Here is a 57,671-nt window from a genome sequence, read left to right as displayed (position 1 = left end):
ACGTGCCATTATAGATAATGGTTTCTTCCGTTGGTTTCAGCACGGACATTTTTTCAAGTTTTACGATAGTTTCATCAGAGAAGTAGATTGGAAACACTTCTTTGTACATTTCTTCAACCAGCTCTTCGATGAATTGTTCCTGTTCATTTGTTGATGCCGATACGATTTTCATATACCCCACCCTTTGAAGCGACTTTTCGTAACATTAGAATATCATAGGACCGAGCGGCAAAAGACAGGTAAGTGTTTCCTCGTTTGCCGTGAGGTGGTTTTGTCCGGTATACTCACTCTAGAAACTGCTAAGATAAGGGGAAAATGGATGAAAAAACGAGGTACATGGCTGGAGTATAAAGTCACTGATCTTGCACCTGTATATGTGAATGAATTCCTGATCCAAACAGCCGGTGCGTCAAAAGGAGTCATTCATCATTACCGGAAAGCAAACGGCTTAAAGGTTAATGGAACAATTCTTAGTGCGGAAAATCCGCTCGTCCATAATGGCGACGTTGTCAGCCTTGAGGTTTTTAAGGCTGAGAAAAATGATATCGTTTCAGAATTCATGGAGCTTGATATTTTGTTTGAAGATGATCATATCATTGCTATCAATAAACCGGCAGGCATGAAGACCCACCCGAATTCTCCTGGAGAAACCGGCACACTTGCGAATGCTCTTGCTTTTTACTATATGATGCAGGGAGAGGATGCTGCGGTTCGCCATGTTCATCGGCTTGATGAGGATACGTCAGGGGCGATTTTATTTGCGAAGCATGCACTTGCCCAAGCTATTATGGATAAGGCCCTGCAGGAGCATTTCATTTCCCGCACTTATGTTGCTGCTGTTCAAGGGGTGCCAAGACCTAAGAAAGGAACGATTTCCCAGCCAATCGGCAAGGATCGCCATCACCCTTCTAAAAGAAGGGTATCCACCGGAGGCCAGCCTGCTGTTACCCATTATGAAATGGTGCAAAGCAGTTCTTCCGGAGCCGTTTTAAAGGTTCAGCTTGAAACCGGGAGAACCCATCAAATAAGGGTACATTTAAGTTATATTGGGAACCCGATCATTGGAGACAGGCTGTACGGTGATCCTTCTCACTTAATAAAAAGACAAGCACTGCATGCAGCTCGCATCCGCTTTCACCATCCTATTTCAAATGAAAAAATCGATTTAACCGCTCCGTTTCCTGCTGACATGAAACGCTGGGAGCCTTAAAAAAACCGCCCTGCTTCAATCGAAGCGGGGCGGTTTTCATTTTATTAAAAATCAAAGTTATCAGGATCTGGACCTACCCGCTTGTCTTCATTCAGCGCGTCGATTTTTTCCATGTCCTCTTGAGTCAGTTCAAAATCAAAGATATCGGCATTTCCTTGAATGCGGTGTTCTTTAACGGATTTAGGAATGGTCACGACACCGCTTTGAATATCCCAGCGGAGAATAACGTGTGCCACGGATTTGCCGTGTTTTTCAGCAATTTCCTTCAAAACCGGTTCCTCAAATAATTGCCCTTGCATTAAAGGAGACCATGCTTCCACCTGAATACCATTCTCTTTACAGAATGCCCGGACTTTTTCCTGTGAAAGCTTCGGATGGAACTCAATTTGGTTGACCATCGGAACCACTTCAGTATCCTTCATTAAATCTTCCAAATGGTGGACGTTAAAGTTGCTCACGCCGATCGCTTTAATTTTGCCGTCTTTGTAAAGCTTCTCCATTGCTTTCCAGGAGTCTTTGTATTTTCCTTCAACAGGCCAATGGATTAAATAGAGATCCAAATAATCCAGTCCCAATTTTTCCATGCTGTCTTCGAATGCTTTCAGAGCAGAATCATACCCTTGATCTGCATTCCACAATTTTGTTGTAATGAAGAGTTCTTCGCGGGGAACACCGCTGTCTTTAATTGCTTGTCCAACGCCTTCTTCATTTTTATACGCCGCTGCAGTATCAATGCTGCGGTATCCTGCTTTAATGGCAGCTTTTACGGAGCTTACCACTTCGTTCCCGTCTTCAACTTTCCAAACACCAAGACCGAACCAGGGCATTTTCACTCCATTATGGAGAGTAGTGGTTTCCTGTAAACTTTTAACCATTTAAATTAGCTCCCTTCACCTACCAGAATTCATTTTTAATTATCCTTCAATGAATGTAAAATATCAAAAATGTTGCTTACTTCAATATTTAGAAAAATAGAATTATATCTTATTTTTACTTTCTATTTACGTTAAAACCCTTTAACGTCAATAGATGTATTGAAAATATTTCTTTTATTACATAAACAAGGACCATTGAGCTACCTTATGTAACACTAAGAACTTGTCTAGACACATTGATGTATTTTTAAACAGATGCGGAATCGGTTCCTCTTTCGTTGAAAAACGTTTACAAAACCTTATAATATCAGCTCTTAAGGTACAATGGCACGTTCGTTTCTTCTCACCTTGATATACATATTATGGATTGTGCAATTGTGTAATTGAGTCTATATTTTGACTTGTGCCATCGTGTGCACAACGAAATGTTCACAAAAATCTTTTTAACGAGGTGGAAGATGAAAAAGTCACAACGCATCATTAAAGGAGTTATCTCCGCTTCCCTTGCAATGGGAATGGCAGCAACAGCTCTTGCTCCTAACGCACAAGCTGTTACACAGCCAGAAGCAGATACACCCCTAGCGAAAGACAAGCTGGAAAAGCTATCAGTTAAAGGGATCGAAAAGCTAGACAACGGGGTGAAATTTGACCTTGGAAACAAAGACGCATATATTCGTCTGTTTGCAGATGATCTTGCGAAGGTATCCATCCTTGAAAAAGGAAAAGAAGAGTACACTTCCCGCGGAATCGCAAAGAAAGATTGGAAGACTCCAAGATTCACAGCAAAAGATAAAGGCAATGTATACGAGCTAAGAACAAAAGAACTTATCATTCATATTAAAAAGGATACATTCGGCGTGAAATTCATGGATCACAAAGGAAACGTGATTAATGAAGATTACATGGAAAACGGAAGCACATCCGGCTATGAAAACGGAAAACCTTACGTTTACAAAAAAACCGATAAAAATGAAGCATTCTACGGCTTCGGCGAGCAAGCTGGACTGAACTTGAATCAGCGCGGCGAAAGCATCGGAATGTGGAATACAGATGCTTACGCATATGACAAAGACACAAAATACGTTTATACAACAATTCCTTTCTTTATTGGTCTTAAGAATGAAAAAGCATACGGAATTATGTTCGATAACACGCACCGTTCATACTACGAAATGGCTTCAGAATCTGATGACTACTACTACTTCTACGCAAACGGCGGAGACCTGACGTACTACTTCATGAACGGTCCTGAAATCTCTGACGTTGTTGACCGCTATACTGAGCTTACAGGTAAACAGGAACTTCCTCCTGAATGGTCCATGGGACTTCACCAAAGTAAGTGGGAATATGATGCAGATGAAATCGTAAATGTAGCGAAAACATACCGTGAAAAGAAAATCCCGGTTGACACGATGCACTTTGACATCGACTACATGGATGGATTCCGCGTATTCACTTGGAACGACAAGTTTAAAGATGCTCTTAAACAAGTTGAAGCAATGGAAGGTTTCCATACTATTGCCATCAATGACCCCGCTGTAAAGGTGGATGAAAACAACAAGTCTTACCAAGAAGGTACCAAAAACGATTATTGGGCTAAAAATGCAGACGGAACTCCATTCGTTGGACCTGTTTGGCCTGGAGATTCCGTATTCCCAGACTTCTCCAAACAAGAAGTTCGCGATTGGTGGACGAAAAACCACAGCGCCCTGTTTGACGAAGGTATTGACGGCGTATGGAATGACATGAATGAACCAGCTGTATTCCTTGACGATGCAAAGCATAATCATACAATGCCGCTTGATTCTTATTTCGGATACGACGATAACAAAATTCTTCACACTGAGTACCACAATATTTACGGCCATGACGAAGCAGAGGCTACTTATAATGCTTGGGGCATGCACAAACCAAACGAGCGTCCATTCGTACTGACTCGTGATATGTATGCAGGAACTCAGCGTTATTCCGCTCTTTGGACTGGTGACACAGTAAGTACTTGGGAACATCTGCAAATGTCCCTTCCTAGCCACATGAACATCGGAATGTCCGGTGTAGCGAATGTTGGAACGGATATCGGAGGATTTGCACAACGTCCGACTGCAGAAATGTATGCCCGCTGGATTCAAATCGGATCCCTGTATCCGTTTGCCCGTATCCACTATGATAGTGACAAAAAGGCTGAAATCAAACAAGGTCAAGAGCCGTGGGCTTACGGACCAGAAGTTGAAGCAATCAGCAAAAAGTACATCGAACAGCGTTACAAATTGCTTCCATACCTATACAACGCGTTCCAGGATGCTTCTGAAACAGGAAAACCAGTTCAGCAGCCGCTTGTGTACCAATTCCAGGAAGATGAAAACACATATAACATTGCAGATCAATTCATGTTCGGTGATTCTCTAATGGTTGCTCCGGTTGTGAAGGAAGGACAAACATCCCGTAACGTTTATCTTCCAGAAGGCCACACTTGGGTTGACTATGTTTCAGGAAAAGAATACCAAGGCGGACGTACAATCCATGTTGGTGCAGCTCTTGATGTAATGCCAATGTTCGTGAAGAAAGATTCTATGATCCCAACTCGCGATGTACAGCAGTACACTGGCGAAAAACCGCTTGAAAACCTTGTTCTCGACACATACCTTGACAAGAAAGCTGAATACAGCTTCTATGAGGATGATGCTGCTACACTTGATCATAAGAAAAAAGCAGAATCCAATGAAACGAAATTCACAGTTGAGCGTACAGGCAAGCACAAAGTTACCTTCAGCCAGAAGAAGCTTGCTGCAAACTACAAGGATTCTAAACTAGAGCAATACACGCTAAAACTTCACAATGCAGAGAATCCTAGAAGAGTAACAGCTGGAATGAAAAAATATAAAGCTGTAAACACAATGGATAAGATGACAAACGCAAGCCGCACTTACTTCTTCGATGAGAAGACTAAGACGCTTTACGTTAACATCCCTGCTGGTGAAAAGAGAGATGTAAATATCCGTTAATCATGATTAAAGAGACTGCTGGTGTACTGCCGGCAGTCCCTTTTCTTATTATGGAGGTAATTCTTTATGAAAGGCCACATTCGCACCCTTGCTATATTAATCCTTACATTGGCGGTGCTCGGCATGTTTCTTCTTTATTTTTCCCTTCAGCCCAAGCCTGATTCTTCACCAGAAAAGGAAGTTGCTGCAAAGCTAGATATTAATAAGGCACGGTTTGCTCCAGGGGAAACCGTCTCTTTCTCTTTAACACTCCCCACAAAATCAAAGCAGACAACGGCAACCATCCGTTACTACCACCTGGATTCTCCAGTTGATTCCCAGACTGTTCCTCTAAGTCAAAGCAAAACAAACTGGGACTGGTCTCCTCCTAAGGATGACTACAGGGGATATTTAGCGGAGACGGTTATTGACGGACAGCGGTTTACAATTGGGATAGACGTATCAAGCGATTGGAGCAAGTTTCCCCGTTATGGATTCTTGTCAGATTTCTCTGATAAGGCGAGTGAAAAATCCTCATCAGTCTTAGAGCAATTAAATCGCTATCATATAAATGGTCTTCAATTTTATGACTGGCAGTACAAACACCACAATCCGCTTAAAACCGAAAATGGCGGGATTCAGCCAAAGTGGGAGGATATCGCAAATCGGGAGGTTTCTGTCGCTGCACTAAAAGACTATATTGCCAGCGCTCAAAAGTTCAATATGCAAACGATGGCTTACAACCTGATATACGGCACATATGAAGATGCCGGACCGGATGGAGTCAAGGATGAATGGAGAGTCTATAAGGATGAAAATCACGCCGAACAAGACATTCATCCGCTCCCGGAGGACTGGAAAAGCAATGTGTATTTACTGAACTCAGGAAACCCGGAATGGCAGCAATACATTCTTTCAAAGCAAAACGAAATTTATCAGCATCTTGCGTTCGATGGGTGGCATATTGACCAGCTGGGCCCTAGGGGGCAGGTATATGATTATGATGGAAACCGCCTGAATCTTGAAGAAGAATTTGACGAATTCCTTCATCACGGAAAAAGCAAAGCACCTGATAAATCCCTTGTCATGAACGCCGTCAATCAGTATGGCCAGAAACAAATCGGAACCACTCCCGTTGACTTTATGTACACGGAGGTATGGGATGAATATAAACAGTATAAGGATCTGAAAAAAATCATAGATGACAACGCTGACTATTCAGACGGGAAAAATACGGTTCTTGCAGCTTATATGAACTACAACCTCTCAAAAGAAAAGCCAGGAAACTTTAATGTACCTGGTGTGCTGCTTGCAAACAGCGTCATCTTTTCCTCAGGAGGCTCTCATTTGGAACTGGGAGAGCATATGCTTTCGAGTGAATATTTCCCGAATGAAAATTTGAACATGACAGAACGCTTCAAAGAACAGCTTCTTCCCTATTACGATTTTCTCGTTGCCTATCAAAACCTGCTCCGGGGAGATGGATTGAAGGAACTGCCGCTAAAAGCTTCTTCTGATATTGGAATTACCTCAGAACCTGAAAAGAGAAAGGTATGGGGATTCTCAAAATCTGACGGGAAGAACCGTATGATTCATATGATTAACTTCACTAAGGCTGACTCGATGGAATGGCGTGATACGGAAGGGACCCAGCCAGAACCAGACACAATTAACGGGATTGAATTGAATGTGGAGGAAGACAGGCCAGTCAAGAAAGTTTGGGCTGCATCACCCGACTCCCGTCAAGCTGCTCCTGTTCCCGTACACTTCTCGCAAAAAGATGAGAATGTAGCCATTACCGTCCCTTCGCTCACATATTGGACGATGCTTGTCATGGAATATTAACCGAAACAAAAAGCCGTTCCTCTAAGGAAACGGCTTTTTTATAGCAGTTGAATAATATCCCGGATTTCCCGGAGCATTCTCTGTTTGGTTGCATGATCTGAGAGGGTAACCCCATATAAAAACTGATGGGATACGGTATCAATTCCGCAAATTTGAAAGATTCCATAATCCATTGCAGTTTCCATGGCCATGGTCAGCTGAGATGGCTTTAGTTTCTGTTCCGGCTGTCCGGTTGTCTGAATGATCAGCCCTTTTTTTCCTTTAAGCAGTCCCTCTGTTCCGTTTTTAATCATTCTAAAAGCAAATCCATTCGAGAACACCCGGTCGATATAACCTTTTAAAATAGCAGGCATGCCTGACCACCACGTCGGAAAAATAAAAATGATCTGTTCTGCCCAAAGCAGATAGGACTGCTCTTCCAATATATCAGCCGGAATTTTTGTCTGATAAAACTCAGAGTAATTATCCTCGTGAAGTACTGGCTGAAATCCAATCCGGTACAAATCCCGCACTCTGATTTCCGACTGCAGCACCTTTAATTCATCGATTATTGCTTCCAGTATCGCCCCGTTGAAGCTATCGAGTTTTGGATGAGCGAATATAATCAGTGTTTTCATAAGCGAAGACTCCCTTGAGGAACAATCCGCACATATGTCCGGTCATTCTAGATACCTGCCTGCCCGTATTATTCACTCAAACCCTAAGCTTATTCATTTTTTTCATTTACAAGGTACTTCGCCTTTGAATCCACTTGTTCTACAAAAGCAGATACCTGCTGGATGGAGGCACTGATTTGCTCAATAGCCGAGGCAGCTGCGGCAATCTTATCTTCATTGTCTTCATGTTGATTTTGAAGGGATCCGATAACCTCCCCAACTTCTCCGCCTCTGCCTGCCAAATGATCGAAACGCTCTGTCACTTTCGTTAAATGGTCTTCACTCTCCGTCTGAATGTGCGCCATTTTATCAAAATCAGCAGTCGTTTTTGAAATGACAGCAACACTCTCATTAATCATGTCAGATGTTTTATGAAGAGACTGTGAAACCTGTTCTTTTGCATTCAGAATTTCCTTTAAAATGTCCTGAATGATATGGGAAGATTGGGAAGATTGCTCCGCAAGCTTTCGAACCTCATCCGCTACCACGGCAAACCCTTTTCCGTGTTCCCCTGCTCTTGCTGCCTCGATGGCCGCATTCAATGCAAGCAGATTTGTCTGATCAGCAATCGTTCTGATGGCAATCAGGACCTTTTCAACCTCAGATGTTTTTTCCGTAAGAAGCTCCACGTGTTTAATTGAATTCCCTGATGATTCTTTCACTTCATTAATACTGTCAATGGCATTCGTTAAATGCTGTTTATTAATCTGAATTAATCCATTGATCCTTCCGGAATAATCTGAAATCCGGTCAGTAAGATCCTTAGAGGACTCAAGCTCCTGGACCATCGACTTCATATCTGAAGAAGTTTTCCTCATATCCTCCTGGAAATGAACGGAATCCGTATGAATAGACCGGATGGCATCATTTATCTGAGTGATTCCTCCGCTCGTATCGGAGATATTCATATTTAATTCTTCTACATGGCTGCCGATTTCGGACGATGTTACTTGATTTTTCTTCAGCACTTCATTCATTTGATCCTTCAGCAATTCACTTTCCGAAAGCATACCATCAAACCGTTTCGTGCTGTTTGACAGCAGCAATCCTACAAACAGGAATTGAACACCGTAATAAACGGCCGTCAGGATACTGCGCTGCATGCTTGTCTCGATGTCCATCGGATCAGCAAGATACAGATGGGCAAATTGCGCAGCGACAATTAAAGGAAGGGAAACGTAAAACGCCTTTTTCATCAGTCTGGAATCGGCAAAAAGTGCCGCGATACCGAGCGGGACCAGCCATACGAACGGAACATTTACCCACGAATCGGTATTCAGCAAAAAGGCAAAGACCGTCATGGTCCAGACTGCCAATCTCTTAAACTGTTCATCATTTTTCTTAAATTTATAGTGCAGGGCAGGATACAAAAACAAAAGGAACAGAAAATTATAGGCAACATTCATGAAGGTAATCTTCGGAATGCCATAGAGGATCTTCTGGATAATACTGTTGGCAAAGAAAATAATTCCTGCAATTAAAAACAATCTAAACAATATAGCTGATACATTTTTAAGATTCCGCTTTTTCAAATGAAACTCTTCCACCTTGAAACCCCTTCTTTCATTTCACATTATCATTTATATCGGCATATTTTCCATAAATTCCACATTTTATGTAGAAACTAATAGGTATATAGTCCATAATACCATTAGGCTATAAAAACAGCTATTTTCAAATAATGGAGGATCTTATGAAAGCAAAAAAAGTATTATTTTCAGTGATTGCCGCTCTATTTCTATTGAATGTTGTCATTCCCAACCACTTGCTTGCAGCAAGTACAGCCAGTACCATGGAAGGCAATGTATCAAGCTTTCCTAAAACGTATGAGCAGTCCAGAGACCGCTTCCGCACCTATGAAACTGTCTTAAAATCAAGATGGGAAAAGACCGCTAAACAGAGCTTTCGGATTTCTGATTCCGAAGACTTAGCAATTGATCTTTTAAAAGCTGATGCAGCAAAATCAAAAGATACATTGATTGTCTTATCAAGCGGTACGCATGGAATTGAAGGCTATACAGGATCCGCTATGCAGGATGTTTTCATGAAAGAATTTATTCAGAAATTGAATCCTGATACGACGGGTCTTTATCTCGTCCACTCCATCAACCCTTGGGGCATGAAGAACTTCCGCCGCTACAACGAGAACAACGTAGATTTGAACAGGAACTTCATTGAAGACTGGAGCAAGTTCGACCTGAACAGCAATAAAAGCTACAAAGAGCTGGAAAACTTTTTCGAACCGAATCGCAAAATCGGAAGCATTGTTGCTCATGATGCAGAATTTACAGCTTCTCTAGCAAAAACGGCTTTAACTGCCGGTACAGACAAAGTACAAGGGGCTCTTCTCACCGGTCAATACACAAACCCTAAAGGCGTGTACTACGGCGGAACAAAGGATGAAAAATCAACGGTATTTATGAAGCAGGAATTTGAAAGCATTCTCTCGACTCCTTATAAGCAAATTATTCATATTGATTTACACACTGGGTACGGCCCGCGCTACCAAATGAGCATCTTCAGTTCATCAGCAGAAACGCTTACACAATCCGAGGCTCAGGCAGCCTACCAATATCCCCTTGTCCTGACACCGGATTCTGAAGATTTCTACGCATCCTCTGGAGATATAACCGAGTACTTTACCGCTCTTGCAAAAGAGAAAGCACCGGAAAAAGCATTCTACTCCACAACCTTTGAATTTGGGACACTTGGAGACGGCACGCTCGATTCCATTCAATCTCTTAAGCGTACGGTTGAAGAAAATCAGCTTTACCAATATGGCGCTTCGAGCGAGATCAGCAAATGCATTATTCAGGCACGCTACAAAGAACTTTTCTATCCATATGAAACGAAATGGCGCGAAAAAGCCATCCAGGATTTTAAACAGGCAATGACTGGAGTTCTAACTTATAAAGGAGCTCTATAACAGAAAAGCAGAAAGCCATTTTATTGGCTTCCTGCTTTTTATTTCGGACGTTCCATAGAGAAGATTTCCCCGATTTTCCCGTATTTCGTACCGGCAAGCCGGCTGACGGCTCCAAGCTCTCTCTCCATGATTTTTCCTTCTTTGTATACATTCTTTTTAAAATGGTACTGCACGACGCGCCCGATAATAAAATCAACAGCAGGCTCCCCTTCTCTGCCTCCAAGTTCCAAATGCTTTTCCAGGACGCATTCAAAGCGGATTTTTGCTTCCTCAATTCCTGGCACTTGAATCTGCTGGCTCGGTGTCAAGGTGAGGCCGCTAAAGTCGATTTCACTTTGGTCAGGCGGCAGAGGGGCTGATGTTTCGTTGATGCTTCTAACATTCTCCTCATCTGTTACGTGAATAACAAATTCCTTGTTGTTCACGATATTACGGGCGGTGTCCTTCATTTTCCCTTCAGCTCGCTGCACCGCAATCGTCAGCAGAGGTGGTTCAGATGAGGCTACATTAAAAAAGCTGAATGGCGCACCATTCACTACATCCTCTTCCGAAATGGAGGTGACAAAGGCAATCGGCCTTGGAATCACACTGCCAATCAGCAGCTTGTAATTTTCTAAAGCAGATAAATCGTTAGGGTTAATAGAAATCACGTTAACTCATCCTTTCGTGTCACTTACAAGAACAGACAGAAGGATCTCCTCTAATTGGCTGCTGCTTCTCGACTGCATTCCCGCCTAGTTTTATTATGTACGAATCCAGGAAGGTCTGGGCGCTTATAAAAAGGAGCCTCTTTTTTTCTTGAAATATTGGCGGTTAATTGCCTCTGTTGGCTGTTACCCGTTTTCATGAACCTATAATCGCCCGACCTGCGTTATCTTAAATTTTGGCTGTGTTCGTAAAGTTTGTTGCTTAAGAATAAAAACGTTTATTCAGTAATTCTTCCTTTAATATAATGCTTATTTAATTAAATGAAACTTATCCGCAAAGAAACTCGTATATATAGTATTAACTATTAAAATTTTAAAAGAGGTGATTTCCTTGATTATTGGTGATTTGATTTTCCAATTTTTCAGCTTTGCATTTATTGCACTTATTGTTCTATTGCTTGTTTGGTTTTTCCGTACTAATAACAAAACAAAAGACCGTATTAAAAATCTTGAAGGCAAAATTGATACATTAAGCGAACAGATTAAAAAGGGTAATGATAACAGGCTTTAAAAGCGATGCAAGTTTAACAAATAATCCAAAAAGGACCCAATTGAAGTGGGTTCTTTTTTCGTTGAATCGTTTCTACCCAATATCTCTAATACTTTGAACAGTTGTAAATGTTGGTCTTTGACAAGAAACTAGAAGTAATTCTGTCGTTCTTTCTTTAGAGGGGAACTTTTTATTCATCTCCAGGAATCGGTGCCAAAACAAGTAGTTATCAAGGTATTTAGTCGCCACTCCTTGAAAACGGTCCATCCATTTTTTTAGTCGTTTATGGTAGCCGTTAACGTGTTGAATATGATAAATACCTTTGCGTTTAAACTCTTTTTTGCTTACGTTTATGGCTTCGTGCTTCATCTTTTTCATCAAGGCGAATTTCTTGTAGTTGGTTGCTGTATCCGTGCATAACAAAGCGGAACTATCTAAATAGTTCCCTAAGACCGCATCTAATTCGATGGCTGTAACACGACCTTTTCCTGCGGTTTGAGAAAGAATCTGACCGTTTCTATCGTGAGCAACGACTACACAGATTTGTTCCTTTGATATTCCACGTTTTTTTGCAACGCCACCGCGTTTGCGTGGTTTGCGGTGGGAAATGGACTTGTTGCCTTTATTACTCTCCAAGAAAAAGGTTTCATCGCTTTCGATAATCCCTGTCAGTGTTTTGTGTCCCACAGTTTTAAGTGCAAAAAGAATCTTATGTCTCCAGTAAAACGCAGTAGAAAGATGGATTTTCATCTTTTTGGCAATCTTTCTCAAGGAATAGCCTTCAATCATCATCTCGAAGTATTGGACCCACTTATGAGCATATCTGGTCCCTGATAAAGGGCTGCCAGACATATCATTAAATGACTTACCACAATCCTTACAAAGATAACGTTGGCGTGAACGATATGTACCATTTCGTTTAACGGACACACTTCCACAATGAACACACGCTAATCCATCCGAAAACCGTTTTTCCCGAACATCACCAACCATTTTTGAAATATCTGTTGGCACTTCAGGAAAAACGTTCTCCTTAATAGCGTTGAAAAACTTTTGTTTATCGTGTTCAGAAAGCTCCGAAAATTGTTGATACATATCTAACCACATTGATGAAAGCACCTCTGTCATAATAGTTTTCTTATTATACAGTATGTTCATCTCAGCAACAATTAATACGAACACAGCCTAAATTTTTAAATCTACTGTTCCAGAGCCTGTTCATTCCATTATCGTATTCAGCATGGCTCCTACTTTTGACAGGCGGCAGAAAGACGGCTACAGTTAAACCAATAATCTTCAGAGGTGACCTATGGAACTTAGACAGCTGAAATACTTCGTAGAAGCCGTCAGACAAAAAAATTTTACTAGAGCGGCAGAAAAAATGCTCGTCTCGCAGCCTGCTTTAAGCAAAATGATTAAATCTCTCGAGGACGAACTTGGTGTGCCTCTGATTATACGCAATTATAAAGGGCTTGAACTAACGGATGCCGGCCATTCTGTATACAGGCACGCTGTCCAAATGATCGGAATCGAAGAAGATATTCTTTCCTCTGTCATCGATGTGAAGGGTCTCAGCAGCGGAACCATTAAAATAGGAATACCGCCTATTATCGGAAGCCTCTTTTTCCCAAAGGTGCTCGCAGCCTTTCACTCAGCCCATCCCAATATCAAGATTCACATTACTGAATTTGGAGCGAAAAAGGTAGTCGAAAGTGTGCTTGCAGGGGAAATTGAGATGGGGGTAGCCGTTCTTCCTGTAGACGATGAAAGCTTTAGGACCTACCCAATCGTGGACGAAGAAATGGTTCTTCTTGTAAACGAATCCCATCCTCTCGCTTCAAGCAGCGAAGTGGAGCTTTCCCAGCTAAGCAGCGAAAACTTTATCTTTTACAGCCAAGACTTTGCCCTTTATGAGCTGATGCGTGAATACTGCATCAACGCAGGGTTCGAACCGAACATTCTATTTCAAAGCTCCCAATGGGATTTCATGTCCGAAATGGCTGCTGCGGGAATCGGTGTCACGATCCTCCCCCAGTCCATATGCACCCGCATCACAAGCAGTCAAATCAGAAAAATACCGATACAAAACCCAGCCATTCCCTGGCGGCTCGCCATCATCATAGCCAAAGACAAGTACACGACATTTGCTGGAAGAGCCTTTATTGAATTTATTCTTGGAATGAAGGATCGGCTTCGGATGGGGGAATGAAAAGACTGTTAAGAAGTCCTGCTGAGAGGAATTGATTAAAATTGCCCGCCGGTACGCATCCGGGCGGTTTTTTTTATTAATAAGGAATTTAAACAGGTATAGGTTAGGCTGATTGGAGCAGAAATCAGCCAGGTCCAATTCATTTTAAAAAGTTAGTTCTTAGTACTGGTTGTGTTGTAAAAAAAAGATAGATTCAAAATAAGATTACTTGATAGCGGCGGAACTCCCTTGGGAGCAGCGGGACAGGTGAGATCCCGCAGGCGCTTGCGCCGAGGAGACTCACCGCCCGCCCAAGGATAAGCAAGCAGCCTGGAGCCGCCATCAACCTCGTCGAACTGTTTGCCAAAATAACAATATTTGCGAAAACATTCAAAGTTAAAAACTGACTTTACCAGCCCCCGTATCCATTCATATCAGCAAAGATTGCCCGGATCCCAATCATAACCAAAAGTTATACCACTTATAATATTTATATATTTCACGAATAGCATTCCTCCATGCTATCGTTATACATAGAGCGAAACAGAGAGGAGAATATTCATTGTCTAAAACATTTGACCGCCATCAGCAAGGCCTTGATAAGCTTATGGAGTACACTTTAAAAACGAATGATGATATTTCAACACATCTGCGGATTGTAGATGAGCTGAAGGATATTGCTCCTGATGTCGGAGATATGATTATTGATTTTGCCTATGGAGAGGTTTACTCACGCGAGGGATTAACGAATAAACAAAGAGCGCTTGTTACAATTTCCTCCCTTGTCACACAAGGGACAGAGCCGCAGCTGGAGCTTCACTTAAATACAGGCTTAACAGCCGGATTGACTCCTAAAGAAATTACAGAATCCATCATTCAGCTTGTTCCATACACAGGCTTCCCTAAGGTTTTGAACGCTCTGGCTGTTGCAAAGAAAGTATTTGCTCAGCGTGTGGACGATAAAAAAGAAGAGTAATAACGTTTACAAAGAGCCTGTCCGGGCTCTTTGTTTCATGAGAAAGGAGGGATTGAAATGAAGTGGATTCTGCTTATTAGCCAGATAGCCTTTATACATTGTTTTTATTTTCTTGGAGTATGGCTTACGGGAGTGTTTTCTCTTCCAATTCCATCCGGCATGATCGGGATGGCTATTCTTCTCCTTGCCCTGACTTTTAAGATCATTAAGTTGGAGTGGGTCGAAAAAGGAGCAGCCTGGCTTCTCGCAGAATTGCTGCTGTTTTTCGTTCCGTCTGCCGTTGGGATTGTTGATTATACAGAATTGTTCGGCTGGATTGGGCTTCAAATGCTTGGTATCATTCTAATCAGCACGTTTTTGGTTATGGGTGCAACGGCCTTTACCGCAGAGAGAATTAATAACCGCAGAAGGGAGGCCGTTCCAGATGCTGATTGAGCTAATGCTTGCAACCCTTATCACTTATCTAGTATATAAATTTGGCAAATTCGCTTATCGAAAACATGCATTCCCTTTGCTTCATCCCCTCCTGGTCTGTCCCATTATACTAATTGGCCTGATTCGTCTATTTGACATTTCGGCCTCAGAATATATGGAGCATTCGAGGCTGCTTACGCATATGCTCGGTCCCGCTACAGTCGCATTTGCTGTACCGATTTACAAGCATGCTGGCCTGATTAAAAAATACACGGCTGAAATTTTCTTTAGTGTAACGGCCGGTTCTGTAGCTGCCATTCTCACTTCTTTTTTTCTTGCATTATGGGTTCATATAAATGGAGACTGGATAATCAGTATTTTGCCAAGGTCCATAACGACTCCAATCGCGATTGAAGTATCGAAGGAAATCGGCGGGCTTCCTGCACTCACCACCGTTTTTGTCATCATAACCGGAATAATCGGAGGAATCATTGGACCTTCTATCATCAAGTGGATGTCCATAAAAACACCGATTGCAAAAGGCTTGATGCTCGGTATGGCTGCCCATGGGGTCGGAACATCCAAAGCTATGGAATATGGAGAACTTGAAGGAACATTTTCCAGCCTGTCCATGATATTAGCTGGATTTCTTACCCTCCTGTGGGGATACTCCCTAATCCCGGTTCTGCTTCGGTTTATTTCTTAAAAAGCTTGTACCTGATTAAACTGCAGGGCAAGCTTTTTATGTCTTTTATAATGGATGCCGTTTTTAATAGGCTCTTTGAATTCCATTTTGCTCCAGCAGGGGAGTTGGGAAAAATCCCTATCGAACTGATTTAAATACAAGGACCGTATTATGACCGCCAAAACCGAGGGAATTGCTCATTGCCGCATGTAAAACGTTTTTTCTAGCAACCCCAGGTACGTAGTCTAAATCACAATCCGGGTCCGGTTCATCCAAATTCAAGGTGGGAGGAATCACTCCTGTTTTTAATGTCATTAAAGTGAAGATTGCCTCAATTGCACCGGCTGCACCCATCATATGGCCCGTCATGGACTTAGTTGAACTGATTGGAATGTTATACGCGTGTTTTCCGAAAAACCCTTTAATTGCTTCAGTTTCTATTTTGTCATTGTAAATCGTGGCTGTCCCGTGAGCGTTTATATATTTGATCTCTTCCTTATCCAGTCTGGATTGCCCGAGTGCCAGCTCCATTGCTCTTACTGCTCCTTCTCCCCCTGATGCCGGGCTCGTAATATGAAACGCATCTGCCGCTGAGCCATAGCCTGTAATTTCTCCATATATGTCCGCCCCTCTATTTATAGCGGATTCAAGTGACTCCAAAATGAGCGCTGCCGCCCCTTCCCCCATCACCAGCCCATCCCGGTTTCGGCTAAAAGGGCGGCAGGACGTATTTGGATCCGGATTAGCAGAAATGGCTCCCATCGCACAAAACGCTCCAACACCGAGGGGGGTAATAGAAGCTTCCGTTCCCCCGGCAATCATCATATCAGCCTCCCCCCGCTGTATGACCCTCATTGCGTCTCCCACTGCGCTTGCACCGGATGCACAGGATAAAACCGTGCAATTGTTCACTCCTTTTGCCTGCAGCGCTATAGAGACCTGACTTGATGCCATGTTGGATATCACCATTGTAGTTGCAAAGGGATACAAGCTCTTGTACCCGCCTTCCTGCAAACTCTTAAAGCTTTCTTCAAAGCTTTCAATCCCCCCTATGGCTGTCCCAAACCATACACCAATCCGCTCCGATTCAACATCCATCCCGATTTGGATTCCAGCATCCTGAACAGCCATCACCGATGAAGCAATCGCATACTGTGCAAACCGGTCCATTCGATGACGGTCATTCACTTTTACATAATCTGATAACCTGAAATCCCTCACCTCAGCAGCCGTTTTCGCTGAGAATCCGGTCGTATCAAACCGGGTTAGCTCCCCAATCCCTGAAATGCCTTGTACAGCAGAATCCCATGTTGCTTTCATACTATTTCCCATCCCTGTTACAGCTCCAACTCCGGTAACAACCACCCTTTTCAAACAAATCCCCCCTTCCTCCCTTTCTACCATTTAATTAAAATAAATACAATATTTTACAAAACAAAAGACATGCACCATTAAGGCGCATGCCTTTTATCATTATTCCTGCAAACTGCACGAGCCCCTGCAGGGAAAGCAGACTACACAAAGAATGGCATAGCAATTAAAGCTAGTAAAAAGAAACCACTAACAACAACCCCAAACAGCGACAGGATATGTCTCCTAGTCTCCCTGACATATTTCCATTCCATGAATGCCCGGAAGAGACCAAGAACCATAGAATAGATAAATGCTATGATACCCGGAGAATAAGAAAAAATAATACCAGCTGCTAAAACGACCCAGAACATAATAAAGAGTGCTGTTTCTCCAGCGCGGTGCACATTGTTTATACTGCGGTAAATCCATCCTTTTCCCCGATCAATCTTAAACTTCTTTATTAGCCACTTTTCCATTCTCCAGAAAAGTAAGAGAATCAAGATAAGCACCACAAGAATATAGCCCCAAGGCAATGACTCCACCTCCCCATCATGAATTTACCATATTATAGAAGATAACAGAATTTATTTTTCATAAGCACCCTAATCAGAGGAAATGATTGAAATTCAAACCTGCTGAGAGCTGAAAAAGAAAAAACGTCCCTTCAAGTGAAAGGACGTCATCTTCTTGAACTATATGATCGAATCCAGCTGATCGTACAATTTCCCCCATCTGGCTTTTAATTCAGAGAAATCTCTGGATTCAGAAGTTAGGCTTCTCAGCCGTTCTTCAATGGCTAGAAGCTCTTCCTCAATTTCCTCCGCCGTCATTTCTTTTGCTGCTGGTACTTTTGGCGGTGCAGAAAACGTGCTTTGTTCAGCGGCGGCCGCGAAAACAGGCTCCATTTTTTCTCTCGTCCAGGAGTAGCCTCCTTCAAATGGATAAACCTTGCCTCCGTGTATCCAAGCTGTTTTCGTAAACAGTTTTTCTAAAAAATATCGATCATGGGACACTGCCAGTACGGTCCCATCAAATTGCTCAATTGCATCCTCCAATACCTCACGCGACTCAATATCCAGATGGTTTGTCGGTTCATCCAGTATTAAAAGATTGATGTCTTTTTGCATCAGTTTCGCAAGCTGGATTCTCATCCGTTCTCCTCCGCTTGTGTTTTCCATCTTCTTAAAAACGGACGCACCGTAAAAAAGGAATTTTGCCAACGTGTGTCTTGCGTCTTCCTCAATCATGGAAAGTCCTTCACGAAAATATTGGATAACGGTCATTTCCCCCTCTGCTGCAGAAATCAGCTGCTGGGCAAGGTATCCTGCCTTTACACTGCTGCCGAGCCGTGCTATACCGCAATCCGGCTTCACTTCACCTAAAATCATCCTGATAAGAGTAGACTTGCCTGATCCATTTTCTCCGACGATTGCCAGACGGTCACGGTATAAGATCTCTAAATTTACTTCCGAGAAAAGTTTATTCCCGCTGAATTCCTTCGCTGCACCCTCTATCGTTATTGCTCTTTTGCCGCTTCGCTCCGAGCCTTCGAACTGCAGACCCATTTTCCTGTGCTCCAAAACCGGTCGCTTCAGCTTCTCCATTCGTTCCAATGCCCGTTCCATATTCCGAGCGCGTTTATGAAGGCTTTCACTCGGTGGATTTGCCTGATTCGCCCATTCTTTAAGCTGCTTGATCGCTTCCTTCATCTTTCTAATCTTTTTTTGCTGCTCCTGATAGGCTTGAAATTCATTTAGCAGCCTTTTCTGTTTTTCATCTATGAATTTCGAGTAATTGCCGGGATAGACCGTTATTTCCCCTTCGTCCAAATCCATAATTTTCGTTGATGTTTCGTCAAGAAATTGCCTGTCATGAGAAATGAGAACCACCGTTCCCTTGTATTCCTTTAGAAACTGTTCAAGCCATTCCACAGCATGGATATCTAAGTGGTTTGTCGGTTCATCTAGCAGCAGGAGTTCAGGCTCCTGAAGCAAAATCAGCCCGAGTCCGACCTTCGTCTTTTCTCCTCCGCTCAGCGAATGAAAAGGCTGATTCAGCAACTCTTTGATTCTCAGTCCTGCTGCCACTTTATTCAGCTTGGCATCCGCCTCATATCCTCCACCCCTTTCAAATTGCTCCTGCAGGCTGCCGTATTGGGTAAGTTTCCTATCTAAATCAAACGAATTGGCAGATGCCATCTCTTTTTCAAGTATGGTCATCTGTTCTTTTATAGCAAGCAATTCAGTAAAAGCTCTCCGCAGCATTCCCTCTGCCGTTTCTCCCTGTTTAGATTTCGGAATTTGCGCAAGATATCCCGTTTTCGTCCCCCTCCGAATGGAAATAACACCCCCGTCAGGATCCTCAATCCCTTTTACTAACTTAAAAATAGTTGTCTTACCTGTTCCATTCCTTCCGACTAATCCAATCCTGTCATTTTCATGTATTTCAAACGATACGTTTTCAAACAGCATGTGTCCTCCAAAGGACTTGGAAATATTTTGACCCGAACAAATAATCATCATTATTACTCCTTTTTCAATGGTTTTTTTATTTAAAGGAGCATAGCTGTTTAAAAAACCTATAAATACGGACACAAAAAGAGAGAGCTAACAAGCCCTCCCTAATCGCACAGATATTTAGGCGGATAAGAGATCTTCTTAACATTCCGGTTCAGCTATGCAGTTGCGAAAAAAGGACAGACTTATCCCGTTGGCAGCTGCATCATGAAAAATCGCACGGCACAAATAAAGGAAACTTAATCTCTCAGCCAATGCAATCACAGAACGTTTCATCTCTTCTCCACCTCCTTCGAACAGTAATTGATATTAGTATATACAAAAATAGTTTTTCTGACAATTCTATTTTTTCAGCATGGTTGTCTGCAAACAAAAAAGAGCACCCCATCGAGTACTCTTTTAATAAATTTCCGTATAGGGAAGGACGACTGTTACTCTTGTCCCCTCGCCATTTTGGCTGTCTATCTTAATCTTACCTTCATGGTTTTTCAAAATCTCCATGCTGACGGCTAGTCCAAGACCCTTGCCCGCTTTTTTAGTTGTTGAGAACGGGATAAAAAGCTTCTCTTGAATCTCATGTTCGATTCCGCACCCGTTATCCTCAATTATGATCTCAATGGAATCTGAAGTCAGGTTAGTGAAGATTTCAATCTTTCCTTCACAATCCTCCATAGTTAAGAAGGATTCCATTGCATTTCTGACGATATTCAAGATCACTTGTTTTATTTTTTTATTATCCACAAAAAGAACGGGATTTTTCAGATTGGCCTGATAATGCACCTCACATCCAAAATGAAGCGCTTCTCTTTTGGATGTCATTGCTGCATCATCGAGAAGCTGGGAAAGCAGCACCTTCCGTTTGGACATGATGGGCGGACGCTCATCAAACAGGTATTCGTAAAGGTCATCATTAGCTCGATTGAGTCCTTCGAATGTGAGGTTTTTCTCACCAGGATCTACCATATGCGGCTTTACTTGGTTAAAAAAGCCCTTAATGCTGGTAAGCGGGCTTGTTAAATCTGTTGAGATGCTTGCTGCAATTTCCTTAAACGAACGGAGATGGTGATTCTGAACCGCGATCTCCTTCATCTCTTTAAGGGATTTTTCAAGCTGTGTGTTTTTTTCCATCAGCGACATATTTGCATTCAATAAGTCTGCTTCAAGATTTTTCATCGCCTGATAGACCGGCTCCAGCGATTCCTCTTTATTTACGCAGAAGATGTGAATGGTGTCTTTATTTTCATATTGAATGTATATGTCAAACAAACACAGCGGTTTGTTTTTCGTTTTCAGGTTAAGTTCAATTTTTGAAATCGACGGCGTATCCAGTATAAACGATGCCGCCTTTTTCTTACTCCCTATCCCTACAATATCAATGAAATTTCCAGTCTCATCAAATTCACTCAACGTTCTCTTCGATACAGACAGAATGTTCAGCCTTCGATCAACCATGAAGTAAGAAAATGGAATCTTTTCATATTTGTTAGACATTAATTGCATTTCCATGTTGAACAGTCCCTACATGTTTAATTAATCCCTCAATTTCCGTCAAGTTGCGGATCACCATGGTGTTAGGAGGACAATGAAACTCAAGATCGTGGCTCTCAGCCAGCTTCCCCCCCACCAAAATCGTTGGTCCGAAAGGCAGTTTTTCAAGTTCATTTATATATTTATTGATCAAAGGCAAATTATAAGCCAGGTTAACGGAAATTCCAATGATTTCAGGATGGAATTTTTCTGCAAAGTCAAGCGCATGCTCAAGCGGCAGGTTTGAACCGAGACATTGGGATTCCCATCCATTCTCCTGAAAATAATTTGCAATCATATGAACACCTAAGTCGTGTTCTTCCCCTTCCACACAGAAAAACATCGCTTTTTTCTTTTTAAGAGGCAGCACCCCATGTGGATGCTTCATCATGTGGTAGTACTTATAGGAAAGCAGGTTTTTGCATACATGGGACGCTACATGTTCATCTGCCACTGTTATGACATTTTCTTCCCACAGCTCGCCAATATAGTACATCGTTTCCTTTAAAGCGTCATAGAATTCGATACTGTCTTTGCCATGCGTGACTGTTTCTAAGTAGGTCCAGGCTTTCATAACTTTTCCATTCAGCAAAAGCTTGCTTAGCTCCTCCACTTGAAAATTCATTTCTCCTCACCTGCCTTTATTGAATTAATTAGCCCGTCTATTAAAGGTTATCATATGTGAGTTGTTTTAGGTACGATCGTGATCAAAATCAGATAGTATGTTCGCCTCATTTTCCAGAGCGGAACAACTTCATCAATACCCATTATTTTTTAGGACAAAACCATATTAGGAAAACTATTTTAATAAGTCCAGGAAAGAATAGCCGCGGCCATTGTACCAGTTATCCCTTCTTTGGATGAAGGTTGCCGGCATATTTCATATTGGAGAGATGATGTTCGGAGTTTGCAGCTTAAGGCAAATTAAGCTGTGAAGTTTTTAAGGGGTCAATATATGGTTTCTAGATACAGGTTTAAAAACCCTTTTAAGATTGTGAAAATAATAAAGGACTTTCCTAGTGTTTTTTTATTCTAATAAGTAAATGGTAACACACACTCTTCTGCAAAAAAGGTTTTTGTCCTGCTTTGTTACATAAATTTAATGATTCAACAAACAATAGGCAGTAGAAAAAGGAATGATAAGGAGGATCTGGAATGAATCTGCAGGACAGCTTGGCGGGAAGCTTAAAGCAAAACAAACAGGCGATTACCAACGCGCTGCACACGATGCAGGATTTATCCTTTCATTCCCTTTTGCTTCCTTCCCAGCCTGCTGTTGAGGGCTGTCTTATTCGGCTGAAAGGGATTTCTGATGACACAAAGGTTACTGAAAAAGTGCTTCATCCTTTACTCTACGCAAATGAGCTTCCTTTAAAAAAAGATTTCCTCAAAAAACTGACCCAAAGGGTATTGGCGAGTGATCTATCAGCAGGTTCCACTTGCAAGGAAGCCGTCCAAGCGATTCTGGAGGGACATACGGTTCTGCTGATTGAAGGATATTCAGGATTTATTGACCTCGAAACCACCGGGGGAGCACGCAGAGCGGTGGAGGAGCCATCCTCACAAATGGTCATCAGGGGGCCAAAAGAAAGTTTTAATGAGACCCTCAGGACAAATACCGCCCTTATCCGCAGAAGGCTGAAGACACCGGATCTTAAGCTGGAGGAATATGTAATCGGCGAGGTTTCGAGTACAAAAGTGAACCTTATGTACATCGAAGGCAAAGTAAGTCCAGAGACTCTAAGATTGGTAAAAGAGCGATTAACAAGCAATGAATCAAAAATCGTTTTGGAATCCGGTTACATCGAGAGGATTTTGCAAGATCATCAAGTTACGCTGTTTCCCACTATGAACAATACGGAAAGACCAGATGAGGTTGTAAGCAGTCTGATTGCCGGAAGAATAGCGCTGCTCGTGGATGGCACGCCTTTTGTATTGCTATGCCCCACAAGCTTTAAGCACTACTTTTACTCTCCCGAGGACCAATATCAATCCAAAATGGCAGGCAAGCTTATTTTATTTCTGAGATATGCAGCTTTTTTCCTATCCGTTTTTGCTCCATCTATTTATATTGGAATGATTACTCATCACCAGGCACTGATCCCTACATCTTTGCTTATCAGTCTTTATTCTCAGCGGGAGGGTGTACCCTTTCCTGCACTCATTGAGGTACTCATCATGGAGGTAACCTTTGAGATATTAAGGGAAGCCGGGGTCAGACTTCCCAGAGCAATCGGTCAAGCCGTTTCCATTGTGGGAGCACTTGTTATCGGCCAAACAACCGTACAGGCAGGACTTGTTTCAACAGCCGTAGTAATTGTCGTTTCCATCACGGCCATCTCAAGCTTCACCCTGCCGAATTACAGTTTAGCCATTACTGCCAGGATGGTCCGCTTCATTTTAATGTTTGTTACCTATTTCCTGGGCTATTATGGATTGATGCTTGCCACCATTATGTTCATGGGACACCTTTATCACCTTACGACTCTAGGAACTCCCTACATGTCGAAAGGGACACAGGCTGAAAAAGGAGGCGGCAATTCGTGAAGAAATGGATCGTCATGCTCTGCATCCTCCCAATCCTTTCATCATGCGGAACCCAGCAGGAGCTGAATGATATGTCGATTGTCATCGGGATTGGAATGGATGAAGCAGGTGATGGATATCAGGTCACTCTCCAGCTTGTAGATCCGAGCGAAATATCAACCGGTGCCGGAATGTCACCTGGCGGAAAAGCGGTACCGGTTATTAACATGGTTGGTGATGGCCCTTCCATTAACGAAGCTTTTCAGGCAGCCGTCTCTAAAATTTCGAGGAGGACTTTTTACAGCCATCTATCTGTGGTGGTTATTGGTGAGAGCATGGCTAAAAGAGGAATCAACGAAATTATCGAACATTTGGAACGCGGTTCTGAAATTAGAAGCAGCCTTTTGCTTCTGACAGCAAAGGATCAGACAGCACTGGAGGTGCTGTCTGCCCTTCCTCCTTTAACGAAGGTTCCAGCCTTATCCGCTATCGGAAAGCTCGAGAACAATATGGAGAATTACGGAACCGTTACAAAAGTCAACATCGTCGATTGGGCAAAAGCGAATGACCGTAAAGGAACCTATGCCGTTATGCCTGGAATATTTAATCATGGCGATCCAAAGGTATTTACTAAACAGGAAAACCTCGAACAGAGTGAGCCTTTTTCGACCGCTGTCGGGTATACCGCTATTTTCGGTAAGGATTCCAAGCTGCTTTACTGGATAGGGCCAGAGGAAACGAAGGCGATGCTGATCCTTCAAAATCAAATCCGGCGGACATTTGTTAACGCGCCCTGTGACCATGAGCACATCTCATACGAATTGCCTTTTTCAAAATCCTATACGGATGTCTCAGTCAAAGATGGGAAAGCTAAAATCCGCATACGGGTTCATACGAGGAGTGAATTGTACTCCCTCGGCTGCATGAAAAAAGAAAAGCTTACAGAAGAGATGATACGGGATTTGGAAAGAAGAATGACAAGCAAGCTCAAAACGGAAATAGAGCGAACGATACAAATTGCACAGAATCATCACTCAGATATTTTTGGATTCGGACAAACACTGGCATCCCAGGATAAAAAGAAATGGAAAGAAATAGAGGATCACTGGGATCAGTTCTTTCAGGAAGCTGAAATCAGCGTAGATGTTTCTACTGAACTGCTGAGAGGCGGCGTGGTTGAAAGCCATATGTAAAGAGGGATCAGTATGAGCAAAGTGACTGCCAAGGAAATGTTTTATTTAATATTCATATTTGAAATCGGCAGTGCAATTCTTTTGGATCCTGCAAAGCAGGCGATGAAGGACGCATGGCTTGCGGTATTGCTTGGCTACGCAGCAAGTATTCCGCTGTTTTTAATGTATATAGGGCTGTCTAAGCTTTCAGGTAAAAAAACGATGGTTGGAATTCTCATCATGCTCCTGGGAAAGAAAGCCGGAACGATCGCCTCCTCTCTTTACATTCTGTACTTTTTATACATCTGTGCACGTGTCCTCAGAGACTTTGGTGAATTGCTGATCATCACCGCTTATGATGAAACCTTTTTAATCGTAATCAGCAGTTTTATGATGCTTGCTGTGATGTATTTAGCCATTAAAAGATTTCATGTATTTGCCGGTGTCTCAAAACCATTATTTTTTGGAATCACAATCCCCTTTTTTATTGTGGTAGGATTTGAAATCATCTCAGGCATTGTGGACATTCATGAAATTTTGCCGATTGCGGAAAATGGTCCAATGCCGATCTTGAAAACCATTTTCCCTACGATCATGACTTTTCCATTTGGAGAGATGGTCGTTTTCACGATGTTCTTTCCGCTCGTCCAGGAAAGTGCCAAGCTTATCAAAGTAACCCTTTCTTCCATCTTTTTTGCCACCTTGATATTGAGCACCACTGCACTGCTCCATGTTTCCATTCTTGGAGCAGAAATGACAAAAAGCTTCGTATTTCCGATTCTAGCTACCGTCTCCCTGATCAATATATCAGATTTTATTCAGCGTCTTGATTCAATTGTGGTCATTCTTATGATTATTGTGGGATTTACAAAGGTGTTCATGTTTTTCTATGCAGCACTCAGAGGCACCATGGAAATCACAGGAACCAAAAATCCCATACCTCCCGTGCTAATCTATGGCGTGGCCATGATTGCCTCATCCCTGTTTATTGCCAATACTCAATATGAGCACTTTCAGGAAGGGCTCATATTCGTTCCTTATTTTCTTCATGTCCCCTTTCAAATTGTATGTCCAGCCATCATTTTAGCCATACTTTGGCTTAAGAAAAAAAGAACTCAGAAGAAGGGTGCGGCAAATGAAGTTCCTAAAGAAGCTTAAAAAAATCATGACAGAGATCAAAACCGTCCTCTTTGCTTTATTCATGGTCCTTCTTCTGATGATTTCCATTGTCCTTATCGATTTTTATCAAGGCTATTCATGGAGCATGGTGATCAAAACGTTCAGCTACGAGCTTAAGACTTCTTCCATGAATGACCTTTTTTCCCTGCTGATATTTGCACTTATGATTGTGATCTATCTATATATCACCAGCATTAAGAATGGAAAAAAGAAGCAGAAGACAGCGGCTAAAGGAGGGAAAAATCCGTGAACCAGTACAATGAGAGACTGATGACTATTTTATTTCTTTCCACCCTTTTACTAGTGAATAAGAAAAGACTGCTGCTGCGGTTTATGCCGTTCGGAATCTTCATGGTCATGATTTTGAGTATGGGCAAATTATGCAGGGTTTCCGGAGGAAGAAATGGTGAGACGATTGTGAATATAAGTTTTACGCTCGGTCCTTTTTTATACCGTATGCTATGGATTGCTTTTTCGATTTTTCTAAGGCTTGCGAAATTGCCATTTTGGGTTAAAAAGAGATTTTTCACTATGGATACGAGAAATTAATTTTTTAAAATTAAAAAGAGCCCAGTGAATTCCACTGAGCTCTTCTTTCGTGATTAAGCAGATTGTCTTGTACTGGCATCTGCAGGATTGATAGGAGTTTCCCGGCTTGTTTTCTTGATTTTCGGCACAGGCAATAGGAACGTTGTAAGCGGAACAAATGTTATCAGTCTGATTGCAGCAACACAGATAATCATAACGGCAATGTACATTAAGCCCACATATTGAACATTCCAATATGGTTCCGGAAGATGCCTCGCCATTAAATAAAGCACCATAGGGTGAATCAGGTAAATCCCCATCGAGTACTTGCCAATGAGCACAAGCGGCTGTTTTATGATTGAAAACTTAGAGAGAAGCGGATAAATCCCAATAGTCGCGATACTTAGAAGCGGAATATTTGCAAGGTTTGAGATCCTGCGGTTTGATACATACCCCTTCATCTTGTACTCGATCACCGCTCCAGTTGAAACGGCTAGAGCGAGAATCAGCATCTGAATCGGACGCTTCAGCGCGTAATTGCGGATACCCTCCCAGTAATAGGCAAGGAATGCACCGAATGCAAAATAGAAAATCCAGATTGGCATAAACGACTTGCTTGCAATGAATTCTCCAATCGGACCCTCAAACGGAGGTTTAATTCCGTATAGGTTGTAACTAATTAAGAAGGAAATAAACAAGAAAATAAGAATCGTCGTCTGCGTTCTAAACAGCTTTTGAAGAAGTGGAAAAACAAGATAAAATTGCACTACGATTGAAATAAAATACAAATGATAAAACGCATTTCCTTGTATAAAGCCCCCGATTTCCTCTATCGGATCGCCAAATCCCTGGCCGTTATAAACGTACATCATATAACGATATGCAACACTCCATAAAATAAAAGGAATAATAACCTTTGAAAAACGTGATTTCATAAACTTCCCAAACTGAAATCCTTTATTCCGTACTTGTAAAAACAGCAGGAAACCGCTGATGACCGCAAAAATCGGTGTGCCGAATCGGCCGATCTGGTTTAGGAAATACGAAAACCAATCATACGTATCATTATTCATACCAGAATTCGTTGCGGAAACGTGTACCGCCACAACAGCTAAACAAGCAAAGGCCCGCAGGAAATGAATTTCAAACAAATAAGATTTACCGCTCTTCTGACTGGCCTCTTTTGCCATAACGATCACTCCTTTATTAAAAAAAGACTCCTTCATCATTTTAAGCTGAAAAGCTGCCGAAATGGTGGCGTTCTATCAAAAGGCTTCTTTGGTCTCGTTTTCGATTCAAGGTCTTAAGATAGAGACTTTCAGATTGTAAGCGTTATCTCCCTGCTGTCCCGTATAAGCAAATAGTCATCTACTAACAAAGATGTTTACAAAATGGTGTTTTTGTCATTAATTGTTGAAAAAGGGAGAATCGCGGTATATCAAGGATTGTAATGATAACCTATAAGAGGTTTGCGAAAATTGTCGAATTTAGCAGAAACAATGGAATCTAGTGGGATTTCTTCCCATCAGGGAGTCCGGGCTTCAGCCAATTCTTACTCTATATCAGCCGGTTCTCACTCTATATCAGCGGGTTCTTTCATGATTCCAGCCAAAAATTTTTTACCAGCCGATCGGGACCTTTTTCCAGCCGCTTCCCACTCTATATCAGCGGGTTCTCTATAGATTCCAGCCGGTTTCACTGAGTTTCCAGCCAGAATTTTTTTACCAGCCGATCGGGACCTTTTTCCAGCCGCTTCCCACTCTATATCAGTCGGTTCTCTCTAAATTCCAGCCGGTTTCACTTAGTTTCCGGCCAAAATTTTTTTACCAGCCGGTCTTTACCTTTTCCCAGCCGCTTCCCACTCTATATCAGCCGGTTCTCTCTAAATTCCAGCCGGTTTCACTTAGTTTCCAGCCAGAATTTTTTTACCAGCCGATCGGGACCTTTTTCCAGCCGCTTCCCACTCTATATCAGTCGGTTGTTTCATGATTCCCCCGCTTATTTAGCCGGTCCGTCAATCGAATATAGCCATTCCTCTTTTTTCTGTCCATTCGCCCACACTATTCGGCCGTTCCAGCTTGCAATTTAGCCGTTCCCCCCGCTTATTTAGCCGTTCCGGCAACCCAATTTAGCCATTCCTCTTTTTTCTGTCCATTCGTCCACACTATTCGGCCGTTCCAGCTTGCAATTTAGCCGTTCCCCCCGCTTATTTAGCCGATCGGCCACTGAATTTAGCCGTTCCTCTTTTTCTGTCCATTTGCCCACACTATTTAGCCGTTCCATTCTTCAATTTAGCCGTTCCCCCCGCTTATTTAGCCAATCGGCAACCCAATTTAGCCATTCCTCTTTTTTCTGTCCATTCGCCCACACTATTCGGCCGTTCCAGCTTGCAATTTAGCCGTTCCCCCCGCTTATTTAGCCAATCGGCAACCGAATTTAGCCGTTCCTTTTTTTCTGTCCATTTGCCCACACTATTTAGCCGTTCCATTCTTCAATTTAGCCGTTCCCCCCGCTTATTTAGCCAATCGGCAACCGAATTTAGCCGTTCCTCTTTTCCTGTCCATTTGCCCACACTATTTAGCCGTTCCATTCTTCAATTTAGCCGTTCCCCCCGCTTATTTAGCCGATCGGCAACCGAATTTAGCCATTCCTCTTTTTCTGTCCATTTGCCCACACTATTTAGCCGTTCCAGCTTGCAATTTAGCCGTTCCCCCCGCTTATTTAGCCGATCGGCAACCGAATTTAGCCGTTCCCCCCCACATAGTTGGCCAGTCGTAAAATCCTTAGCTGCTCACAGCGTTCACCCATTTAAAAAAGCGATACCCCAAAAAGGGTACCGCTTCACATATTAATTGGTATAGTTTTCGCTCAGTTCTGCCCCTTCTGTTTTACGGGTTCCAGCTTTCTGTTTAAATCTAGGCAAGCCGAATGCTATGGCTAAAATACCGCATAGAAGGGTTAGCATCGGATAGAATGTGTACGGGAGAATGCTTAATGGAGATGCTTTTACAAGCTGCGCTCCGGCAAGCATTTGCGCTCCATATGGAATAAGTCCTTGTACACTGCATGAGAAAATATCCAGGATGCTGGCTGATTTTCGTTTGTCAATGCCGTACTGATCGGCAATATTTTTCGCAAGCGGTCCTGCTGTAATAATAGAGATTGTGTTATTCGCAGTTGAAAAGTTAGTTGCACTGACAAGTCCTGCAATTCCAAACTCTGCGCCTTTTTTTGTTCGAATGTTTTTTGTCATAGCGTTCAGGAGGAAGGCTATTCCTCCATTATGTTTGATGATTTCTACCATACCGCCAATAAGAACGGACAGGATGATAAGCTCGGACATTCCAGAGATGCCTTTCATCATCGTTTGAGAGAATGTCAGGATATTGAAGCTTCCGTCTGCCAGCCCAATAATCCCGGTTAAGACAATTCCGCCTCCAAGCACGGCGACTACATTCAAGCCGGCGAGTGCTGCAACGAGTACTCCAATGTAAGGGAGCAATTTAACAAAACTGAATTCCTTCGGATTGACGGCTGAGTCCATTCCAAGTGAGATGGTAAACAGCACGATAACCGTAACAATCGCTGCAGGCAGGACGATGAAAAAGTTCGTTTTAAATTTGTCCAGCATTTCAGTCTTCTGTGTGCGGACAGCGGCGATTGTTGTATCGGAAATAAAGGATAAATTATCTCCAAACATAGCTCCTCCAATAACAGAAGCAACAGCCAGGGCAACCGGTATTTCGGTTTCACCGCTGATTCCCGCTGCAATTGGTCCAAGTGCCGCAATTGTTCCCATTGATGTACCCATTGAAATCGATACAAATGCTGCAATAATGAAAAGTCCTACTACTAAAAAGCTTTGAGGAAAATACGTTAAAGCCAAGTTAACTGTCGACTCTACCGCGCCCATTCCTTTTGCCGCTTCCGAGAAAGCGCCTGCCAGGATGTAGATAAATACCATAATCATAATATCAGGATGTCCTGCACCTTTAGCAAATCGTTCAACTTTCGAGGTCAGGTTTTCTTTTCTATTCATGAACAGTGCCACAGTTACTGCTACTAAAACGGCTACAACCATTGGAAGCTTGTAGAAATCTCCAGTTATGACACCGGCTAAAATAAACAATGCTACGAAAACCAGCAATGGCAGCAGCGCCAGCGGATTTCCTTTCGCTCCATCTTTCAAATCCATTTTCTCCACCTCACTGCTATTCGATTTTTCCAGCTTGAGCAATCCTATAATGCCAGAAGATTCACCTTATAAAAAAGACCCCTTCTTATCCTTTTAAGATGAGGCCTTAATACACAATAATCAGGACACTCTTCTTATCTTCCAAGCTCTGGAGCTTGCTGGATTTGGCACAGCACTCTTCAAAAAAGTCCGCTGCCGAGGCATCGCAGGGCCAGTCCCTCCGCCTCTCATAATAAGAAGTTGAATTTATTTAAGGGTTTTTCAAAAACAATCTTTTACTACCTTAAGGGCTGTCAGAGAAAATGTCAAACAAAAAAATGCATGAATTTTACTTTTTCAATAAAATAATAACCTTTTCAGATAGATAGAAAACCTTTTCATTTCCTATATGCCAGGGCCGTGTATCGCATGCACAAAAATATTATCGCACTCAAACATTTACAATTATTTCTATTGGTTCGTAAATGGATTTTTCCATTCCATTAATGCTCCGCAATTGAAGGATTCCTCATCCTCTATATAATTGCGGATCACCTTCACTGGCGTCCTGCCGCAGCGGAGCAAAAATGTGAGGACAGGATCCTTCAATTCTCCTTTAACTATCGCATCAACATATTGTTCAGGGGTCATTTTCCCGGCATGTTTTTGATACCCTGGCATTCTCCCTCCGCCAAGGAGCCTGTCCAGCCCTTTATAAATAACCACGTCATACATAGAGGACATAAGCCACTTCCCGAGTCCCGCTTTCCGATACATAGGACGGACACCTATATCTACCACATATAAGGTGTTTCCATTAGGCTGATGGCTGCGTATGTATCCATCATCTGTGATTTCTTTCCACGTATGATCCGGATAAGCCGGGTCAAAATTGATTACTAGACCGGTGATGGAACCGGCAAGCTCTCCATTTACTTCTATGCAAAGCGCTCCTTCTGCAAAGAAATTCACATGGCTGCTCAGCTGCTCCTTATTCCACTAAAGCTCAGAAGAAAAAGGCGGAGGAAAGCTCTCTTGCTGAATGCGAATCAGCCCCTCAAAATCCGGTTCCATATAATACCGAATAACTGCAGGCGTTGGTCCATTCTCATCGAAAACGTAAAAGTCCTTCCTGTACATTGGGTTCCCCCGTCTCAATACTTTAAATAGTAACTAATACCGCTTTTTGAGATTTAGAAACCTTTTCAAAAAAGCAGACCACTAAAGATGGCCTGCTTTACGCTTCAACGTTCGGATTCTTTAAAATGAATGGATTTTACTTTTTGGGTCTTTTCATTAAATTCAACTGTTACAAATAATCCGAATTCCCTGCTGCCCTGGCGAACCCAAAGCTTGAATTTTTCTGCTGCCAATTCTGCATCCACTTTTTCACGGCCAATATGCTTATAATCAAGCAGCTTGGCATCCGGATACTTACGCTTAACCTCTTGTATAGCTATTCTAGACCACTTAGCATATGCGGGCTCCTGCTGGTGTGCTGAGTAAACAAGCCTAGGCTCAGCTATCCCTGCAAGTATACCTGCTATAAGAAAACAGGAAATCCATTTTTTCATATTACGTAACACATCCCTTTTTCTTTTAGGGTGGCGCAAACCGCAAAAAAAAGACGTGCATCCAGCACGCCTTTTTTATCCAATTACGATTTGTTTAACAAACTGTGTTTTCTTCCGTATAAGAAGTAAACAATTAAACCGGCAGCCAGCCAAATAAGGAAGGCAATCCAAGTTTGCTTTTGAAGCTGAAGCATTAAATAGGCGCAGGAGAGAAAGGCTAATATTGGAACAACTGGGACAAATGGAGTTTTAAACCCAGCCTTCATCCCTTCTCCTGATCTCCTTAAAACCAAAATCCCTATGGAAACCGACATGAAAGCAAACAATGTACCGATACTTGTTAAATTTGCCAATTCATCGAGCGGGATAAATCCTGCAAATAGAGAAACGAGCAAACATCCAAGGTACGTTGTTTTAACCGGAGTCTGCGTCTTTTGGTTAACTTTTGACAGACCTTTCGGCAGCAGACCATCACGGCTGATTGCATAAAACAGACGGGACAGACCGTACATCATAACAAGCAAAACTGTTGTCATTCCGGCAATGGCACCGATTGAAATCAGTCCAGCAACCCAATCCTGGTTGATATAATTCAGTGCAAAAGCAACAGGATTTTTCACATTAAGTTCAGTGTAAGGAACGACTCCCGTTAAGATTGCAGAGACGGCAATGTAAAGAACTGTACAGATTGCCAAGGAAGCGATAATTCCGATTGGCATATTTTTCTGAGGATTCTTTACCTCCTCCGCAGCAGAGGATACAGCATCGAATCCGATATATGCAAAGAATACTGTCGCAGCACCGGTAGCAACCCCCGCAAAGCCGAATGGCATAAACGGCGTCCAATTATCAGGCTTCACATACCACACAGCAACCGCGATAAATAGAAGAACAACCACAATTTTAATAATAACCATAATAGCATTAAGCCTGGCTGATTCCCTTACACCTTTCGTTAAAAGAAAAGTGATCAGAAACGCAATAATGACAGCCGGAAGATCAAAATAGGTGCCATTTTCAGGTGAATAGGCGCTGGTTAATGCAGTAGGCAAATGAATCCCGAAGCCCCCCAGCAATCCTTGAAAATATCCCGACCATCCGCTTGCGACGGAAGCAGATGCAAGCCCGTATTCCAAGAGTAAATCCCATCCCAAAATCCATGCCATCAGCTCGCCGAACGTTGCATAGCTATATGTATACGCACTGCCTGAGACCGGAACGGTTGAAGCAAATTCTGCATAGCATAATGCCGCAAAAGCGCAGGCAATTCCCGCTAAAATAAATGATAAAACAAGTGCCGGACCAGCATGTTCTGCTGCCGCAACGCCTGTAAGTACAAATATCCCCGTACCGATAATAGCCCCTATTCCGAGCATCGTCAGGTCAAATGCACCTAGCGTTTTGTTAAGCGAAATCCCTTTACTTCCTGAATCCCTAATGATTTTATCAATCGACTTTTTCCTAAACAGACTCATCGTCTCACCTGCTATTCTTTTTAAATATTCAGAAATATTTAAATAATATTTGAGATAGTCTTAATTTAATCGAACCCTGTCGAAAAATCAACCGTTTTTTGAAAATTTAATTTATTAAAATAGAAAAACCTTTATATGGAAAAAGCCGGCAATAGCCGGCTCTTCACTATTCCGATTCAGTTCTAGCGCTAATAAGCCCTATAATAACCCCAAGCATCGCTCCATAAAAGACCTCTTCAGGCTGATGACCCAAAAGTTCTTTTAATTCTTCTTTTTGCTTTACATGGCCCAGCCCGGGAAAATGCCCCGAGAGAACCTCGATATCTGCATCAATATCATTGACGAGTGCAGCAATCTCTCCCGTATGCCTTCTAATTCCTTGCGCATCATACATCACAATAATTCCAAAAACAACCGCCAGTGCGGTTTCAATGGAAGAACTCCCATTTTTAGCCGCCACATATGTAGCAAGAGAAGATACGCCTGCGGAGTGGGAACTCGGCATTCCGCCCGTTGTAAACATCGGACGCCAATCCCATTTTCCAGTCAGCTTCTTATGGCCAAATATTTTCAAACCCTGTGCAATCCCTATTCCTGCTAATGCTGTCAAAATTCCTCGATTCTTAATCAATTCCTTCACCTCGCATAAGATTAGTTTTAGACTGTTCGATGACGACTATGCACTTCCATCATTTGCTTATACCCGAAATTCGGCATGAGTAAAATTTGTTTTGCAGGTTAGTTGAGGAATGATCGGTTTTTTATGAGTGCTGAGGATAATTGGAGGCTGGTGGGAACGTGGGGGATGCGGCTCTTATTTGAAGGGGTTCGGCTGGAAACCCGATTGCTTCGATTCGTATTCGATGCGCTTCGGATGGTATAGAAAGTGCAGCGGCTGCTGGTAAAACCCTCCTCCCTTAAAATATTCCATAAAAAAACCGCCCGCTTTTGCCAGCGGACGGTTTTTAAAATAATTAGAAGCTTAGAGCTGCTTCTTTTGCTTTTTCTACAGATTTTCCGAAGATTTCATCTGCTGCTGCAGGATCTGCAGCCATTCCTTCAGCAAGAACCACTGTCACATCATTGATGCCAAGGAAGCTCATTACTGCACGGAAGTAGCTTTCAGTGTGTTCCATAGGCTGCGCCGGACCTTCAGAATAAACGCCGCCGCGTGCTTCGATTAGAGCTACTTTTTTGTCGCCGGAAAGACCGACTGGACCATTTTCAGTGTATTTAAACGTTTTGCCTGCTACTGCGATTGCGTCGATGTATGCTTTCATCAATGGAGGGAAGCCAAAGTTCCACATTGGAGCAGAGAATACCACTTTGTCTGCTTCAAGGAATTGATCTACAAGCTGGGAAAGGCGGGTGATTTTTGCTTTCTCAGCATCTGTTAGCTCCTGTCCTGCAGCAAGTTTGCCCCAGCCGCCAAGAACATCAGCGTCAATCATTGGAAGATCTGTATTGTAAAGATCAAGTGTTTCCAATTTATCTCCTGTGTTTTCTGTTTGATAAGCATCTAGGAACGTATTAGCTACACGTGCTGAGAATGACATTTCGTCACCTTTTGGATTTGCTTTTACGTAAAGAATGTTTGCCATAATTTATCTCCCCTTCAAATATTTTCATTTTATATATTTTTTATTAAAGTATCTCGACTTCGAGGTTTATTTTATCTTACTCCTCCCCATCTGTCAACCAGATCGATTTGCTGAACATTCCATGGTTTTAAACTCAAACTATTAAGGGTAAATCTAAAATAAGCTACTCAATGGAAAGGATGAAATAATCATGGATCAGCAACAACTAAGAGAACAAATCGTAAAATTAATTGACCAAAATAAAATCGGGACGCTTGCTACGGTTAAAAACGGAAAGCCGCATTCCCGCTATATGACATTTTCCAATGAAAATCTAACGCTTTATACTCCTACTGATATCGAGACTCATAAAGTGGAGGAAGTTGACGAGAACCCTAATGTTCATATCCTCCTTGGATATGATGGAGAAGGTTTTGGTGATACGTATGTAGAAATTGAAGGCAAGGCTTCAATTGAGAAATCAGAGGAGCTTAAACAGCGTTTATGGGATGACAATATGAAGATGTGGTTTGACGGCCCTCATGATGATAACTACATTATTTTGAAAATTACTCCGGATCAAATCAGGCTGATGAATAAAAAAGGCGAGCCGCCGCATACACTGGAAGTATAATAAACCTAAAATGGGCGGACAATCCAAGTTGATTGTCCGCCCATTTTTTATGGAGATTTTAAACCAGAAGCCAGGCTTTACATAATTTCTTCAAGAACTACCGGCTCTTCTGCACCATGCATCAAAAAAGCTTGAGGCTCCACCTCAAGCTTCTTCCTACCATTATTTAAACGTTGTCGACATCAAAAATTCCTTCGAGCGCTCTTCCTTCGGGTTGTCAAAGAACTGATCCGGCGTTCCTTTCTCCACAATCCGTCCTTCGTGCATATAGACGATGGAATCGGCTACCTCACGTGCAAATCCCATTTCATGAGTGACGACAATCATTGTTTTCCCTTCTTCAGCGAGCTGTTTCATCGTTTCGAGCACTTCGCCTACAAGCTCAGGATCAAGCGCTGAAGTCGGTTCATCAAACAACATGATGTCCGGTTCCATTGCAAGCGCACGTGCTATGGCTACCCGCTGCTTTTGTCCTCCGGAAAGCTTGCTTGGATAAACGTCCGCTTTGTCCTCAAGCCCTACTTTTTTCAAAAGGTCTTTGCCTAGTTGAACGGCCTGCTCTTTTTTCATTTTTTTCACCATAAGCGGCGCTTCTATAACGTTACCAAGCACTGTTTTATGAGGAAAGAGGTGAAAATGCTGGAACACCATTCCGACTTTTTGGCGGACCTCATTAATATCATGTGATTCTTTCGTTACTTCTTCGCCTTCAATGACGATCTTGCCGTTATCTCGCTTCTCTAAAAAATTGAGGCAGCGCAGCAAGGTGCTTTTCCCTGATCCACTGGCGCCGATCAGGCAAACCACTTCACTTTCATAGACCGTCATATCAATATCCTTTAATACATGAAGCTCTCCGAACGATTTGTTCAGTTTTTCTGCTTTTATCATTTCCCTATCCATGATGGCCTCCTTCTACCGGTCACTGACAGCCAGTTTTTTCTCGATCAGGTTGACACCTATTGTCAAAATTGCCACGACAATTAAGTAGTAAACGGCGACAATGAGCAAATACGTCATTTCATCAAAATTATTTGAACCGAGCGTTGTCGCGACATTGAATAGTTCATTCATTGAAATAAAGGCGGCCAGGGATGAATCCTTTAACCCGATGATAAATTGATTTCCAAGAGGCGGCAGTGCACGCCGGAAAGCCTGCGGCAAAACAATTCTGCGCATCGCAAGCGACCGGGTCATTCCAAGAGACCGTCCCGCTTCCATTTGCCCTTTGTCAATCGATTGAATGGTACCCCTGAAAATTTCGGCGATGTAAGCACCATTATGAAAAGCGAGCGCAAGCGATGCGGCCCAGAAATCCGGAATTAAAAAGATCCCGCTGATCCCGAAATACAGGATGAAAATTTGGACGATGAGCGGAGTTCCGCGAACCAGATAAATATACGCATCCGAGATGTACCCCAGCGGCTTTATATTGGAAATTTTTAATAGTGCAAAAAACAACCCGATAAAAATCCCGATGATGATTGATACAACCGTGAGCTGCAGAGTGAGCAGCATGGCCTTTAAAAAGACATCATAGCTTTCTCCGAATACTTGAAAAAAGTGCGGCAAACTAGGCAATGATCCGACTCCCTCTCTTTATTATTTTTTTGGTTTCTCCGTTGCTTCTTCTTTTGTAATGTCTTCTCCAAAATATTTAATACTGATTTTTGCTAATGTTCCATCCTTGCGCAGGTTTTCCAGCGCCTCATTCACTTTCTTCTCCATCAGCGGATTGTTCTCGGGGATGACCACTGCCTGGGCACTCCGTTCAATCAGCTGCTGGCCCTTAATTTTAAAGCCTTCATTTGCAGCGCTTCGGCCGGTTACAAAATCCGTGATAACGGCGTCATGGCGTCCTTCACTAAGTGCCTTCAGCGCAGTTATGTCACTATCATATATTTTCACGTTTCCTGTGTACTGCTTCGCTGTGTCAGCGTATGTAGATCCTTTTGCTGCAGCAACCTCTTTTCCTTTCAAGTCAGCGGTTGTTTTAATATCGCTGTCCTTTCTCGTGAAAATTTGAGGTCCGGAGTAATAGTAGGGAGTGGAAAAACGAACATACTTTGCCCGCTGATCATTGATCGTGTGGCTCGCAACCGCTACATCGGCTCTTCCTGTTTTTACCCCTTCTACAATTCCTTTAAATTTAATCCGTTTTTCAACCGGCTTTAGCCCGAGTTCCTTTGCAATTGCCTTACCAACTTCCACATCAAAGCCTGTCATGGTCATATCGTTTTTGACATAACTAAATGGCTTGAATTCTCCGGAAGCGGCAAAGATAAACTCGCCTTTATGCACAAGCTCCAAGCCGTCTTCACCTTTTTCCTTTTCGGCACAGCCTGTAAGCACGGCCATCATAAGCGTAACGCTTATCATCCATATCAATACCTTCTTCATCCGAATACCTTCTCTCCCTTCTGTCATGGGTCAGGTTTGTAAGCTACTGGTATTACATACCCAATTTTCTGAAATTTTAATCTAGGCAATGAATTAAAGGATCAGTAAACCATCTCGTATATAGTGTGTAATGTTAATTGTTGGTCAAAAGTAAAAGAGCCCGGGAGAATCCCCTCTGGCTCTTTTCATTCCATGTTGCTATGCATCCCCAAAACCTGATCATGATCGAGGCTCTTCCGTTCAGACAGGCTGAGGCAAATCCAGTCAAACAGCAAATGGATACTCTGATCAAAAAGGGATCCGAGCGGCTGAATGCTCATCTTTTCTCCCGGCTTCCGGTATTTCGTAGCCGCCGGCACAATCACAACCGACTCTTCTCCGGCGTTCTGTGCAAGCAATGTATCTGCATTCGCTGTAAAAACGAGGAGCTCTGTCCCCAGCTCCTTTGCTTTTACAGAAAGCCATTCCACGCTTTTTGTTTTTCCGGAGCCGGATACAAGTATAAGCAAATCTTCCTTTTTTACAGAAGGAGTGGTCGTTTCTCCGATGACATAAACGACTAGACCAAGGTGCATGAGCCTCATAGCAAATGATTTAGCCATGAGACCGGAGCGCCCTTCCCCGGCTACAAAAATCCGTTTTGCCCTGTAGATCCTTTCCACTGCTTTTTCTGCAGATTGACTGTCTGTTTGCTGGAGAACGGAAGCCACTTCCGCAACGATATCATTAACATTCAAGGCTGCTCATTCCTTTCATACAGGCTTCTTTCAGCTCAGCAGCAGCCCTTGAAGGATCAGCCGCTTTTGTGATGCTCGAGCCGGCAATAACGATTGAGACTCCGGATTTTTGCAGGGAAGGAATGCTTTTGACACCAATGCCCCCTGCTGCCGCAGTTCGCACTCCCATCTCCTTCAAGAAAGACAAACCTTCAAATTCAAAGCTTCCATTTCCGCTTTCCTGCAAATCCTTGCTGGTATGGACACAAAAGATGGCAGGGCAGTGGACAATTTTTGCTGTTCTTTCTAAATCGGTGTTCAGCAAATCAATCATTACCGTCCTGCCCCTTTTTTCCGCTTCATTGAGGCAAATTTCAATAGTTTCTACCGGCGCTGCTCCCATAACAGTTAGAAGATCAGCACCCGCTTCAAATGCGAGCTTTGATTCATAAACAGCGTTATCCATGATTTTCATATCTGCCATAACCAGCTTATCCGGACAGGCCTTTTTCACCTCAAATACACTCCGCATTCCGAATTCCTTTATGAGGGACGTTCCCACTTCCACATAATCCGTAAAGTAGTCTGTTCTTCTTGCTAAATCAATTGCATCCTCCAGACTTAGCCGGTCGAGCGCAAGCTGCAGCTCCATGTTTCATCCTCCGATCGTGGTTGATGATTCTCTAATCTTCAACTCTGTCTGGAATACGAATAATCTCTTTTCATCAGATTTGCCGCTGATCTGTTCGAATAATAAGTCCGCAGCCTTCATACCCATCTCGTAGGCGGGCTGGTCAATTACCGTGAGAGCAGGCTCGGATATGGCCGCCATTTCAATATTATCGAAGACCACGAGGGCGAGATCTCTGCTGATACGGATTTCATTTTTACGGGCGAACTTCATCACTTCAAAATACGTCAGATCATTTCCCGCAATGAGTGCGGTCGGCCCTTTTCCGTTAGCAAACATCTCTTCAAGGACCGATACCATCTCCGAAATTTCAACAGATCTTATGAAATGCTCATTGACCGGTTCCCCTCGTTTTTCAAGTGCTTCTATAAATCCGGCCACCCGCTCTCTTCTTGGAAAAATCGTTGGAGGCGGCGTTAAAATCGCAAGCTTTTCATGGCCTTCCTTCAAAAGGTGACCGACAGCCTGATCCATTGCATCCCGGTTGTCGACAACCACCGTATTCACATCGATCCCATCCAGTTTGCGGTCAACGAATACCACAGGGTACTTCTCTGACTCAAGCTTTTTATAGAGCTCAGGGTTTTTCCCAGTAGGAAAAATCACGAGTCCGTCTACCTGTCTCGCTCTCATGCTGTCGATATACTTTTTTTCCTTATCCTGATCTTCATAAGAATTGCAGAAAATCACCTGAATGTCTTTTTCCTGAAAATAATCTTCGATGGCACGGCTCATCTCCGTCGAAACGGTATGGACGATATTGGCGGCGATAATGCCGATAAGCGACGTTCTTTTTTGCTTCAGGCTTCTTGCTACATAATTTGGATGATACCCGAGCTCATCTATCGCTTTTTTGATTCGGTCCTTCGTTTCCTGGCCCATATATTCAAAACGTCCGTTTAAAAATTGAGAAACTGTGCTTTTGCTGATTCCAGCTGCTTTGGCTACATCTGCCATCGTTACGCGTTTCATCTAAATCCGTCCTCTTATCTATAGATTCTTCCTCTATTGTACTGTTCCACGCTGTCGATATCCATCTAAGAAGAGGACGAGCTGATTATGCCGCATCACGCAAGTTTCATTTCACCTGGAAACCCCGGACACATTCACTGAATTGGCGTGCTCGATCCGCAAGCTTGATCAGGCTTTCCCCATCAGCCGCCATTCCAACGCTCACCAGTGTGCTCCCCACACCAATCGCGGCTGCCCCCGCCTTTAGGAAGGCTTCCATATTATTGAGTCCGATTCCGCCTGTTGGCATGAGCGGTATATGGGGAAGCGGTCCTGCTACTGCCTTTAAAAATTCCGGCCCCAAAACATTTGCCGGAAATACCTTCACTAAATCTGCTCCTGCTTCATAGGCAGTGAGAATTTCAGTAGGGGTCATTGCACCCGGTACACTGATGACCCCGTATCGCTTTGCCATACGGATGGTGTCCAAGCTCACAGTTGGTGAAAAAATAAATTTCGCTCCGGCTGAGATTGCTGTTCTTGCCGTCTCCGGATCCAGTACCGTCCCGGCCCCTACTAAAACCTCTTCATTGAACGCCTCGTTTAACCGTTCAATCACCTGGATTGCCTTCGGGTTTTCCATCGTAATTTCAAGGGCGGTAACCCCGCCATCCTTCAGGGCTTGAGCAATCGGAACAATCGTATCCGGATTCGCTCCTCTTATAACGGCTACAACGCCGCTTTCCTGAAATGCATGTGCTCTCATTTTCCATTCCTCCAGTTAAGCGCTTTCAACGGCAGATTGGTGTCTCGCTGCAGCTGTATTCTTTACGGCAAAAATCGTAATAATCGCGGACAGAAGCAGGGCACCCGACATGAAAAGATAAGAAGCCCCAAATCCTCCTGTTGTTCCATTTAAATAACCGACAAGGTAGGAACCTGCAAATGATCCGAGTGCCCCCATGCTATTGATGAGGGCCATCGCGCCCCCTGCAACATTACGAGGCAAAATCTCCGGTATGATGGCAAAGAACGGACCATACGGGGCGTACATCGCTCCTCCTGCAATAATGAGCAAAACAAAAGAAAGCCAGAAATTGCTCGTTCCAATTAGATAGGAACCATAAAACGCGAGTGCCCCAATCAGCAGGAACGGCCAGACAAAAGCACTGCGGTTAAGGGTTTTATCTGAGAAATAAGATGCGGACAGCATCCCGATAATGGCTAAAATATAGGGAACAGATGAAAGCCATCCCGTTGTAACAATATCCATGTTCGGCGCTGCTTTAATAATAGAAGGAAGCCACATCACAAACCCGTAAACCCCGATGCTCCAAAGTGCATATTGAAGACTGAGCAGAATAACCGTTTTGGATTTAAATGCTTCTGCGTAATTTTTCACAGGCTTCAAGCCTTGCTGCTCTTGATCCAGCTGGATTTGCAGGTCTCTTTTTTCCTGCTCGTTCAGCCATTTGGCGTCCTTTGGTTCATCGTTAACGAGCTTCCACCAGAAGAATGCCCAGATTATTGCCGGCAGCCCTTCCAAAATAAACATCCAGCGCCAGCCAACGGATTCTACTAAATATCCGGATAGAATCGACATCCACAGCACGGTCGCCGGGTTCCCAAGGATAAGAAACGTATTCGCCCTGGACCGCTCCTCTTTCGTAAACCAGTGACTTAAGAAAACGAGCATGGACGGCATTACAGCACTTTCTACGACTCCCAGCATAAAGCGGATGACAATGAGAAGGTTTACGTTTGTAATCAACCCTGTCGCCGTTGCCAGTCCTCCCCATAAAATAAGCGACCAGAAAATCAGCTTTTTCGCACTTTTATTTTCGGCATAATGAGCTCCCGGAATTTGAAAAAAGAAATATCCCAGGAAGAAAAGCGACCCGAGCAGCGACGACATCGCTGCCGTGATATGCAGATCCTCTGCCATTCCTCCCGCTGCCCCGAATCCATAATTGGCCCGATCCAGATAAGCGAGGCTGTACGTAATAAATGCAATTGGAATTAGTCGAATCCAGCGCTGTTTAGATAATGTCCCTTTCATACCTCATCAGCCTCCTTAACATGCTCTTTCATATATCGTTCGAGCTCTTCTCTAACCGGGTATCCATCACTGTCGCCGATTGACTGGACCGCCATTGCCCCGATAGCATTTCCTCTCAAAACAGCCTCTTCCATTGGGAGCCCCTCAAGAATTCCACTCACAAAACCGACGGCAAATCCGTCTCCTGCCCCGACGGTATCTACGACTCTATCAACCTTGAAGCCTTCCACAAGCCCTCTTTGCCCTGCTGTTTTAAAGAACGCTCCATCCGGTCCCAGTTTAACGGCCACTGCCTTCACCCCGTGCTCCAGGTAAAAATCTGCAATTGTTTCAGGCTGACTCGATCCTGTCAAAATACGTCCCTCTTCCACTCCCGGCAGAACATAATCTGCTTGGAATGCTGCTTTGTTTATCTCCTTCGCCATTTCCTCCTGAGAGTTCCATAATGATGGCCTCAGGTTCGGATCAAAGGAAACCGTTTTGCCCGCTTCCTTCATCAGCGTAAGGATATGATGTGAAAAAGCCCTCGTCTGTTCAGACAATGCTAGGGGAATCCCCGTTAGATGGAGATGCTTTGCCGAAAGAAAATAGCGGCTGTCGGCATCTTCGGGTGAAAGGGTGCTTGCTGCAGAACCTCTTCTGAAATACTGCACCTCAGGATCTCCCTCTAAAACCTTGGATTTAATCTGGAATCCAGTCGGATAGCGGGAATCCGTCAAAACACAGTCAACATTCACGCCTTCTTTTTTCAGCCGGTCCATAATAAATTCGCCAAATGCATCGCTTCCGACCTTGCTCGCCCAGCCGCTTTTAAAGCCAAGCCTCGCAAACCCTATCGCTGTATTGGTTTCCGCCCCCGCCAGAGACCTGGTGAAATGCTTTGCTTTATAAAGAGGTCCTGTATCATCGGCTATGAACATGGCCATTGCTTCGCCGAACGTCACTGTATCCAGCATCTTTTTCACTCCTTTTAAAATGGTTAACATATTTCACAGCCTCTGCTTTTGTTCTTATAGGGAACTCAAGTCCGATCGGACAGTTTTCAGGCAATACGCTCAAAACCCGGCTGCACAAAGACTCCTTATGCAGTTCAGGAGGCGCGGTAATCAGATGATTCCCTTCCATGACCGTCTCCTTCAGGTGAATGTAACGAACATACTTGCTTAGTCTGTGTGCTGCGTCCAGCAGATCTTCTCCTGCATACCGCCAGTTCCCTGTATCAAACGTCATGCCAATCGGCAAATCAGCAAAGGAAACGCTTTCAAAAAATGCTTCCATCGGCGTTATTTTTCCCCCGTAGGATGTTTGGTCATTTTCAACATAGAGAACCTCGGATTGTTGGAAATGAGACATCAGTTCTATCAAGCTCTCAATCTCAAATACATCCGGAATATAATGACCAAGTGATACCTTCAGTGCTCCTGCACCGTGCAGCTTCATTTCCTCTGCTAATTGGAATATTTCTATGTTTAGCCTGCCATTCTTATCAAAGAGCTCTGCCGGAACCGAATACACATCTTCCTTGGTCGCTTTAAGCGGCAATTCAGCTTCCCCCATACGCTCCTTTCTTATTTCCGCTCCATCGGCTCCGACTGAATGAATGAGCGGAAAAAGCTGGGCATGATTGTCTAACTGGAGTTCCCCTCCATCCAAAGCATGGAAAGGGATGACGATGGATCTCAAAGTAAACACCCCCTATTCGTTAGTAAATCGGTTTAGTAAATCGGTTTTTAAACAGTATATTAGAATGTAAGCGTTTTAACAAGGGGTTTTTATGGTTCTGTTTTTGCATAATCTGGTGCAGCAGTTTGGGATATAAAAGAAACAGGCTGCCACGTCAGCGCGGCAGCCTGTAAACACTTCCTGTTTATGTTGGTAATTATATACACATTTGATTGCTTCGCTTGGTAATGAGTCAATTATAAAAAAAGCCCTGCATACACAATGTACGCAAGGCCCCAAATCAGCTGGTCATTTCAGCTGCTTCTTTTCGGAAAAAGCTTTTCATCGCATGGAATACATCGACTTTTTGCTTGAGGATATAATAGCGGAAGTTTTCATTGGTGATGTTTTTATAAGCGGACATTAAGGTCGAGTGCCGGTTATACTGATTGACCTCGCCGTAACCAAACATATTGGATACCTTCATTAATTCACCGACAAGCTTCACACATCTCGCATTATCGGACGTCAGATTATCCCCATCTGAAAAATGGAATGGATAAATGTTATAACGGGCAGGCTGGTATTTTTCATCAATAATTTCAAGGGCTTTCCTGTAGACAGAGGAGCAAATCGTACCTCCGCTCTCCCCTTTGTTGAAAAAGTCCTCTTCAGATACAACCTTTGCTTCAGTATGATGGGCTATAAATTCAATTTCCACATGCTCATATTTCGTACGGAGAAACCGCGTCATCCAGAAGAAAAAGCTTCGTGCCATGTACTTTTCCCATAACCCCATACTGCCGCTTGTGTCCATCATCGCAATAACGACTGCCTTTGACTCAGGTTTAATCACTTCATTCCAAGTCTTAAACTTCAAATCTTCCGGATAGATCGGGTAAAATTGCGCCTTTCCCTTCATTGCGTTTCGTTTATAAGCAGACATCATCGTCCGTTTCTTATCGATATTTCCCATTAATCCGGTTTTGCGGATATCGTTAAACTCTATATTCTCCACAACGTTCTCTGCCATTTCCTTGCGCTTCAGGTTGGGCAGCTCAAGCTCACTGAACAAAGCCTCCTGAAGCTCCATCATGGACACTTCGGCTTCGTAATAATCTTCCCCCGCCTGATCTCCTGCTCCCTGGCCTTTTCCTGGTCCCTGGCCTTGCTGCGAACCGTCCCGTGCGACCACATCTCCAACCTGGCTGTCGCCGTCACCCTGCCCGACATGTTTGTTTTTATCATAATTATAGCGAATCTTATATTCATCTAGTGACCGGATTGGAATCTTCACTACGTTTTTCCCATTGGACATAATGATGCTTTCCTCGGTTATCAGGTCAGGCAGGTTGTTCTTAATCGCTTCCTGTACCTTCTCCTGATGCCTTAGCTGGTCGTCATAGCCTTTGCGGTGGAGGGACCAATCTTCATTCGAAATGACGAAGTTGCTTGCGTCTCCTTTTGACATATTCCCCTTCCCCTCCAAACTTTTTTTAAAAATTGCTCTGCCATCTATCACCGATTTGGAGCCTATTGCATATGATGTCGGTGAATGAATTTCTCTCCGTTGGCTGATTTTTTGAGATTACTCTATCCTATGCGGGGGATGAGGATTATTGACAAACAATTATGAAAATTGGGCACCTCCTCCAATAAAAATAGACAAGGTATCTATGCAAGGATTTTGGCAGATTTTATACATAGTAAATAAAAGAACCCCTGCACTGGGCAAGGGTTCTGTTTATTATTTATTCTCGTTTTCTTTATGCTGATCAGGATCCGGAGTCTTTCCCGATTTCTTTACTTCCTGATTCGTTTTCATATGCTCCATGATTTTGGATTGTTCCACCAAATCGTCCATATCGCGAATACTTGAACTCTCTTTTGATTTCTTCGGATTCTTTTGATCCATTTCTATCACTCCTTAGGAGATTGTATAGTGTAATTACCCGGTTAGGGGTGGGGTGAAACGTGGGCTGCGGCAAAGTATTTAGCACTGACCCCCATCTTATTAACGCAACGGGGGGCAGAGAATCAAAAATGCCAGCCTAGATGGGCAACGGGTTTCAACTCAATGGGGACGGAGCTTTAGTTCTGCAGTGAATTGGGGGTCAGTGCATTGCACTGACCCCCAATACTTTACAGGATCAAGGGACAGAGCTTTAAACTCTGCAGTTCCTCTCCTCCAATCGATTCCAAGTGATGGGGACGGTGCTTTAACGCTTTATCAGAGTGGGGGTCAGTGCAAAATCAGCCCACACAAAAAGCCGGGAATCTCCCGGCTCGCCGCATACCTATCGATTTAGCAAACTTCCTACATAACGCAGCAGTTCATTAGCAGAGGTAGAGTTATAGCCATGCTCATCAATTAATCGCTTGACGACTTCGTTTACCTTTTTCAGTTGCTGCTCATCCGGTGTTTTGGATGAGGTCGTAATTTTCACAACGTCCTTTAAATCCGCAAACAGTTTTTTCTGGATGGCTTCGCGCAGTCTTTCATGTGAGTTGTAATCAAATCGCTTCCCTTTGCGTGCATAGGCGGAAATGCGGATCAGGATTTCTTCGCGGAATGCTTTTTTCGCATTTTCGGAAATCCCGATCTGCTCCTCTATGGAGCGCATCAACTTGTCATCCGGATTCATCTCTTCACCGGTGAGCGGGTCGCGCAGCTTATTTTTATTGCAGTATGCTTCGACGTTATCCAGATAGTTTTCCATAAGGGTTTTCGCCGATTCTTCATAGGAATACACAAATGCTTTTTGAACTTCTTTTTTCGCAATATCGTCGTACTCTTTACGTGCGACCGAGATGAAGTTCAGGTAGCGCTCGCGGTCTTCCTGTGAGATCGACGGATGCTGATCGAGCCCCTCTTTAAGAGAACGAAGGACATCCAGTGCGTTGATGGACGGATTTTCTTTTCGGATGATGGTGGAGGAGATCCGGTTAATGACATACCGCGGATCAATCCCGCTCATGCCCTCATCCTGATATTCCTTCTTCAGTTCCTCTAAATCTACTGTGTTGTAGCCTTCTACACTCTCTCCATCGTATAGCCTCATCTTCTTCACGAGGTCGATATCTCCGCGTTTTGCTTCCTTTAATCTCGTTAGAATGGAGAACATCGCTGCAACCTTGAGGGTATGCGGGGCAATGTGGACATCGGACACATCGCTTTCGCTGATCATTTTATCATATATGCGCTCTTCCTCTGTTGCTCTCAGATTATATGGAATCGGAATCACGATAATCCTTGAGTGAAGCGCCTCGTTTTTCTTATTGGATATGAAGGAGCGGTACTCGGTTTCATTCGTATGGGCCACAATCAGCTCGTCGGCGGAAATGAGTGCGAATCGCCCTGCTTTGAAATTTCCTTCCTGTGTCAGGGAAAGAAGGTGCCATAAGAATTTTTCATCACATTTCAGCATCTCCTGGAACTCCATCATTCCGCGGTTTGCTTTGTTTAGCTCTCCGTCAAAGCGATAGGCTCTTGGATCGGACTCAGAGCCATACTCGGCGATCGTTGAAAAGTCGATGCTTCCTGTCAAGTCGGCAATATCCTGTGATTTCGGATCAGATGGACTGAACGTACCAATTCCGACGCGCTTATCCTCGGAGAAAAAGATCCGCTCAACAATTACATCTTCAATTCTGCCGCCGTACTCCTCTTGAAGCCTCATCATATTTAAGGGAGACAGATTGCCTTCGATACGGATGCCGTATTCCTCATAAAAATCCTGGCGAAGGTGATGGGGAATTAAATGAAGAGCATCCTCATGCATCGGGCAGCCTTTAATCGCAAACACGGAACCGTTATCGGTTTGGGAGTATTTTTCAAGACCTCTTTTCAGCATCGTGACAAGTGTTGATTTCCCTCCGCTTACCGGACCCATGAGAAGCAGGATCCGCTTCCGGACATCGAGCCGCTTGGCAGCAGGGTGAAAGTATTCTTCTACAAGTCTTTCAAGCGCCTCTTCAAGCCCGAACAGCTGAGAATCAAAAAATTTGTACTTTTTGACGCCGTTGACTTCCTCAATGCCGTGATCTTTGATCATATTATAAACCCGCGAGTGAGCTGATTGAGCCACATTGGAGCGAGTTTTCAATATTTCCAAATACTCTACGAAGGTTCCTTCCCATTTCAAACGCTCTTCATCTTCTCTGTACCTTTCAATCTTCTTTAAGATATCCATAAGGACCTCCTTCATCTTTGTGCATCACAAGAGATTACTACACTTTATGAGAGAGGGAAGCTTATCATTCTTGTTTTTCTGATGTGTCTTCCAAGCAATCGCTATGACTGAAAATTTAGAAATGGAAGAAAAAGAGGACGAATACAATTCACAGCGCTTTCATAATACCGTATAATTGAATTTATACGCTTGGACTACATTTTTTTGGGGAGGGCATTTATGAAGACCGCATTGCTGCTTGGAGTCTGCATTACATTCCTCGTTTCGATTTTCACAGCCGGGTACAACGATAAACCGAAAATACGGAAATAAAAAAACGGCCTTCTCGCGGAGGCCGTTTTTGCTTACAGTAAATCCAAATAATTCTGCTGTCTCAAGGCTTCATAAACCAAAATGGCAGCTGTGTTGGAAAGGTTGAGAGAGCGGACATGCTCTGTCATCGGAAGCCTCAGGCACCGGTCCATGTTAGCATCAATCAGGTCCCGCGGCAGACCTGTCGTCTCTTTTCCGAATACAAAAAAGGTATCCTTCTCCTGATCGGAATAGTCAAATACCGTATGCGGCTGTTTGCCGTGTTTTGTTAAATAGTAAAATTCTCCGTTCTCATATTCCGCAAACAATTCGTCAAGCGAATCATGGTAACGGACATCTACATGCTCCCAATAATCCAGGCCGGCACGCTTCAGCATTTTATCATCAGTTGAAAACCCAAGCGGGCGGATTAAATGAAGAACGGTGTTTGTTGCTGCGCATGTACGGGCAATGTTTCCCGTATTGGCAGGAATCTCCGGCTGATACAATACTACGTGTAATCCCAAAATGGTCACCTCTGTTAAAAATTCTTTCCACCTCATTATACCACGCTTTAGCTTTTCTCAGAATCGTCCTGAATCCGGTAAAATGAATAGCGGATATTCGGTGTATAGGCAGTCGAATCCTTATAGGACCAGTACCTCATCCGGCTGTTGGACGTCTGTGCATTCACAAGCGGCATGTTGTTTTTATCCTTGGCGACAACAAAGGTTGTATGATCAAAACGGCCGTCTCCTTCAAAATCATAGCAAACGACATCTCCGGGTCTCAGCTCTTCAGCTGAGCCAACCTTGATTCCCCGCAGTCCCGTTTTCGACCGGGGGAGGAATAAATTCATAGAATGAGCAACCGCCCAGCTGTAGCTCCATGTGTTATTCTGCATCCACCAGCCAGTCCCCTTTCCCGGATATCCCCGCATTTGTGCTCCTCCGCTGCGAAGGCATTGAGAAACAAAATTGGTGCAGTTGACATCAAAATTTTTATACTGGCTGTTATGGCTGTTCCACCAGCGCTCCGCATACTGTACTGCCGCCATCCGGTCATAATAAAAGCCCTTCCGCTCGAGGTCTTCATCATCAAAAGCTTCAAAGTCCTGATGAACCTCCGGCCGGCTTTCCGCCCAATCCTCGAGAACCTCAGCATCTGTGAGGGAGGCAAAACGCCGGCCTATTTTTTCCTCTAAATAAAACGAATCGTCATTTTGAATGAGCCACTTTTCATGAAGGATATATTGAACCTCTCGAAAATCACCCTGTTCTTTCATACCCGTCACCTTAATCTTCGACGATCCTTTAATCGCAAGGGTCTTTCTCTCATTCAATTCCTCTGCCTTCCGCTCAAGAGAAAGCTTTTCTGCATCCGACATAAACGGCAAATGCCTCGTCTTCCCATTGACTACATAATCCAACCGGCTTTCCGCTGCTGTTCTAAGCAACTCATTCACCATGCTCACCTGCTTCCCATTCTTCTTTTACAAGAATATGAGAAAGAATCCCGCAGTATCAGTTTTTTTCAAATGGTACCTCATCATTTCATGAAAACTGGCTCTGTATGGGCTGTTCAATCATTGGTAAAATCATGATTAAAAGGAGGCGTAACTATGTACATTCCAAAACACTTCGAACTGAACGATAAAGAAGCCATGTATCACTTAATGAAAGAAAACAGCTTCGCCACTTTTTTTTCCCATCATAACGGTGAACCGTTCGCAAGCCATCTGCCTCTGACAATTGATGAGACAGAAGGAATGATTTACGGTCATTTCGCCCTGCCGAATCCGCAATGGAGGGATGCTGAAAATCAGCAGGTACTCATCGTTTTTCAAGGTCCGCACTGTTACATATCTCCAGCTTGGTACGGTACAGATAAAGCCGTTCCTACCTGGAACTATACAGCAGTCCATGTATATGGTGAACTGGAGCTTTTGAAAGAAAAGAATGACATTTTGGAAGTGCTGTCGCAGCTCGTCCGCCAGCATGAACCTGCAGACAGCTCCTACCAGATGGAGGACATCGAGCCTGGTTATATTGAAAATTTGAGCAAAGGGATTGCAGCCTTTAAAATCCGCATAACGAAGATGGAGGGCAAAGCAAAGCTGAGTCAAAATCATCCTGCTGAACGGCAGGAGCGGGTCATTCAGGCGCTAGAAAATCTGCTTGGCGAAAATGAACAGAAGATTGCCGGCTTGATGAGGAGAAATGATAAACGATGAATGAAAAAGAGATTGTTGCCCATATAGAAGAGGATTTGTGGATGATGCACGTCTTGGAAACCGTGCAGCTGCTGAAGCTTCCTGATTGGTGGATCTGTGCAGGCTTTGTCCGTTCAAAGGTTTGGGATGTCCTTAACGGGTTCAGCGAAAAAACGGTGCTCCCTGATGTAGATGTCATCTATTACGATCCCAGCTTCCAGGATGAAGCAATTGAGAAAGAGCTTGAACGGAAGCTCTTCTCATTATCACCTGAAATTCCGTGGTCGGTAAAAAATTAGGCAAGGATGCACGTCAAAAACCAAATGGACCCCTACATTGATTCAGTTGATGCCATGTCCAGGTTCCCGGAAACGGCAACCGCCATTGGAGTTACACTGAACCATGACGGACACGCCATTTTAGCTGCCCCGCACGGTATTGAGGATTTAGTGGGGATGCAGGTGAAAGCAACTCCCTATTTTGTAAACAGCGCTGTGTATAAAAAGCGGGTCATAGAAAAAGACTGGTTAGCCGTTTGGCCTATGGTCAAGGTGACCCTTTAATTCGAATGAAGGGAACTCCTCTTACTCAGAAGTTCCCTTCCATTCATAAAGCAATCTCAAATTCTTTTACAAATACGGCATTTCCCGTCATTTCTACATGAAGGCGTCCATGATCTTGTGCCACTTTCACTCGAACTCTTCCCTCTTTTCCGATCTCATTTCCCTGCTCGATAATAAGACTGATTTCGGTCTCTTCATTTTTCGCTATGTATTTCTTGTAATACGCACCCATAACACCGGAAGCCGTTCCCGTCACCGGATCCTCGACTGTGCCTGAAAATGGAGAGGAGAAATGCCGGCCATGCATATGCGCTGCAGAATCATATGTTTCTAAGCAAAATGGGTGGACAGATGCTTTCGGGATTTCTTTTAACAAATCAGGAAATCGCTCATTGTGAGGGACCATTCTTTCAAAAGCACGCAACTCTTTAACGGGGACTAATAACGTCCAGTTTCCTGTGCTTCCATATTGTATCGGCAAATCGCCGGCTAAATCTTCTTCGGCCAGTCCAATAGAAGCCATTAAGTCTGCCTTTGACCCCTTAAACGGCTTGAAAACCGGTTCCGCCTGTCTCATGGTTACAAGTAATTCATTGGAAGTAGTCGTAAGCTGAATAGGAAGCATTCCTGCATTTGTTTCGACGATCATCTCTTTTTCTTCATTTAACAATCCGTTTTCTTTTAACGCATACACAGCAGCAATGGTTCCATGACCGCATAAATCCATTTCATGGCCCGGCGTAAAATACCGGATTTTAAAATCGGCGGAATCGGAATGGGCCGGAAACGCCGTTTCATTGAAGCCAGCTTTTCTTGCCAGTTCCTGCATTTCCGTTTCTTTTAAATGATCCCCGTTCAATATCACTCCAGCTGGATTTCCTTTATCGGGCTTGCTGCTGAAGGCATCATAATGAAGAACCTTTATACGTTTCATCCTTTTCCCTCCAAATTATAGATGCAGATTATTAGGTTTCGTCCCCTGTTCTCTCTTTCCTTCTATTGTAGATTAATACAAGTTATTTGAAACGAAAAAAAGCCTGCCAGCAGGCAAGCTTCTAACTTTTAATCACTTACGCAGGACATCAAGTCCCGCCCGCATTTCCTTCAGCACTTCGTCATCTTCTTCTTTTCGCAAATGTTCTTCCAGAAACGAGATCGACTCGGCCTGTCCGATTTTCCCGATTGCCCATGCCGCGGTCCCTCTTATGACAGGCCTTGGGTCATCCTTGACAAGCTTGTACAAATCAGGAAGCGCTGTTGTGTCTTTGTAGTGAGCGAGGGCAATGATCGCGTTGCGCTGGATTGGTTTTTTCCCTCTCCAGGACCCTGACACATGTCCGAATTTATCTTTAAATTCCCGGTTTGACATGGAAAGCAGCGGCTTTAGGCTCGGTTTTGCAAGCTCTGGATCCGGCTCCATTTCTTCATGCAAATGAAAATCCTTGCCTTTGTTCTCGGGACACACGGTTTGGCATGTATCGCAGCCGTATAGCCGGTTTCCGATTTTTGTCCGGAACTCCTCCGGCAGAAAGCCCTTTGTCTGCGTTAAATAGGCGATGCATCGCTGGGCGTTGAGCTGTCCGCCCTGGACAAGTGCACCTGTAGGACAGACATCTACACACTTATTGCAGGTTCCGCACTGATCCTCAATTGGCTGATCAGGCTCGAAGGGAATATTTGTGACGATTTCCCCCAGATACACATAGGAACCGAACTCTGGTGTGATCGTTGCGCAGTTCTTTCCGCTCCAGCCAATCCCTGCCCGTTCGGCGACAGCCCGGTCTGACAATTCGCCCGTATCGACCATGGATTTAACCCGGACGTCCGGAGATTTTTCTTTTAAAAACTCTTCCAGCTTCGATAGCTTTTCCCGCAGCACGTCATGATAATCCTTGCCCCATGAAGCACGGCAGAAAATTCCGCGGCGGTCCTCCCTCGTGCTTTTCGGTGCGTTTTTCATTTTAGAAGGATAAGCAAGAGCAATGGCAATGATCGATTTAGCTTTGGGTACAAGCAGGCCGGGATTGGTCCGCTTTTCAATATCGGGTTCTTCAAAGCCTGATTGGTAGCCAAGTTCCTGCTGCATAAGAAGCCGTCCTTTTAGCGTTTCAAATGTATCCGCACTTGCAAAGCCGATTTTATCAATTCCAATCGTTTTGCTGTAGGCAATGACTTCTTCTTTTAATGCTCCAATATTCATCAGTCATCCTCCTTTCTTCGGTTTTTCCGCGGCACTATGATAAGATAATGGTACCAAATCACGGAGGGCGGTTAAAATGGAAATTACAGTTAATCATGAATTGAAAGAGCTGGAGCCTTCGTTTAAAATCGGAATCGCTCTTTATCGGGGAATAGAGGTAGGAGACTCTCCACAAATGCTGAAGGGGAGAATGAGGCTGTTTCAGGAATCCTTATATTTTGACTTTGAAAATCAGGAAATAAAGGACATTCCAGCGGTTCAGGAATGGCGCGCTCTTTTTAAAAAAGCCGGGACGGATCCAAACCGGTACCGCCCTGCTCAGGAAGCCATTTTCCGAAGAATTAAAAAGCAGCAGTATTTGGAGACCATCCACTCCGCTGCCGACATTAACAATTTCTTCTCGATGGAATATCAAATTCCAATCGGCATCTATGACCTGGACCGGTTAAACGGAAACATCGAAATCCGCATCGGAAATTCAGATGATACATATGAAGCCATCAATGGACGTGAAGTCTCAATGGAAAAGAAAATTCTATCTGCAGATGGCAACGGAGCATTTGGAAGCCCCTATGTCGACTCCAAAAAAACAGCCGCCAGCAGAGAAACGGTCAACGCCCTGCAAATCGTCTATCTCGCTCCATCTATGGAAGAGCCTGAAGCAGAGAAGCTGTTATCAGCATTGACAAGCATGTTCGTTCAAATTCATGGCGGAACGGAAGAGCATTTTATTCTATCATAAGGCCTGCGGTGAGCGCAGGCTTATTTTTACGCAGTAAAAAACGCAATGCTTCGCTGATCGGAACGAAACACTGCGTTAGTAACGTATGTATGGAGCGGGTGATGGGAATCGAACCCACTACATCAGCTTGGAAGGCTGAGGTTTTACCAGTAAACTACACCCGCACGTTTACTTTCTCGTCTTGATGACGATGTATATTATTATATTCGTATTACATCAAAACGTCAATACTATTTTTGTTTTTTTTATTAACCGCTTTATACGAGGGTACATCTTAACAATAATGATAAAGGACAAGAAGACTTGTCCTGTCAAAACAAGAACGTTCTTAATAAACCTGGAGAGCAGCATTAAAATCCCACCTAGATTTTTTTTCCATATTCTCGTTATTCTGCGGCTTCTGCCAGGATTCCTTCTTTTTCGCCGAATTATATGACTTACGAACGAATTCCAAAACGTGACTCTTCAATCGTTTACCCCTTCCATAAAAGGGAAAAATATAGGAAACCTGTAAAGGAGGGAAACCAATGAAACGTCCTTACATCCTAAGTGCTGCTCTCGTGCTGTCCCTCACTGCCGGATGCAGCCAAATCAATGCTGCTGATCAAGGAACATCCAGTAAGTCACCCGAACAGAAAAGCTCTCCCGAAACGGCTCAGGCTTCAGAAGTTTCACCTGGGTTCGCTGAAGGAGAACCCGCTCCAGGGACGGATCCTTCTAGCGCTCCGTCTTCACCTGAGCAAGTCATTAACGAAACGTCCATGCTGCTTAAGACAAGGGTTCCATTCACATTGCCGAAAACCATGCCCGTTTCTAAAGGGCTTCATCTGACCTCTAAAGTAAAGTCTGATGCCAATTCCTATGAAATCACGTTTTACCAAACAGAAAAACCTATTCCAATCAATAACAGCAAGCTCAATACCCTTAGCAGCAATCAAAAAATCGCGACGGTTAAAGCAACGAAATATAAAACCGAACGGGAAGCAGCCGAGATGGTCAATTATCAAAAGGCTGAACCGACAGGAAACCCGCCAATCGATCTCGGCCATGGGATTAAAGGATATTCAGATGCAGGAGCAGGAAGTGTATTCCTGCACTGGAATGAAGGCAGATGGTCTTTTATGTCCAAAGCCTTGAATGAACCAGAAAAAGACAGCAATAAAGAACTTGCTGTCAAAGTCGTTAACTTCCTCGAAAAAGAAACGCTTCCTCCGCCTGATAAAGGCGCGTTTTTATTGGACGGAAACAATCCGGACAGCCGGAATAACCTTGTTGTCTGGCAGGATGGGAATATAGTGTATGAGATTGAAGAGGCAAATGGAGCCATGACGGCTCTTGAGATTGCTGCGGCATTTCATAAGGAGTAAGAGAAAAAGACCTCAGTGTTTGCTGAGGTCTTTGTTTACTGTCTAATAATCCCATGGCTCGTTCCGACAAGCACTTCTTTCCCGGCCTGATTCCGGTATACGCTTTTCATGGCAACTCGATTGAAACCTTCTTTTTCCTCAAGCTCAGTTACAGTCACTTCACATGTAATCGTATCTCCCGTAAAGACCGGCCGCAGGAATTCACTGACCATCTCCCTGGCAATGTAGTTCATATCCCCGCCGATTTTTGTTCCGATACTCGCAGTCATGAGTCCGTGGACCATTAGTCGTCCCTGTTCATCTTTCTCCATATGATGCTGTCCCTGATCACCGGTGAGCTCTGCGAAAAGGACAACCTCTTCTGCCGAAAACGTTCGTTCCCAAGTCAATACATCCCCTGCTTGAATGCTCATCCCATTACCCCTCCCTGTTTCTTTGAATATAGCATAAGAAGCAGGGAAAATGAATGAGTATTCACTTTGAACTATATTTCTTTTATTAGGATGCTGCCGATTTTTGTCGAAAAATCGATATATTGAAATTTCCGTCGATATATTGTAGTTTTCGCCGATATTCTGATATTTTCGTCGATATAGTAATTTTCACGCCGGTTTACTGATGTTTCTAACGCTATCCCCATATCTTACCTCCCACAAATTCAGGATGACCGGTCCTGCACCTTGTATTTCTCCTTAAACCAGACATAACATTCGCTTACTTCTTCCCTCGGCAAGTCTTGAGAAGGAAAACAGGAGGAAAGTATAGAACTTTATTAGGATAATAGATAGAGAGGAAGAGAGATGTTCATGTATTTTCCATCTAAAAAAGATTGGTGGGTTTATCTTGTCATTTGGGGAGGAGCCCTTGCCGGATGCCTCTCGCCGTTTCTTGCCGGCAGAGACTACGAAGCTTTATTTGTTACCGTTCCACTGACGGGCTTTCTGATATGGCTCTGGTTTTCAACCGGTTATTTAATAGAGGGCGAGAAGCTTACGATCCGCTATGGTCCCTTTACAAATACCATATCCATAATGGAGATTACGAGCATTAGGAAAACGAAAAATCCATTATCTGCTCCCGCTTTATCAATAGATCGACTGGAAATTACCTATGGGAGATGGTTTGATATCGCGGTTGTATCTCCTAAGGAGAAGCAGGAGTTTGTTAAAATGCTGAAGCAGATTCAGCCCGGTATTAAAGAGAAATAGCGGAGTCCCGGTAAAGGGAGTCCGCTTTGTGTTTTAAAATATCAGCCTTTTTGAAATCCCCAGGAACCGATTCACCGAAGCGCTATAAGCTAGTAGTAGCTCATACTGCTCTTACGCCAAACATACAAAGCCCATTTTGTTTGGAAAGGTTTCTAATTTACCAACAAAGGGAATTCATTCAGTACTAATCGACTAGAAAAAATGTGGAGGCTACAGGATGGAATT

56 protein-coding genes, 1 tRNA gene, 2 pseudogenes and 1 riboswitch (2 of these 60 running past the window's edge) are annotated in these 57,671 nt (G+C 43.5%); of the genes and pseudogenes, 21 read left to right on the top strand and 38 right to left on the bottom strand.

Annotated elements, in window-relative coordinates; all coding sequences use genetic code 11:
• A protein-coding gene (locus WCV65_RS04950; RefSeq protein ID WP_035404940.1) for a DUF5365 family protein crosses the window boundary here: on the bottom strand, window positions 1-172 show its beginning. 230 nt of this gene lie to the left of the window's left edge; the window shows 172 of its 402 coding nt (coding positions 1-172); it begins with the start codon at window positions 170-172; its stop codon lies beyond the left edge, outside the window.
• A 147-nt stretch (window positions 173-319) separates the two neighbouring features.
• On the opposite strand from WCV65_RS04950, the gene WCV65_RS04945 reads away from it, so the two are divergent.
• Window positions 320-1,210, top strand: coding sequence for an RluA family pseudouridine synthase (locus WCV65_RS04945; protein WP_338780516.1), 891 nt, complete (start codon window positions 320-322; stop codon window positions 1,208-1,210).
• 44 nt (window positions 1,211-1,254) lie between these two features.
• Here the strand turns inward: WCV65_RS04945 and WCV65_RS04940 are convergent, their stop codons facing one another.
• The gene (locus WCV65_RS04940) at window positions 1,255-2,085 is read right to left on the bottom strand and encodes an aldo/keto reductase (RefSeq protein ID WP_338780514.1); all 831 of its coding nucleotides are present in this window, start codon (window positions 2,083-2,085) and stop codon (window positions 1,255-1,257) included.
• Window positions 2,086-2,543: 458 nt separating this feature from the next.
• Between WCV65_RS04940 and WCV65_RS04935 the strand changes: the two genes are divergently transcribed.
• Together WCV65_RS04935 and WCV65_RS04930 are read left to right on the top strand one after the other, a co-directional pair.
• Window positions 2,544-5,087, top strand: a complete 2,544-nt coding sequence (locus WCV65_RS04935; protein ID WP_338780512.1) for a TIM-barrel domain-containing protein — start codon at window positions 2,544-2,546, stop codon at window positions 5,085-5,087.
• Window positions 5,088-5,153: 66 nt separating this feature from the next.
• Window positions 5,154-6,911 (top strand): glycoside hydrolase family 66 protein, encoded by a 1,758-nt coding sequence (locus tag WCV65_RS04930; RefSeq protein WP_338780510.1) that lies wholly within the window; start codon window positions 5,154-5,156, stop codon window positions 6,909-6,911.
• A 38-nt stretch (window positions 6,912-6,949) separates the two neighbouring features.
• Here WCV65_RS04930 and WCV65_RS04925 read toward each other — a convergent pair whose 3' ends face one another.
• Window positions 6,950-7,528, bottom strand: a complete 579-nt coding sequence (locus tag WCV65_RS04925; protein WP_035404945.1) for an NAD(P)H-dependent oxidoreductase — start codon at window positions 7,526-7,528, stop codon at window positions 6,950-6,952.
• 89 nt (window positions 7,529-7,617) lie between these two features.
• Window positions 7,618-9,114 (bottom strand): methyl-accepting chemotaxis protein, encoded by a 1,497-nt coding sequence (locus WCV65_RS04920; protein ID WP_035404946.1) that lies wholly within the window; start codon window positions 9,112-9,114, stop codon window positions 7,618-7,620.
• 146 nt (window positions 9,115-9,260) lie between these two features.
• Here WCV65_RS04920 and WCV65_RS04915 point away from each other — a divergent pair, with 146 nt between their 5' ends.
• Window positions 9,261-10,493, top strand: a complete 1,233-nt coding sequence (locus WCV65_RS04915; RefSeq protein ID WP_338780506.1) for a M14 family metallopeptidase — start codon at window positions 9,261-9,263, stop codon at window positions 10,491-10,493.
• Between the two features lie 38 nt (window positions 10,494-10,531).
• Here WCV65_RS04915 and WCV65_RS04910 read toward each other — a convergent pair whose 3' ends face one another.
• On the bottom strand, window positions 10,532-11,143 hold the full coding sequence (locus WCV65_RS04910) for a flavin reductase family protein (protein ID WP_338780505.1): 612 nt from the start codon (window positions 11,141-11,143) through the stop codon (window positions 10,532-10,534).
• A 388-nt stretch (window positions 11,144-11,531) separates the two neighbouring features.
• Between WCV65_RS04910 and WCV65_RS04905 the strand changes: the two genes are divergently transcribed.
• Window positions 11,532-11,711, top strand: a complete 180-nt coding sequence (locus tag WCV65_RS04905; RefSeq protein WP_338780504.1) for a DUF4083 domain-containing protein — start codon at window positions 11,532-11,534, stop codon at window positions 11,709-11,711.
• A gap of 72 nt (window positions 11,712-11,783) precedes the next feature.
• Here WCV65_RS04905 and WCV65_RS04900 read toward each other — a convergent pair whose 3' ends face one another.
• On the bottom strand, window positions 11,784-12,797 hold the full coding sequence (locus WCV65_RS04900; protein WP_338780503.1) for an IS1595 family transposase: 1,014 nt from the start codon (window positions 12,795-12,797) through the stop codon (window positions 11,784-11,786).
• A gap of 202 nt (window positions 12,798-12,999) precedes the next feature.
• Here WCV65_RS04900 and WCV65_RS04895 point away from each other — a divergent pair, with 202 nt between their 5' ends.
• From WCV65_RS04895 to WCV65_RS04880, 4 genes are all read left to right on the top strand, one after another.
• A complete protein-coding gene (locus WCV65_RS04895) occupies window positions 13,000-13,899 on the top strand; it encodes a LysR family transcriptional regulator (RefSeq protein ID WP_338780502.1) in 900 nt (299 codons plus the stop codon).
• A 586-nt stretch (window positions 13,900-14,485) separates the two neighbouring features.
• Entirely contained in the window at window positions 14,486-14,854 is a 369-nt protein-coding gene (locus WCV65_RS04890; protein ID WP_051860547.1) for a carboxymuconolactone decarboxylase family protein, read from the top strand.
• 57 nt (window positions 14,855-14,911) lie between these two features.
• Window positions 14,912-15,289: a CidA/LrgA family holin-like protein gene (locus WCV65_RS04885; protein WP_035404951.1), complete on the top strand. Its 378-nt coding sequence runs from the start codon at window positions 14,912-14,914 to the stop codon at window positions 15,287-15,289.
• Window positions 15,279-15,974, top strand: coding sequence for an LrgB family protein (locus WCV65_RS04880; RefSeq protein ID WP_051860540.1), 696 nt, complete (start codon window positions 15,279-15,281; stop codon window positions 15,972-15,974). Before WCV65_RS04885 ends, WCV65_RS04880 begins: the two co-directional genes overlap by 11 nt.
• A 117-nt stretch (window positions 15,975-16,091) precedes the next feature.
• On the opposite strand, the gene fabF is transcribed toward WCV65_RS04880, so the two are convergent.
• The 6 genes from fabF to WCV65_RS04850 all read right to left on the bottom strand — a co-directional run bounded on the left by fabF (window position 16,092) and on the right by WCV65_RS04850 (window position 21,974).
• Window positions 16,092-17,333: a beta-ketoacyl-ACP synthase II gene (gene fabF / locus WCV65_RS04875; protein ID WP_338782160.1), complete on the bottom strand. Its 1,242-nt coding sequence runs from the start codon at window positions 17,331-17,333 to the stop codon at window positions 16,092-16,094.
• Between the two features lie 134 nt (window positions 17,334-17,467).
• Window positions 17,468-17,839 (bottom strand): DUF4181 domain-containing protein, encoded by a 372-nt coding sequence (locus WCV65_RS04870; RefSeq protein WP_338780496.1) that lies wholly within the window; start codon window positions 17,837-17,839, stop codon window positions 17,468-17,470.
• Window positions 17,840-17,998: 159 nt separating this feature from the next.
• A complete protein-coding gene (abc-f, locus tag WCV65_RS04865; RefSeq protein WP_338780494.1) occupies window positions 17,999-19,825 on the bottom strand; it encodes an ABC-F type ribosomal protection protein in 1,827 nt (608 codons plus the stop codon).
• Between the two features lie 138 nt (window positions 19,826-19,963).
• Window positions 19,964-20,098, bottom strand: coding sequence for an RAxF-45 family protein (locus WCV65_RS04860; RefSeq protein WP_338780492.1), 135 nt, complete (start codon window positions 20,096-20,098; stop codon window positions 19,964-19,966).
• Between the two features lie 123 nt (window positions 20,099-20,221).
• The gene (locus WCV65_RS04855; protein ID WP_338780490.1) at window positions 20,222-21,328 is read right to left on the bottom strand and encodes an ATP-binding protein; all 1,107 of its coding nucleotides are present in this window, start codon (window positions 21,326-21,328) and stop codon (window positions 20,222-20,224) included.
• On the bottom strand, window positions 21,306-21,974 hold the full coding sequence (locus WCV65_RS04850) for a cobalamin-dependent protein (RefSeq protein WP_338780488.1): 669 nt from the start codon (window positions 21,972-21,974) through the stop codon (window positions 21,306-21,308). The genes WCV65_RS04855 and WCV65_RS04850 overlap by 23 nt, the downstream gene beginning before the upstream one ends.
• 530 nt (window positions 21,975-22,504) lie before the next feature.
• Here WCV65_RS04850 and WCV65_RS04845 point away from each other — a divergent pair.
• Genes WCV65_RS04845 through WCV65_RS04825 form a run of 5 tightly spaced genes read left to right on the top strand, consistent with a single transcriptional unit; the run spans window position 22,505 to window position 26,775 of the window.
• On the top strand, window positions 22,505-23,896 hold the full coding sequence (locus WCV65_RS04845) for a spore germination protein (RefSeq protein ID WP_338780486.1): 1,392 nt from the start codon (window positions 22,505-22,507) through the stop codon (window positions 23,894-23,896).
• Window positions 23,893-25,068, top strand: coding sequence for a Ger(x)C family spore germination protein (locus WCV65_RS04840; RefSeq protein ID WP_338780484.1), 1,176 nt, complete (start codon window positions 23,893-23,895; stop codon window positions 25,066-25,068). The genes WCV65_RS04845 and WCV65_RS04840 overlap by 4 nt, the downstream gene beginning before the upstream one ends.
• A 12-nt stretch (window positions 25,069-25,080) precedes the next feature.
• Window positions 25,081-26,205, top strand: coding sequence for a GerAB/ArcD/ProY family transporter (locus tag WCV65_RS04835; protein WP_338780483.1), 1,125 nt, complete (start codon window positions 25,081-25,083; stop codon window positions 26,203-26,205).
• On the top strand, window positions 26,183-26,476 hold the full coding sequence (locus WCV65_RS04830) for a hypothetical protein (RefSeq protein ID WP_338780481.1): 294 nt from the start codon (window positions 26,183-26,185) through the stop codon (window positions 26,474-26,476). Before WCV65_RS04835 ends, WCV65_RS04830 begins: the two co-directional genes overlap by 23 nt.
• Entirely contained in the window at window positions 26,473-26,775 is a 303-nt protein-coding gene (locus WCV65_RS04825; RefSeq protein WP_338780479.1) for a hypothetical protein, read from the top strand. The genes WCV65_RS04830 and WCV65_RS04825 overlap by 4 nt, the downstream gene beginning before the upstream one ends.
• Window positions 26,776-26,828: 53 nt before the next feature.
• On the opposite strand, the gene WCV65_RS04820 is transcribed toward WCV65_RS04825, so the two are convergent.
• From WCV65_RS04820 to WCV65_RS04790, 7 genes and pseudogenes are all read right to left on the bottom strand, one after another.
• Window positions 26,829-27,944, bottom strand: a complete 1,116-nt coding sequence (locus WCV65_RS04820; RefSeq protein WP_338780477.1) for an acyltransferase — start codon at window positions 27,942-27,944, stop codon at window positions 26,829-26,831.
• A gap of 1,658 nt (window positions 27,945-29,602) precedes the next feature.
• Window positions 29,603-30,943, bottom strand: a complete 1,341-nt coding sequence (locus tag WCV65_RS04815) for a Na+/H+ antiporter NhaC family protein (RefSeq protein ID WP_338782158.1) — start codon at window positions 30,941-30,943, stop codon at window positions 29,603-29,605.
• A gap of 137 nt (window positions 30,944-31,080) precedes the next feature.
• A riboswitch (SAM riboswitch) is annotated at window positions 31,081-31,188 on the bottom strand.
• Window positions 31,189-31,399: 211 nt separating this feature from the next.
• Window positions 31,400-32,068: pseudogene (locus WCV65_RS04810) on the bottom strand (GNAT family N-acetyltransferase).
• Window positions 32,069-32,172: 104 nt separating this feature from the next.
• A complete protein-coding gene (locus WCV65_RS04805) occupies window positions 32,173-32,502 on the bottom strand; it encodes a YqzG/YhdC family protein (protein WP_338780474.1) in 330 nt (109 codons plus the stop codon).
• An 83-nt stretch (window positions 32,503-32,585) separates the two neighbouring features.
• Entirely contained in the window at window positions 32,586-33,977 is a 1,392-nt protein-coding gene (locus WCV65_RS04800; RefSeq protein WP_035404968.1) for an amino acid permease, read from the bottom strand.
• Window positions 33,978-34,143: 166 nt separating this feature from the next.
• The gene (locus WCV65_RS04795) at window positions 34,144-34,617 is read right to left on the bottom strand and encodes a divergent PAP2 family protein (RefSeq protein ID WP_338780471.1); all 474 of its coding nucleotides are present in this window, start codon (window positions 34,615-34,617) and stop codon (window positions 34,144-34,146) included.
• A 334-nt stretch (window positions 34,618-34,951) separates the two neighbouring features.
• Window positions 34,952-35,578: an FMN-dependent NADH-azoreductase gene (locus tag WCV65_RS04790; RefSeq protein WP_338780469.1), complete on the bottom strand. Its 627-nt coding sequence runs from the start codon at window positions 35,576-35,578 to the stop codon at window positions 34,952-34,954.
• Between the two features lie 190 nt (window positions 35,579-35,768).
• Here WCV65_RS04790 and WCV65_RS04785 point away from each other — a divergent pair, with 190 nt between their 5' ends.
• Complete coding sequence (locus WCV65_RS04785) at window positions 35,769-36,191, top strand: pyridoxamine 5'-phosphate oxidase family protein (protein ID WP_338780467.1); 423 nt, start codon at window positions 35,769-35,771, stop codon at window positions 36,189-36,191.
• A gap of 162 nt (window positions 36,192-36,353) precedes the next feature.
• Here WCV65_RS04785 and WCV65_RS04780 read toward each other — a convergent pair whose 3' ends face one another.
• The 15 genes from WCV65_RS04780 to WCV65_RS04710 form a co-directional block, all read right to left on the bottom strand.
• On the bottom strand, window positions 36,354-37,094 hold the full coding sequence (locus WCV65_RS04780) for an amino acid ABC transporter ATP-binding protein (RefSeq protein ID WP_035404973.1): 741 nt from the start codon (window positions 37,092-37,094) through the stop codon (window positions 36,354-36,356).
• 12 nt (window positions 37,095-37,106) lie between these two features.
• Window positions 37,107-37,772, bottom strand: a complete 666-nt coding sequence (locus WCV65_RS04775; protein WP_035404974.1) for an amino acid ABC transporter permease — start codon at window positions 37,770-37,772, stop codon at window positions 37,107-37,109.
• Window positions 37,773-37,793: 21 nt separating this feature from the next.
• A complete protein-coding gene (locus tag WCV65_RS04770; protein WP_338780464.1) occupies window positions 37,794-38,591 on the bottom strand; it encodes a transporter substrate-binding domain-containing protein in 798 nt (265 codons plus the stop codon).
• 185 nt (window positions 38,592-38,776) lie between these two features.
• Complete coding sequence (gene hxlB, locus WCV65_RS04765; RefSeq protein WP_338780462.1) at window positions 38,777-39,328, bottom strand: 6-phospho-3-hexuloisomerase; 552 nt, start codon at window positions 39,326-39,328, stop codon at window positions 38,777-38,779.
• Window positions 39,318-39,959 carry a 3-hexulose-6-phosphate synthase gene (gene hxlA / locus WCV65_RS04760; protein WP_338780461.1) on the bottom strand — a complete coding sequence of 214 codons (642 nt, stop codon included), beginning with the start codon at window positions 39,957-39,959 and terminating at the stop codon, window positions 39,318-39,320. The genes hxlB and hxlA overlap by 11 nt, the downstream gene beginning before the upstream one ends.
• Before the next feature lie 3 nt (window positions 39,960-39,962).
• On the bottom strand, window positions 39,963-40,970 hold the full coding sequence (locus tag WCV65_RS04755) for a LacI family DNA-binding transcriptional regulator (protein ID WP_338780459.1): 1,008 nt from the start codon (window positions 40,968-40,970) through the stop codon (window positions 39,963-39,965).
• Between the two features lie 106 nt (window positions 40,971-41,076).
• Entirely contained in the window at window positions 41,077-41,715 is a 639-nt protein-coding gene (locus WCV65_RS04750) for a bifunctional 4-hydroxy-2-oxoglutarate aldolase/2-dehydro-3-deoxy-phosphogluconate aldolase (RefSeq protein WP_338780456.1), read from the bottom strand.
• A 15-nt stretch (window positions 41,716-41,730) separates the two neighbouring features.
• Window positions 41,731-43,008: an MFS transporter gene (locus WCV65_RS04745; protein ID WP_338780454.1), complete on the bottom strand. Its 1,278-nt coding sequence runs from the start codon at window positions 43,006-43,008 to the stop codon at window positions 41,731-41,733.
• Window positions 43,005-43,964, bottom strand: coding sequence for a sugar kinase (locus tag WCV65_RS04740; protein WP_338780452.1), 960 nt, complete (start codon window positions 43,962-43,964; stop codon window positions 43,005-43,007). Before WCV65_RS04740 ends, WCV65_RS04745 begins: the two co-directional genes overlap by 4 nt.
• Complete coding sequence (locus WCV65_RS04735; RefSeq protein ID WP_338780450.1) at window positions 43,912-44,691, bottom strand: hypothetical protein; 780 nt, start codon at window positions 44,689-44,691, stop codon at window positions 43,912-43,914. Before WCV65_RS04735 ends, WCV65_RS04740 begins: the two co-directional genes overlap by 53 nt.
• A gap of 280 nt (window positions 44,692-44,971) precedes the next feature.
• The gene (gene yhbH, locus WCV65_RS04730; protein WP_035404985.1) at window positions 44,972-46,141 is read right to left on the bottom strand and encodes a sporulation protein YhbH; all 1,170 of its coding nucleotides are present in this window, start codon (window positions 46,139-46,141) and stop codon (window positions 44,972-44,974) included.
• Between the two features lie 276 nt (window positions 46,142-46,417).
• A complete protein-coding gene (locus tag WCV65_RS04725) occupies window positions 46,418-46,585 on the bottom strand; it encodes a hypothetical protein (RefSeq protein ID WP_338780447.1) in 168 nt (55 codons plus the stop codon).
• Window positions 46,586-46,967: 382 nt separating this feature from the next.
• On the bottom strand, window positions 46,968-48,863 hold the full coding sequence (locus tag WCV65_RS04720) for a PrkA family serine protein kinase (protein ID WP_338780445.1): 1,896 nt from the start codon (window positions 48,861-48,863) through the stop codon (window positions 46,968-46,970).
• Window positions 48,864-49,207: 344 nt separating this feature from the next.
• On the bottom strand, window positions 49,208-49,690 hold the full coding sequence (trmL, locus tag WCV65_RS04715) for a tRNA (uridine(34)/cytosine(34)/5-carboxymethylaminomethyluridine(34)-2'-O)-methyltransferase TrmL (RefSeq protein ID WP_156505912.1): 483 nt from the start codon (window positions 49,688-49,690) through the stop codon (window positions 49,208-49,210).
• A 38-nt stretch (window positions 49,691-49,728) separates the two neighbouring features.
• A complete protein-coding gene (locus tag WCV65_RS04710) occupies window positions 49,729-50,619 on the bottom strand; it encodes an amidase domain-containing protein (RefSeq protein ID WP_035405090.1) in 891 nt (296 codons plus the stop codon).
• A 156-nt stretch (window positions 50,620-50,775) separates the two neighbouring features.
• On the opposite strand from WCV65_RS04710, the gene WCV65_RS04705 reads away from it, so the two are divergent.
• Entirely contained in the window at window positions 50,776-51,387 is a 612-nt protein-coding gene (locus WCV65_RS04705; RefSeq protein ID WP_338780442.1) for an FMN-binding negative transcriptional regulator, read from the top strand.
• Window positions 51,384-51,929: pseudogene (locus tag WCV65_RS04700) on the top strand (nucleotidyltransferase family protein). Before WCV65_RS04705 ends, WCV65_RS04700 begins: the two are co-directional and overlap by 4 nt.
• Before the next feature lie 43 nt (window positions 51,930-51,972).
• On the opposite strand, the gene WCV65_RS04695 reads toward WCV65_RS04700, so the two are convergent.
• Window positions 51,973-52,863: a PhzF family phenazine biosynthesis isomerase gene (locus WCV65_RS04695; RefSeq protein WP_338780440.1), complete on the bottom strand. Its 891-nt coding sequence runs from the start codon at window positions 52,861-52,863 to the stop codon at window positions 51,973-51,975.
• 132 nt (window positions 52,864-52,995) lie between these two features.
• On the bottom strand, window positions 52,996-54,129 hold the full coding sequence (queG, locus tag WCV65_RS04690) for a tRNA epoxyqueuosine(34) reductase QueG (RefSeq protein ID WP_338780438.1): 1,134 nt from the start codon (window positions 54,127-54,129) through the stop codon (window positions 52,996-52,998).
• A 76-nt stretch (window positions 54,130-54,205) separates the two neighbouring features.
• Here queG and WCV65_RS04685 point away from each other — a divergent pair, with 76 nt between their 5' ends.
• Entirely contained in the window at window positions 54,206-54,871 is a 666-nt protein-coding gene (locus WCV65_RS04685) for a phenylalanine--tRNA ligase beta subunit-related protein (protein WP_338780436.1), read from the top strand.
• Window positions 54,872-54,961: 90 nt separating this feature from the next.
• Here the strand turns inward: WCV65_RS04685 and WCV65_RS04680 are convergent.
• A tRNA-Gly gene (locus tag WCV65_RS04680) sits at window positions 54,962-55,035 on the bottom strand.
• A 363-nt stretch (window positions 55,036-55,398) separates the two neighbouring features.
• Here WCV65_RS04680 and WCV65_RS04675 point away from each other — a divergent pair.
• The gene (locus WCV65_RS04675) at window positions 55,399-56,238 is read left to right on the top strand and encodes a hypothetical protein (RefSeq protein ID WP_338780434.1); all 840 of its coding nucleotides are present in this window, start codon (window positions 55,399-55,401) and stop codon (window positions 56,236-56,238) included.
• Between the two features lie 35 nt (window positions 56,239-56,273).
• Here the strand turns inward: WCV65_RS04675 and WCV65_RS04670 are convergent, their stop codons facing one another.
• Window positions 56,274-56,651 (bottom strand): MaoC family dehydratase, encoded by a 378-nt coding sequence (locus tag WCV65_RS04670; RefSeq protein ID WP_338780432.1) that lies wholly within the window; start codon window positions 56,649-56,651, stop codon window positions 56,274-56,276.
• 387 nt (window positions 56,652-57,038) lie between these two features.
• Here WCV65_RS04670 and WCV65_RS04665 point away from each other — a divergent pair, with 387 nt between their 5' ends.
• Both WCV65_RS04665 and WCV65_RS04660 read left to right on the top strand, forming a co-directional pair.
• Window positions 57,039-57,446 (top strand): PH domain-containing protein, encoded by a 408-nt coding sequence (locus WCV65_RS04665; RefSeq protein WP_338780430.1) that lies wholly within the window; start codon window positions 57,039-57,041, stop codon window positions 57,444-57,446.
• Window positions 57,447-57,663: 217 nt separating this feature from the next.
• Window positions 57,664-57,671, top strand: the beginning of a protein-coding gene (locus tag WCV65_RS04660; RefSeq protein WP_338780429.1) for a DUF1206 domain-containing protein. 847 nt of this gene lie beyond the right edge of the window; the window shows 8 of its 855 coding nt (coding positions 1-8); the start codon lies at window positions 57,664-57,666; the stop codon falls past the right edge of the window.

Source organism: Metabacillus sp. FJAT-52054, assembly GCF_037201815.1.
Classification (GTDB): Bacteria; Bacillota; Bacilli; order Bacillales; family Bacillaceae; genus Metabacillus_B; species Metabacillus_B sediminis.
This window is presented reverse-complemented; position numbering and strand designations above follow the sequence as displayed.

Excerpts from the sequence above, each read along its gene's own strand:
- WCV65_RS04805 (WP_338780474.1), bottom strand. The coding sequence starts at position 32,502 with ATGAAAAAATGGATTTCCTGTTTTCTTATAGCAGGTATACTTGCAGGG.
- WCV65_RS04670 (WP_338780432.1), bottom strand. The coding sequence starts at position 56,651 with ATGAGCATTCAAGCAGGGGATGTATTGACTTGGGAACGAACGTTTTCG.
- WCV65_RS04935 (WP_338780512.1), top strand. The coding sequence starts at position 2,544 with ATGAAAAAGTCACAACGCATCATTAAAGGAGTTATCTCCGCTTCCCTT.
- WCV65_RS04695 (WP_338780440.1), bottom strand. The coding sequence starts at position 52,863 with ATGAAACGTATAAAGGTTCTTCATTATGATGCCTTCAGCAGCAAGCCC.
- WCV65_RS04740 (WP_338780452.1), bottom strand. The coding sequence starts at position 43,964 with ATGCTGGATACAGTGACGTTCGGCGAAGCAATGGCCATGTTCATAGCC.
- WCV65_RS04675 (WP_338780434.1), top strand. The coding sequence starts at position 55,399 with ATGAAACGTCCTTACATCCTAAGTGCTGCTCTCGTGCTGTCCCTCACT.
- WCV65_RS04785 (WP_338780467.1), top strand. The coding sequence starts at position 35,769 with ATGGATCAGCAACAACTAAGAGAACAAATCGTAAAATTAATTGACCAA.
- WCV65_RS04890 (WP_051860547.1), top strand. The coding sequence starts at position 14,486 with ATGGAGTACACTTTAAAAACGAATGATGATATTTCAACACATCTGCGG.
- WCV65_RS04915 (WP_338780506.1), top strand. The coding sequence starts at position 9,261 with ATGAAAGCAAAAAAAGTATTATTTTCAGTGATTGCCGCTCTATTTCTA.
- WCV65_RS04665 (WP_338780430.1), top strand. The coding sequence starts at position 57,039 with ATGTTCATGTATTTTCCATCTAAAAAAGATTGGTGGGTTTATCTTGTC.
- WCV65_RS04940 (WP_338780514.1), bottom strand. The coding sequence starts at position 2,085 with ATGGTTAAAAGTTTACAGGAAACCACTACTCTCCATAATGGAGTGAAA.
- WCV65_RS04930 (WP_338780510.1), top strand. The coding sequence starts at position 5,154 with ATGAAAGGCCACATTCGCACCCTTGCTATATTAATCCTTACATTGGCG.
- WCV65_RS04705 (WP_338780442.1), top strand. The coding sequence starts at position 50,776 with ATGTACATTCCAAAACACTTCGAACTGAACGATAAAGAAGCCATGTAT.
- hxlA (WP_338780461.1), bottom strand. The coding sequence starts at position 39,959 with ATGGAGCTGCAGCTTGCGCTCGACCGGCTAAGTCTGGAGGATGCAATT.
- WCV65_RS04725 (WP_338780447.1), bottom strand. The coding sequence starts at position 46,585 with ATGGATCAAAAGAATCCGAAGAAATCAAAAGAGAGTTCAAGTATTCGC.
- WCV65_RS04800 (WP_035404968.1), bottom strand. The coding sequence starts at position 33,977 with ATGAGTCTGTTTAGGAAAAAGTCGATTGATAAAATCATTAGGGATTCA.
- WCV65_RS04925 (WP_035404945.1), bottom strand. The coding sequence starts at position 7,528 with ATGAAAACACTGATTATATTCGCTCATCCAAAACTCGATAGCTTCAAC.
- WCV65_RS04770 (WP_338780464.1), bottom strand. The coding sequence starts at position 38,591 with ATGAAGAAGGTATTGATATGGATGATAAGCGTTACGCTTATGATGGCC.
- WCV65_RS04835 (WP_338780483.1), top strand. The coding sequence starts at position 25,081 with ATGAGCAAAGTGACTGCCAAGGAAATGTTTTATTTAATATTCATATTT.
- WCV65_RS04720 (WP_338780445.1), bottom strand. The coding sequence starts at position 48,863 with ATGGATATCTTAAAGAAGATTGAAAGGTACAGAGAAGATGAAGAGCGT.
- WCV65_RS04685 (WP_338780436.1), top strand. The coding sequence starts at position 54,206 with ATGGAAATTACAGTTAATCATGAATTGAAAGAGCTGGAGCCTTCGTTT.
- WCV65_RS04755 (WP_338780459.1), bottom strand. The coding sequence starts at position 40,970 with ATGAAACGCGTAACGATGGCAGATGTAGCCAAAGCAGCTGGAATCAGC.
- WCV65_RS04790 (WP_338780469.1), bottom strand. The coding sequence starts at position 35,578 with ATGGCAAACATTCTTTACGTAAAAGCAAATCCAAAAGGTGACGAAATG.
- WCV65_RS04860 (WP_338780492.1), bottom strand. The coding sequence starts at position 20,098 with ATGAAACGTTCTGTGATTGCATTGGCTGAGAGATTAAGTTTCCTTTAT.
- WCV65_RS04820 (WP_338780477.1), bottom strand. The coding sequence starts at position 27,944 with ATGGCAAAAGAGGCCAGTCAGAAGAGCGGTAAATCTTATTTGTTTGAA.
- WCV65_RS04855 (WP_338780490.1), bottom strand. The coding sequence starts at position 21,328 with ATGGAAATGCAATTAATGTCTAACAAATATGAAAAGATTCCATTTTCT.
- WCV65_RS04845 (WP_338780486.1), top strand. The coding sequence starts at position 22,505 with ATGAATCTGCAGGACAGCTTGGCGGGAAGCTTAAAGCAAAACAAACAG.
- queG (WP_338780438.1), bottom strand. The coding sequence starts at position 54,129 with ATGAATATTGGAGCATTAAAAGAAGAAGTCATTGCCTACAGCAAAACG.
- abc-f (WP_338780494.1), bottom strand. The coding sequence starts at position 19,825 with ATGATTATTTGTTCGGGTCAAAATATTTCCAAGTCCTTTGGAGGACAC.
- WCV65_RS04850 (WP_338780488.1), bottom strand. The coding sequence starts at position 21,974 with ATGAATTTTCAAGTGGAGGAGCTAAGCAAGCTTTTGCTGAATGGAAAA.
- WCV65_RS04895 (WP_338780502.1), top strand. The coding sequence starts at position 13,000 with ATGGAACTTAGACAGCTGAAATACTTCGTAGAAGCCGTCAGACAAAAA.
- WCV65_RS04830 (WP_338780481.1), top strand. The coding sequence starts at position 26,183 with ATGAAGTTCCTAAAGAAGCTTAAAAAAATCATGACAGAGATCAAAACC.
- WCV65_RS04945 (WP_338780516.1), top strand. The coding sequence starts at position 320 with ATGAAAAAACGAGGTACATGGCTGGAGTATAAAGTCACTGATCTTGCA.
- WCV65_RS04745 (WP_338780454.1), bottom strand. The coding sequence starts at position 43,008 with ATGAAAGGGACATTATCTAAACAGCGCTGGATTCGACTAATTCCAATT.
- WCV65_RS04885 (WP_035404951.1), top strand. The coding sequence starts at position 14,912 with ATGAAGTGGATTCTGCTTATTAGCCAGATAGCCTTTATACATTGTTTT.
- WCV65_RS04880 (WP_051860540.1), top strand. The coding sequence starts at position 15,279 with ATGCTGATTGAGCTAATGCTTGCAACCCTTATCACTTATCTAGTATAT.
- WCV65_RS04750 (WP_338780456.1), bottom strand. The coding sequence starts at position 41,715 with ATGAGAGCACATGCATTTCAGGAAAGCGGCGTTGTAGCCGTTATAAGA.
- yhbH (WP_035404985.1), bottom strand. The coding sequence starts at position 46,141 with ATGTCAAAAGGAGACGCAAGCAACTTCGTCATTTCGAATGAAGATTGG.
- WCV65_RS04900 (WP_338780503.1), bottom strand. The coding sequence starts at position 12,797 with ATGTGGTTAGATATGTATCAACAATTTTCGGAGCTTTCTGAACACGAT.
- WCV65_RS04780 (WP_035404973.1), bottom strand. The coding sequence starts at position 37,094 with ATGGATAGGGAAATGATAAAAGCAGAAAAACTGAACAAATCGTTCGGA.